General features: G+C 68.7%; 57 protein-coding genes (2 of these 57 cut by a window edge). 24 read left to right on the plus strand and 33 right to left on the minus strand.

All coding sequences use genetic code 11. The features are described from left to right. A protein-coding gene (locus GKO32_RS06260; RefSeq protein WP_312867568.1) for an ATP-dependent helicase crosses the window boundary here: on the plus strand, positions 1-2429 show its 3' portion. 2200 nt of this gene lie to the left of the window's left edge; 2429 of the gene's 4629 nt are visible here — the last part of the coding sequence; its start codon lies beyond the left edge, outside the window; its stop codon occupies positions 2427-2429. Between the two features lie 46 nt (positions 2430-2475). Continuing rightward, positions 2476-2976, plus strand: a complete 501-nt coding sequence (gene def, locus GKO32_RS06265) for a peptide deformylase (RefSeq protein WP_154755816.1) — start codon at positions 2476-2478, stop codon at positions 2974-2976. Between the two features lie 73 nt (positions 2977-3049). On the opposite strand, the gene GKO32_RS06270 is transcribed toward def, so the two are convergent. From GKO32_RS06270 to GKO32_RS38745, 4 genes are all read right to left on the minus strand, one after another. Beyond that, positions 3050-4174: a GNAT family N-acetyltransferase gene (locus tag GKO32_RS06270; RefSeq protein WP_154755817.1), complete on the minus strand. Its 1125-nt coding sequence runs from the start codon at positions 4172-4174 to the stop codon at positions 3050-3052. A 111-nt stretch (positions 4175-4285) separates the two neighbouring features. Beyond that, complete coding sequence (locus GKO32_RS06275; RefSeq protein WP_154755818.1) at positions 4286-4930, minus strand: VOC family protein; 645 nt, start codon at positions 4928-4930, stop codon at positions 4286-4288. Positions 4931-4994: 64 nt separating this feature from the next. Continuing rightward, on the minus strand, positions 4995-5759 hold the full coding sequence (locus GKO32_RS06280; protein ID WP_154755819.1) for a maleylpyruvate isomerase N-terminal domain-containing protein: 765 nt from the start codon (positions 5757-5759) through the stop codon (positions 4995-4997). Then, positions 5759-6154: an SAV_6107 family HEPN domain-containing protein gene (locus GKO32_RS38745; protein ID WP_312867569.1), complete on the minus strand. Its 396-nt coding sequence runs from the start codon at positions 6152-6154 to the stop codon at positions 5759-5761. The genes GKO32_RS06280 and GKO32_RS38745 overlap by 1 nt, the downstream gene beginning before the upstream one ends. 318 nt (positions 6155-6472) lie before the next feature. Between GKO32_RS38745 and GKO32_RS38750 the strand changes: the two genes are divergently transcribed. The 4 genes from GKO32_RS38750 (at position 6473) to GKO32_RS06305 (ending at position 8432) form a co-directional block, all read left to right on the plus strand. After that, positions 6473-6706: a hypothetical protein gene (locus tag GKO32_RS38750; RefSeq protein WP_154755820.1), complete on the plus strand. Its 234-nt coding sequence runs from the start codon at positions 6473-6475 to the stop codon at positions 6704-6706. A 396-nt stretch (positions 6707-7102) separates the two neighbouring features. After that, on the plus strand, positions 7103-7300 hold the full coding sequence (locus GKO32_RS06295) for a hypothetical protein (RefSeq protein WP_154755821.1): 198 nt from the start codon (positions 7103-7105) through the stop codon (positions 7298-7300). 65 nt (positions 7301-7365) lie between these two features. Continuing rightward, entirely contained in the window at positions 7366-7866 is a 501-nt protein-coding gene (locus GKO32_RS06300) for a YbaK/EbsC family protein (RefSeq protein WP_154755822.1), read from the plus strand. Continuing rightward, entirely contained in the window at positions 7863-8432 is a 570-nt protein-coding gene (locus GKO32_RS06305) for a GNAT family N-acetyltransferase (RefSeq protein WP_154755823.1), read from the plus strand. Before GKO32_RS06300 ends, GKO32_RS06305 begins: the two co-directional genes overlap by 4 nt. Positions 8433-8435: 3 nt before the next feature. On the opposite strand, the gene GKO32_RS06310 is transcribed toward GKO32_RS06305, so the two are convergent. The 4 genes from GKO32_RS06310 to GKO32_RS06325 all read right to left on the minus strand — a co-directional run bounded on the left by GKO32_RS06310 (position 8436) and on the right by GKO32_RS06325 (position 13167). Continuing rightward, positions 8436-9329: a DMT family transporter gene (locus GKO32_RS06310; protein ID WP_154755824.1), complete on the minus strand. Its 894-nt coding sequence runs from the start codon at positions 9327-9329 to the stop codon at positions 8436-8438. Positions 9330-9504: 175 nt separating this feature from the next. Next, positions 9505-11166: a DUF885 domain-containing protein gene (locus GKO32_RS06315; RefSeq protein WP_154755825.1), complete on the minus strand. Its 1662-nt coding sequence runs from the start codon at positions 11164-11166 to the stop codon at positions 9505-9507. Between the two features lie 21 nt (positions 11167-11187). Beyond that, entirely contained in the window at positions 11188-12072 is an 885-nt protein-coding gene (locus GKO32_RS06320; protein ID WP_154755826.1) for a methylenetetrahydrofolate reductase, read from the minus strand. Positions 12073-12177: 105 nt separating this feature from the next. Continuing rightward, a complete protein-coding gene (locus tag GKO32_RS06325; protein ID WP_154755827.1) occupies positions 12178-13167 on the minus strand; it encodes a bile acid:sodium symporter family protein in 990 nt (329 codons plus the stop codon). 108 nt (positions 13168-13275) lie between these two features. Here GKO32_RS06325 and GKO32_RS06330 point away from each other — a divergent pair, with 108 nt between their 5' ends. Continuing rightward, positions 13276-14130 carry a LysR family transcriptional regulator gene (locus tag GKO32_RS06330; protein ID WP_312867570.1) on the plus strand — a complete coding sequence of 285 codons (855 nt, stop codon included), beginning with the start codon at positions 13276-13278 and terminating at the stop codon, positions 14128-14130. On the opposite strand, the gene GKO32_RS40070 is transcribed toward GKO32_RS06330, so the two are convergent. Then, a complete protein-coding gene (locus GKO32_RS40070; RefSeq protein ID WP_312867571.1) occupies positions 14086-14805 on the minus strand; it encodes a helix-turn-helix transcriptional regulator in 720 nt (239 codons plus the stop codon). The genes GKO32_RS06330 and GKO32_RS40070 overlap by 45 nt on opposite strands. Positions 14806-14886: 81 nt before the next feature. Between GKO32_RS40070 and GKO32_RS06340 the strand changes: the two genes are divergently transcribed. After that, entirely contained in the window at positions 14887-15690 is an 804-nt protein-coding gene (locus GKO32_RS06340; RefSeq protein ID WP_154755828.1) for a serine peptidase, read from the plus strand. Here GKO32_RS06340 and GKO32_RS06345 read toward each other — a convergent pair. Further along, on the minus strand, positions 15683-16450 hold the full coding sequence (locus GKO32_RS06345; RefSeq protein WP_312867572.1) for a PIG-L family deacetylase: 768 nt from the start codon (positions 16448-16450) through the stop codon (positions 15683-15685). The two genes, GKO32_RS06340 and GKO32_RS06345, sit on opposite strands and share 8 nt — an antisense overlap. A gap of 134 nt (positions 16451-16584) precedes the next feature. Between GKO32_RS06345 and GKO32_RS06350 the strand changes: the two genes are divergently transcribed. Genes GKO32_RS06350 through GKO32_RS06360 form a run of 3 tightly spaced genes read left to right on the plus strand, consistent with a single transcriptional unit; the run spans position 16585 to position 19891 of the window. Beyond that, positions 16585-17649, plus strand: coding sequence for a polyprenyl synthetase family protein (locus tag GKO32_RS06350; RefSeq protein ID WP_154755829.1), 1065 nt, complete (start codon positions 16585-16587; stop codon positions 17647-17649). Further along, entirely contained in the window at positions 17650-19104 is a 1455-nt protein-coding gene (gene crtI, locus GKO32_RS06355) for a phytoene desaturase family protein (protein WP_154755830.1), read from the plus strand. Between the two features lie 10 nt (positions 19105-19114). Then, complete coding sequence (locus GKO32_RS06360) at positions 19115-19891, plus strand: LLM class F420-dependent oxidoreductase (protein ID WP_154755831.1); 777 nt, start codon at positions 19115-19117, stop codon at positions 19889-19891. Positions 19892-19915: 24 nt separating this feature from the next. Here the strand turns inward: GKO32_RS06360 and GKO32_RS06365 are convergent, their stop codons facing one another. Beyond that, positions 19916-20284, minus strand: a complete 369-nt coding sequence (locus tag GKO32_RS06365; RefSeq protein ID WP_312867573.1) for an Rv2175c family DNA-binding protein — start codon at positions 20282-20284, stop codon at positions 19916-19918. A gap of 122 nt (positions 20285-20406) precedes the next feature. Between GKO32_RS06365 and pknB the strand changes: the two genes are divergently transcribed. The 3 genes from pknB to GKO32_RS06380 all read left to right on the plus strand — a co-directional run bounded on the left by pknB (position 20407) and on the right by GKO32_RS06380 (position 24477). Further along, entirely contained in the window at positions 20407-22398 is a 1992-nt protein-coding gene (gene pknB, locus GKO32_RS06370) for a Stk1 family PASTA domain-containing Ser/Thr kinase (protein WP_312867574.1), read from the plus strand. A 181-nt stretch (positions 22399-22579) separates the two neighbouring features. After that, positions 22580-23884 carry a wax ester/triacylglycerol synthase family O-acyltransferase gene (locus tag GKO32_RS06375; protein WP_154755832.1) on the plus strand — a complete coding sequence of 435 codons (1305 nt, stop codon included), beginning with the start codon at positions 22580-22582 and terminating at the stop codon, positions 23882-23884. A 32-nt stretch (positions 23885-23916) separates the two neighbouring features. Continuing rightward, positions 23917-24477: a 2'-5' RNA ligase family protein gene (locus tag GKO32_RS06380; protein WP_154755833.1), complete on the plus strand. Its 561-nt coding sequence runs from the start codon at positions 23917-23919 to the stop codon at positions 24475-24477. A gap of 121 nt (positions 24478-24598) precedes the next feature. Here GKO32_RS06380 and GKO32_RS06385 read toward each other — a convergent pair whose 3' ends face one another. From GKO32_RS06385 to gltB, 3 genes are read right to left on the minus strand one after another with little or no spacing between them, the layout of a single operon-like run. Beyond that, complete coding sequence (locus tag GKO32_RS06385; protein WP_312867575.1) at positions 24599-25990, minus strand: class II 3-deoxy-7-phosphoheptulonate synthase; 1392 nt, start codon at positions 25988-25990, stop codon at positions 24599-24601. Between the two features lie 58 nt (positions 25991-26048). Beyond that, on the minus strand, positions 26049-27557 hold the full coding sequence (locus tag GKO32_RS06390) for a glutamate synthase subunit beta (RefSeq protein WP_154755834.1): 1509 nt from the start codon (positions 27555-27557) through the stop codon (positions 26049-26051). Continuing rightward, positions 27550-32121 (minus strand): glutamate synthase large subunit, encoded by a 4572-nt coding sequence (gene gltB, locus GKO32_RS06395; RefSeq protein ID WP_154755835.1) that lies wholly within the window; start codon positions 32119-32121, stop codon positions 27550-27552. The genes GKO32_RS06390 and gltB overlap by 8 nt, the downstream gene beginning before the upstream one ends. Positions 32122-32628: 507 nt before the next feature. Between gltB and GKO32_RS06400 the strand changes: the two genes are divergently transcribed. The 3 genes from GKO32_RS06400 to GKO32_RS06410 are packed head-to-tail and all read left to right on the plus strand — an operon-like array spanning position 32629 to position 35352. Then, on the plus strand, positions 32629-33552 hold the full coding sequence (locus GKO32_RS06400; protein ID WP_166459404.1) for an ABC transporter substrate-binding protein: 924 nt from the start codon (positions 32629-32631) through the stop codon (positions 33550-33552). Beyond that, positions 33542-34561 (plus strand): FecCD family ABC transporter permease, encoded by a 1020-nt coding sequence (locus GKO32_RS06405; RefSeq protein ID WP_154755836.1) that lies wholly within the window; start codon positions 33542-33544, stop codon positions 34559-34561. The genes GKO32_RS06400 and GKO32_RS06405 overlap by 11 nt, the downstream gene beginning before the upstream one ends. Further along, positions 34558-35352 (plus strand): ABC transporter ATP-binding protein, encoded by a 795-nt coding sequence (locus tag GKO32_RS06410; RefSeq protein ID WP_154755837.1) that lies wholly within the window; start codon positions 34558-34560, stop codon positions 35350-35352. Before GKO32_RS06405 ends, GKO32_RS06410 begins: the two co-directional genes overlap by 4 nt. Positions 35353-35368: 16 nt before the next feature. On the opposite strand, the gene lgt is transcribed toward GKO32_RS06410, so the two are convergent. The 8 genes from lgt to GKO32_RS06445 form a co-directional block, all read right to left on the minus strand. Further along, on the minus strand, positions 35369-36286 hold the full coding sequence (lgt, locus tag GKO32_RS06415; protein WP_312867576.1) for a prolipoprotein diacylglyceryl transferase: 918 nt from the start codon (positions 36284-36286) through the stop codon (positions 35369-35371). 83 nt (positions 36287-36369) lie between these two features. After that, entirely contained in the window at positions 36370-36543 is a 174-nt protein-coding gene (locus GKO32_RS37915; protein WP_166459405.1) for a hypothetical protein, read from the minus strand. Between the two features lie 24 nt (positions 36544-36567). Continuing rightward, positions 36568-37125, minus strand: coding sequence for a Uma2 family endonuclease (locus GKO32_RS06420; protein WP_312867577.1), 558 nt, complete (start codon positions 37123-37125; stop codon positions 36568-36570). A gap of 132 nt (positions 37126-37257) precedes the next feature. Continuing rightward, positions 37258-38043, minus strand: coding sequence for a tryptophan synthase subunit alpha (gene trpA, locus GKO32_RS06425; protein ID WP_154755839.1), 786 nt, complete (start codon positions 38041-38043; stop codon positions 37258-37260). A 15-nt stretch (positions 38044-38058) separates the two neighbouring features. Next, complete coding sequence (gene trpB / locus GKO32_RS06430) at positions 38059-39306, minus strand: tryptophan synthase subunit beta (protein WP_154755840.1); 1248 nt, start codon at positions 39304-39306, stop codon at positions 38059-38061. Then, positions 39303-40112 (minus strand): indole-3-glycerol phosphate synthase TrpC, encoded by an 810-nt coding sequence (gene trpC, locus GKO32_RS06435; protein WP_312867578.1) that lies wholly within the window; start codon positions 40110-40112, stop codon positions 39303-39305. The genes trpB and trpC overlap by 4 nt, the downstream gene beginning before the upstream one ends. A 208-nt stretch (positions 40113-40320) precedes the next feature. Beyond that, complete coding sequence (locus tag GKO32_RS06440; RefSeq protein WP_154755842.1) at positions 40321-40866, minus strand: Trp biosynthesis-associated membrane protein; 546 nt, start codon at positions 40864-40866, stop codon at positions 40321-40323. Next, positions 40844-42412: an anthranilate synthase component I gene (locus GKO32_RS06445; RefSeq protein WP_154755843.1), complete on the minus strand. Its 1569-nt coding sequence runs from the start codon at positions 42410-42412 to the stop codon at positions 40844-40846. Before GKO32_RS06445 ends, GKO32_RS06440 begins: the two co-directional genes overlap by 23 nt. Positions 42413-42527: 115 nt before the next feature. Between GKO32_RS06445 and GKO32_RS06450 the strand changes: the two genes are divergently transcribed. Continuing rightward, the gene (locus tag GKO32_RS06450; protein ID WP_312867579.1) at positions 42528-43157 is read left to right on the plus strand and encodes a TetR/AcrR family transcriptional regulator; all 630 of its coding nucleotides are present in this window, start codon (positions 42528-42530) and stop codon (positions 43155-43157) included. Here the strand turns inward: GKO32_RS06450 and GKO32_RS06455 are convergent. The 4 genes from GKO32_RS06455 to hisF all read right to left on the minus strand — a co-directional run bounded on the left by GKO32_RS06455 (position 43144) and on the right by hisF (position 45083). After that, the gene (locus tag GKO32_RS06455; RefSeq protein WP_154755844.1) at positions 43144-43467 is read right to left on the minus strand and encodes a hypothetical protein; all 324 of its coding nucleotides are present in this window, start codon (positions 43465-43467) and stop codon (positions 43144-43146) included. The two genes, GKO32_RS06450 and GKO32_RS06455, sit on opposite strands and share 14 nt — an antisense overlap. Before the next feature lie 130 nt (positions 43468-43597). Further along, on the minus strand, positions 43598-43954 hold the full coding sequence (gene hisI, locus GKO32_RS06460) for a phosphoribosyl-AMP cyclohydrolase (protein WP_154755845.1): 357 nt from the start codon (positions 43952-43954) through the stop codon (positions 43598-43600). After that, on the minus strand, positions 43951-44328 hold the full coding sequence (locus GKO32_RS06465) for a hypothetical protein (RefSeq protein ID WP_312867580.1): 378 nt from the start codon (positions 44326-44328) through the stop codon (positions 43951-43953). Before GKO32_RS06465 ends, hisI begins: the two co-directional genes overlap by 4 nt. Continuing rightward, complete coding sequence (gene hisF / locus GKO32_RS06470; protein ID WP_154755846.1) at positions 44325-45083, minus strand: imidazole glycerol phosphate synthase subunit HisF; 759 nt, start codon at positions 45081-45083, stop codon at positions 44325-44327. The genes GKO32_RS06465 and hisF overlap by 4 nt, the downstream gene beginning before the upstream one ends. A 44-nt stretch (positions 45084-45127) precedes the next feature. Here hisF and GKO32_RS06475 point away from each other — a divergent pair, with 44 nt between their 5' ends. After that, positions 45128-45949, plus strand: coding sequence for a DMT family transporter (locus tag GKO32_RS06475; RefSeq protein ID WP_154755847.1), 822 nt, complete (start codon positions 45128-45130; stop codon positions 45947-45949). 29 nt (positions 45950-45978) lie between these two features. Then, the gene (locus GKO32_RS06480; protein WP_154755848.1) at positions 45979-46344 is read left to right on the plus strand and encodes a PPOX class F420-dependent oxidoreductase; all 366 of its coding nucleotides are present in this window, start codon (positions 45979-45981) and stop codon (positions 46342-46344) included. Here the strand turns inward: GKO32_RS06480 and priA are convergent. After that, a complete protein-coding gene (gene priA, locus GKO32_RS06485; RefSeq protein ID WP_312867581.1) occupies positions 46341-47072 on the minus strand; it encodes a bifunctional 1-(5-phosphoribosyl)-5-((5-phosphoribosylamino)methylideneamino)imidazole-4-carboxamide isomerase/phosphoribosylanthranilate isomerase PriA in 732 nt (243 codons plus the stop codon). The two genes, GKO32_RS06480 and priA, sit on opposite strands and share 4 nt — an antisense overlap. 7 nt (positions 47073-47079) lie before the next feature. Then, positions 47080-47700, minus strand: a complete 621-nt coding sequence (gene hisH, locus GKO32_RS06490) for an imidazole glycerol phosphate synthase subunit HisH (protein ID WP_312867591.1) — start codon at positions 47698-47700, stop codon at positions 47080-47082. A gap of 100 nt (positions 47701-47800) precedes the next feature. Here hisH and GKO32_RS06495 point away from each other — a divergent pair, with 100 nt between their 5' ends. Further along, positions 47801-48097: a hypothetical protein gene (locus tag GKO32_RS06495; protein ID WP_154755850.1), complete on the plus strand. Its 297-nt coding sequence runs from the start codon at positions 47801-47803 to the stop codon at positions 48095-48097. A 77-nt stretch (positions 48098-48174) separates the two neighbouring features. Continuing rightward, positions 48175-48636: a redox-sensitive transcriptional activator SoxR gene (gene soxR, locus GKO32_RS06500; protein ID WP_312867582.1), complete on the plus strand. Its 462-nt coding sequence runs from the start codon at positions 48175-48177 to the stop codon at positions 48634-48636. Here soxR and GKO32_RS06505 read toward each other — a convergent pair. Then, positions 48633-49223 carry a TetR/AcrR family transcriptional regulator gene (locus tag GKO32_RS06505; protein ID WP_154755852.1) on the minus strand — a complete coding sequence of 197 codons (591 nt, stop codon included), beginning with the start codon at positions 49221-49223 and terminating at the stop codon, positions 48633-48635. The genes soxR and GKO32_RS06505 overlap by 4 nt on opposite strands. A gap of 244 nt (positions 49224-49467) precedes the next feature. Here GKO32_RS06505 and GKO32_RS06510 point away from each other — a divergent pair, with 244 nt between their 5' ends. Continuing rightward, on the plus strand, positions 49468-51702 hold the full coding sequence (locus GKO32_RS06510; RefSeq protein WP_154755853.1) for an MMPL family transporter: 2235 nt from the start codon (positions 49468-49470) through the stop codon (positions 51700-51702). Here the strand turns inward: GKO32_RS06510 and GKO32_RS37920 are convergent. The 4 genes from GKO32_RS37920 to hisD are packed head-to-tail and all read right to left on the minus strand — an operon-like array spanning position 51699 to position 54872. Further along, positions 51699-51857 (minus strand): CG2302 family histidine operon protein, encoded by a 159-nt coding sequence (locus tag GKO32_RS37920; protein WP_166459406.1) that lies wholly within the window; start codon positions 51855-51857, stop codon positions 51699-51701. The genes GKO32_RS06510 and GKO32_RS37920 overlap by 4 nt on opposite strands. Then, complete coding sequence (hisB, locus tag GKO32_RS06515) at positions 51854-52453, minus strand: imidazoleglycerol-phosphate dehydratase HisB (protein ID WP_312867583.1); 600 nt, start codon at positions 52451-52453, stop codon at positions 51854-51856. Before hisB ends, GKO32_RS37920 begins: the two co-directional genes overlap by 4 nt. Beyond that, entirely contained in the window at positions 52450-53553 is a 1104-nt protein-coding gene (locus GKO32_RS06520; protein WP_312867584.1) for a histidinol-phosphate transaminase, read from the minus strand. The genes hisB and GKO32_RS06520 overlap by 4 nt, the downstream gene beginning before the upstream one ends. Continuing rightward, positions 53550-54872, minus strand: a complete 1323-nt coding sequence (gene hisD, locus GKO32_RS06525) for a histidinol dehydrogenase (RefSeq protein ID WP_154755854.1) — start codon at positions 54870-54872, stop codon at positions 53550-53552. Before hisD ends, GKO32_RS06520 begins: the two co-directional genes overlap by 4 nt. A 48-nt stretch (positions 54873-54920) precedes the next feature. Between hisD and GKO32_RS06530 the strand changes: the two genes are divergently transcribed. Next, positions 54921-55601 carry the 5' portion of a carbon-nitrogen hydrolase family protein gene (locus GKO32_RS06530; RefSeq protein ID WP_312867585.1) on the plus strand. Its footprint extends 114 nt past the window's final position, so only the first 681 of its 795 coding nucleotides appear in the window; its start codon is at positions 54921-54923; the stop codon falls past the right edge of the window.

Below are 55601 nucleotides of genomic sequence, written 5' to 3' on the forward strand. Positions count from 1 at the left end.
GTATCGTGCTGCGCCTGCCGGACGCCCTCGACGAGGATGGCGCCGAGGTGACGATCGGCGCGGACGACGTGCTGATCGACCCCGAGGAGGTCGAGCAGCTCATCGTTGCGGAGGTCGGTGGCTCGGCGTTGTTCGCCGCCCGCTTCCGCGAATGTGCCGCCCGTTCGCTATTGCTGCCGCGCCGCGACCCGCGCCGGCGCACGCCCCTGTGGCAGCAGCGGCAACGCGCGTCGCAACTGCTGGCGGTGGCGGCGAAGTACGAACGTTTCCCGGTGGTACTCGAAGCGATGCGCGAGTGCCTACAGGACGTGTACGACGTGGGTGGGCTGCGTGAGCTGATGACCGATGTCCGGGCCCGGCGGGTTCGACTGGTCGAAGTGGAGACACCGGCGGCATCGCCGTTCGCCCGCAGCCTGATGTTCGGCTATGTCGGCATGTTTCTGTACGAGGCGGACGCGCCGCTGGCCGAACGCCGGGCGGCGGCGCTGGCGCTGGACTCGACGCTGCTGGCCGAACTCCTTGGCACGGAAGCGATCCGCGAGCTGCTCGACCCCGAGGTGGTCGCGGAGGTCGAGCGCTCACTGCAACGGCTCGAGCCGGACAGGCACGCACGCGACCTGGAAGACGCGGCGGATCTGTTGCGGTTCCTTGGGGATCTCTCGCTCGACGAAGCCGCCGCCCGGGGTATCGAGTCGTCCTGGCTGACCGATCTCATGCGGCAGCGGCGGGTGATCCTGGTTCGCATCGGCGGCGAGGAGCGGTATCTGCCGATCGAGGACGCGGGCCGGGCCCGCGATGCGCTCGGCGTGGCACTACCGATCGGGGTGCCCGAGGCGTTCACCGAGCCGGTCGCCGATCCGCTGGGTGATCTGCTCGCCCGGTACGCACGGACGCATGGGCCGTTTCCCGCGCGTCAAGCGGCTGAGCGATTCGGGCTCGGCCCGGCGGTGGTCTCCGGCGTCCTGGACCGGCTCACCGCCGAAGGGCGACTGGTGCGGGGTGAGCTCAGTCCCGTCGGGCATCCGGACTCCCACGGGGTCGGCGTCGAGTACTGCGATGCGGCGGTGTTGCGCAGGCTCCGGCGGGCGTCACTGGCGCGGTTGCGCGCGGAGGTCGAACCGGTCGAACCGGCGGCGCTGGGCCGGTTCCTGCCGTCGTGGCACACAGTGTCCAGCGGGACACCCGCACCCGGGCGAGCGCCCGTGCGTGCGGCGCCGACCGCGGACGATGTGCTGGCGGTGGTCGAACAGCTCGCCGGTGCGCCGCTGCCGGCGAGCGCGGTCGAGTCCCTGATCCTGCCGAGCCGGCTCCCCGGCTACTACCCCGCACTGCTGGACGAACTCACCACGGCGGGCGAGGTCACCTGGGCCGGGTGCGGAGCTCTCGCCGGCGGGGACGGCTGGCTGGCGCTCGCACCGTCCGATGTGGCCGATCTACTGCTGCCTGAAATCGAGGAAAACCCGCCTGCCGGCCCGTTACACGAAGCGATATTGTCCTCTTTGGACGGTGGGGCGCTGTTTTTCCGGCAGCTGGTCGACCGGGTTACCCTGCTGGTCGAGAAGGCGCCGAACGATGGGGACGTTGTTGCGGCGCTGTGGGATTTGGTGTGGTCGGGCCAGGTCACGGGGGACACGCTGAGTCCGTTGCGGGCACTGGTGTCGGGCCGGGGCGCCACCCACAAGCCACGGCGGGCGCCACCACGCGGCCGCTACGCCCGGATGCGGGCAGGGCGGCCCGCGATGCCGTCACGCACCGGCCCCCCGACGGTCGCCGGGCGGTGGGGGCTGACCCCGTTGCGGGAGAGTGACCCGACCAGGCGGACCTATGCGCGTACCGAGGCTTTCCTGGAACGGCACGGAGTGCTGACACGCGGCGCGCTGGAGACCGAGCGGGTCACCGGTGGCTTTTCCGGTATCTACAAAGTTCTTCGCGGGATGGAGGATTCCGGGCAGGTCATCCGCGGGTACGTCGTCGAGGGCCTGGGCGCCGCACAGTTCGCCGCGCGCGGTGCGGTGGACCGGCTGCGTGCGCTGTCGGACACCACGAGCGGGCGCCGACCGTCGGATGCCGTGGTGCTCGCGGCCACCGATCCCGCGCAGCCATACGGGGCGGCGTTGTCGTGGCCGGCGGCGGTCGGCGAGACGAAGCACCGTCCCGCGCGCAAGGCGGGGGCGCTCGTGGTTCTCGTCGACGGCGTGCCGGCATTGTATGTCGAGCGTGGCGGCAAATCCTTGCTGTCGTTCACCGAGGACGACACGATGCTGCGCTCCGCGGCGCAGGCACTCTCGCGTGCTGTCCGGGAAGGCTGGCTGGGGCAACTCGCCGTGCAGCGGGCGGATGGGGAGCACGCCTTGACATCCGCACTGGCCGACGTGCTGCGGGACGCAGGTTTCCGTGCGACACCGAAGGGACTGCGGCTGCGCGCATGATCACGGCACGTAGACTTTCCCGTCTGCGGGAAGGACGGCGACCACGATGGCGATGCGCGAGCTGCGGTACTTCGGCGATCCGGTGCTGACGACGGTGTGTGATCCGGTGACGCGGTTCGATAAGGCGCTGCGGTCGCTGGTGACGGATTTGCTGGACTCGGTGAAGCCGAGCGGCCGTGCTGGGTTGGCGGCGCCGCAGATCGGGGTGAGCCTGCGGGTGTTCAGTTACGATGTCGAGGGGTTGACCGGGTATGTGATCAACCCGGAGATCGCCGAGCTTTCCGAGGCACGGCACGACATCGACGAAGGTTGCCTTTCCGTCCCGGAACTGCGCTTCCCGGTCAGCCGCGCGGTGCGGGCGGTGGTGCGCGGCGTCGACGTGGACAACGAACCTGTTGTCGTGGAAGGGAAAGACGTGCTGGCGCAGTGTCTGCAGCACGAGACCGACCACCTCGACGGAACCCTCTACCTGGATCGGCTGTCCAAGGACACCAAGCGTGAGGCGCTACGCCAGGCCCGCGGCAAAGATTGGTTCTGGCAGCGCTGAACCGGAACCGCCAAGTAGTGGCCGGCCCGCGCCGCCACCGCAGGGCCAAACTGCGTGGAAGGCGCCGGCCCGGTCAGCAGGCGCCAGGGGCGCGCGGGACAACAGCCGCCGGGATGGTGATGCGCAGGAGGCCTTCCTCTTCCTGCTGATCGGGTACGAGGCCGGCGCGGAGGGCCGCGCGGAAGATGCCTTCGCGGCCGGGGAGGGAGACCGCGATCAGCTGACGGCACCCGCGCGACGCGGCGAGTACTGCGAGCCGTGCGATCAAGGCTGTGCCGATTCCCTTGTGCTGCCACGCATCGTCGACCAGCAGGGAGACCTCCGCGACCCCACCGACGCCCGGAACCAGCTGCCCGAGTCCTATCACCTCGTGCCCGGCCACCGCGAGCAGACTCATCCCGCGCGGCGGCACCAGCAACCGGTGCAGCCAGCGGCGCGGCACGGTGCGCGTCCCGGTCTGGTACCGCTGAAAAAGCGTTTCCGCGGAACAACGTTGGTGCAAAGCGAATACCGCGTCGGCGTCCGCGGGCCGGCCCGGTCTGAGCACGATCGACGCCCCATCCGCCGAAGTCACCACAGTGGGGCCGGCGACATCCGCGCGCACAGTGTCGAGCAACCCAAGCAGTGCCTCCGCCCGCGCCAGTTCCAACTGCACGAACGGCGCCCACCTGCGCCGGGCGACCAGCGCACGTTCCCCGTCGATGGCGAACGCCGCACGGTGCCCGCCCTCCGTCCGGCCGGGATTCGCCTCGGCCAGCGGCACAACCGTGACCAGATCGGCAGCCACCACTTCGCGCAGGGCGTCGGCGTAACGCGACGGGTCCTCGACCGCGCGGCTCGCCGCGGTAAGCGTCGCGGCGGAGACGTCCACCAGCTCACGGACGTCCGCGTCGGTGATCGCCAAACATTCGCAGCCCTCGCGCCGGATGGCTTGGATCAGCTGATCCTTCGTCAGCCCGCCGGCCGGCCGGATCACGACCTCGTCGAGCACCCCGTCCGGCACCGGAAGCACAGTCAGGCCAAGGATGTTGCACTCCAGGTCGGCCATCCGGATCGCGATCCGGGCCAGCGTGCCCGGGTGGTCGTCCATCCGGATCCGCAGCCGCCAGGTCGTGGACGAGGTTTCCGCTTCGACGGCCGCCGGCCATGCTTCCGGCAGTTCGGCGGCCTGGGGCGGCCGAACAGAGCGAATCTCCATTCGGTAACGATCTCGCGTGCTTGTTGCTGGGTGAGGACACACATGTTTCGACCGTGTCAGCGTTGCGAACCGCCCGGCAACGCTTCCGAAACAAGCGGGGCGGGACGGCGTTCATACCTGGTCGAGAAGGACAAACTCGTTGCCCTCACTGTCCCGCCCCACCCGACCGGGTGCCCCTGGCTCACCCGCGAGCGCGAGCCGGACGCGGTTCGGCCGCTCCTTCGGCTCATCGGTCCGGAGGAACTCCAGCCATGGCCCCCGCCCGGTCGGCGCCCGCAGTCCGACGATCACCTGCTGCTGTGAGCCGATCCGCCAGCCGCTGCGCACCATCCATTCCGAAGCGAGCGCCATCGGGTCGAGCGCGTCGACGACGATCGCCGCCAGCGCTTCGGTGCTCGGGTAGCCCGGACGCGGTTCGAGCACACAGAACTCGTTGCCACCTGGGTCAATCATGACCTCCCACGGCACCTGCCCCTGACCGATGTCGTGCTTGCGGGCACCCAGTACCCGCGCGCGTTCGATCTTCGCGCGCTGATCCTGCCGCGATCCGCTCGCCAGATCCAGATGTATGCGGTTCTTCACCTCCTTCGGGCCCGGCCCGGGTACGAACACCAGGTCCAGCTCGCAACCGTCCGAGGCGGGCGGGCGCACCAGCCTGTCCCCGATGACTTGCCAGTCGAGCAGCGCGGCCCAGAAGCCGGCGAGCTCAGCGGGCCGGGCCGCCGCGATCCACACCGCGGCCAATCGTGTCGACATGTGCTGACTGTAGGACTGAGGCGACCGGAAACGGCTGTCCGGCAACGCTTCCCCACGCGCCGGTTCATTTGGTGGCCAGTCGCATCAGTGCCCATAACTGGGCGATCGCATCGTCGTCGCCCGACCATTCGACATGTCCGTGGTCCAGGCGGCCCCACATCCACAGGTACATGTCCGGGGGTGGCGCCGAAACCAGACCGTCGGCTTGCTCGGCTTCGTCAGCTGAGCAGCGCCAGGCTTCGGTCTTTCCTGGTCCGGCCCGTGCGATCCAATGGTGCCCGCCGCTGCGCACGGCGACGGAATGCCGGGCCGTGCCGGATAAGCCGAGCATCGTGAGCCGCTGGCCGAACCACACCGCGAGCGCCTCGTCGACCCCGTCGATCGCGAAGTCGTCGGCCACGTGTGTGGTTTCCATCCCGACGGCGTACTCGACGTCGTACCGGTGGATCGTGGTCTCGTGCGAGATGCGGCGGCGCCAGAACCCGTACGTGTGGTCCGCCGGCCACCAGCTCGCGGCGTACGAATCGGGGTGGTTGAGCGAAAGCTCACGCATCAGGTCCGCCAGTCCGGCGCGCAGATAGTCCTCTGTGGACTGTCTGGCGACCGGTTCCCGTTGCCAGTCCCGTGGTGCGCGCCCTTCGGTGATCCACAGCCGGGCCACCCGGTAGATCCCGCCGACATGCCGGACGATCTCCTCGACGGTGAACCGCGGGCTGGTGGGCACCGGGGTGCCGGGCGGCGCGGTGCGGGCGGCATCCAGCAACAGCTCGACCTCGATCCCGAGCACGTCCAGGAACCGGCCGTGATCGATGAGGGCTTGCCCGGCCATTACCGGTGCTGGACTTTCGGTTGCGCGGGCCGCACCGTGTCGGCCCGCGGGTGCACCACGCGGCCGGCGAGCTCCACGAACCGTCCGGTCTGCCGGCACAGCTGGGCCGCGGACTGTTCGGTGATGCGCCGGGTGATGCCGGCCTGAGCGGCGGCTCTGGCGGCCGAGTTCGCGGCAAAGAATGCCGACCATTCGGCCAGTTCCGGAGCCGCTGTCTCGAGCAGGACCCACACGCTGGCCGGGCGGGCGCGACCCCGGTGCGGACGGCCGCGCGCGGCGAGCACAGCGGCGCCGGCGCGCAGGGCGGCGAGATACGAGGTGATGAACTTGCTGACCGCATTGGGGGCCTGCTCGGCCTCGGCCAGACCGTGCCGGGCCTCGTTCAATAGAGCCACGGCGGCAGGTGATGTCGGGGGCCGCTCCGGGAACGGCAGTTGTGGCCGTTCAGGACCCGGGTCGGGTGGAGCGGTGGCATTCCGGGCCTGTTCAGCCTCGGTGGCACGATGCCTTGCCTTGTTCAACAGGGCCACAGAGGCAGGTGATGTCGGTGGCCGCTCCGGGAACTGAGGATGCTCTGAACCGGCGCGGGTTGCAGTGGCGGGATTCGCGGACTGGTCGCTCCCGGCGGCACGACGCCGCGCCTTGTTGGACAGAGACACCGCGGCTCGCGCTTTCAGCGACCGCTCCGGGAACTGGGGATGCTCTGAACCGGCGTGGGTTGCAACGGCATTCGCGGGCTGTTCGCCCTCGGCGGCACGACGCCGCGCCTCATTCGACACGGCCACAGAGGCTGGCGGTCGCTGCGGCAACGGCAGCTGTGGCTGCTCAGGATCGATGCGGGCCGCGGCGGTGGCAATGGACATTGCCCCTCCCTGTTCGTGCTGGTGGTGACGGTGCCCGGCGCGGCGACGCTTCCCCCGTCCCGCCACCGGGCACCGCCCCGGTGAGCGCTCCACCGATGTCGAACTTGTGTTCGAGCAAGTTCCAGGTTAGCTTCGAACACGTGTTCGTTCAAGTCCCGATTCGGCCAGGTCACCCCATTGCGGGAGGCCGGACGCCGCGGACGCCGGGCGGACCATGCCCCGCGCCAACACCTCCAGCGGCGCGCTGCGCACGGAAAATCCTTAGTACACAAAGGACGGTCGCGGGGAAGGCCGTGGCTGCGCTCACACGAATGGCTGAGACGCGGGAACTCGGCAACAGCTGCCGACGACTTGGACTGTGTCACGCCGGGCCGGTCCGCCGAACCAGCCCACCGGCCCGGTGTCACTCAGGTCCGCCAACCACGGAACTCAGACCGCCATCCACAAAACTCAAGTCCGCCAAACCACGGAAAGGCTCCCATGCAGCACATCACCACGTTCTGCGGCAACTGCAACTGCGGCTGCCCCGAGCTGTACCTCGACGCCGCCGCCACCGAGGAGAAGCGCGTCGTCATCACCGACGACTTCGGCCAGCGCATCCAGATGAGCGTCGAGCAACTACGGGTGCTCGTCGGCGACGTGAAGTCCGGTGTGCTGGACGAACTGGTCGCAGCCTGATCACACCGCGGAGCCAACCGGGGCACACCGTCGCCCTCGCGGGCCGTCCGTGATCTCATAGCAGCATGAGCAGTCTCGACCACCCCGCGATCGCGAAGGTCGCCGCCGCGCTGGCGGAGGCCGGTCAGCAGCGCGCCGCGGACGGGATCCGCATCCTGCCTGCCGAAGTGCGCACGGCAGCCCAGGCCGCCGAGGCGCTGGGTATCGAGGTGGGCGCGATCGCGAACAGTCTCGTTTTCCGTGCGGTGTTCGCCGACCGGGCCGCGCCGCTGCTGTCGCTCACCTCGGGCTCGCACCGTGCGGACACCGGAAAACTCGCCGAACTGGCTGGGGCGAGCGCCGTCGAGAAGGCCGACCCGAAGTTCGTCAAGGAACACGCCGGGCAGGTCATCGGCGGCGTCGCCCCGGTCGGTCACCCCGCGCCGATCGAGACGATCGTCGACACCGCGCTCGAGCAGTACGACGTCATCTGGGCCGCCGCCGGGCACGCCAAATCGGTGTTCCCGACAACCTTCGCGGAGCTGGTGAAGCTGACCGGCGGACGCGCCGCGGAGGTGGGGTCATGACCACGGTGTCAACACAGTTCGTCGAGCTGACCGCCGACGAGTTCCGGACCCGGCTCCGCGAAGCGCTGGCCATCTACGTCGAGGCCATGCGCTACCCGCCGGGAACCGCCGAGCAACGCGCGCCCATGTGGCTCACGCATGCGCTGCGCGACGGCTGGCGCTGCTACGCGGCGCTCGACGGCGACGGCACGATGCTCGGCGTCGCCTACGGATACCGCGGCAGCCCCGGGCAGTGGTGGCACGAGCAGGTACGCCGCGGGCTGGTGAAAAACAGCGGCGAACAAGCCGCGACCCACTGGCTCGACGACTACTTCGAGCTCACCGAGATCCACGTGCGACCGCGGAGCCAGGCCGGTGGCATCGGCGAGAACCTGCTGCGGCGCCTGCTCGACGGGGTGCCGAACCAGCACGTCCTGCTGTCCACGCCCGAAGGAACGAGCCGCGCGTGGAAGCTGTACCGGCGCGTCGGTTTCGTGGATGTCCTGCGCGACTACCACTTCGCCGGTGATCCACGGCCCTTCGCCATTCTCGGCCGCACGCTGCCGCTGGAGCGCGCGGCCGAGTAGCGCTCATTCCCGCAGGTAACTGATCGCGAGCGCGATGATGAGCAGGACCGCGCCCGCCCAGCCGGCCGGCCCCAGGTCATCGTGCAGCACAAGCGCGGACAGCACCGCGGCGGTCATTGGTTCCAGCAGCGCCGAAAGCGCCGCCACAACGGGCGCCGCGGTGCGCAGCGCCAGGAAGTACGCGCCGTACGCGATTCCCGTCGGTACCAACCCGAAATACAGCGCGACAGCGAGCACGTACGGACGCAGCGGGATCGTCATCTGGGACCCGAGTGCGAGCGGCACCAACAGCAGACCACCCAGCAGCAGGCCGAATGCCGTGGTGCAGAAGGAATCCAGGCCCGGCACCGGGCGGCGCGTCAGCAGGGTGAGCGTCGCGAACCCGGCGCCGGAGGCCAGCGCGAGCGCCAAGCCCGCGAGCAGCCGGCCGCCGCCGGGAATGCCTTCCGGAGACCAGGTCAGCAACACCAGACCGGCGACCGCTGCCGCCATCGACGCCAGCGTGAGGGCGCTGGGACGGCGGCGACGACGGATCGCCGTGACAAGTGCGACGAATACCGGCGCGCTGCCGATCGTGATCATCGTCGCGATGCTGACCGAGGTCAGTGCGACCGCCCCGAAATAGCACGCTTGGAACTGCGCGAGCAGCGCACCGGCGGCCGACAGCCGGATCAGCACCGGCTTCGTCCATTGTGGACTGCGACCGGTCACCAGCACCAGCGGCACGGTGCAGCAGCCGCCCAGCAGGAGCCGGTAAGCCGCCACCGGCAGCGGGGCCAGACCTGCCTTCGCGGCCAGGATGCTGCCGGACAGACCGCCAGTGCCCCACAGGAGGCCGGCGAGGGTCAGCGCGAACACCGACCGACCGCGCCGGGGCGCGGCAAGGGATGTGGACATGAAGGATCGCTCCAGCGTCGAAGTGCCAAGGACAACCGACGCGGGGCGAAAGCTCTACGGTGGTTTCCGCCCCGCTAGGCGCGGGGCGGTGGGGTGATGCGATGGATTCGGTGCATGCTCACACTGTACGAGAAGACGTATCCGCGGTCAGCCGAATTCGGCGACGAGACCATCGTCAGTCCAGTTCGGACAGTTGTTGGCGCAGGGTGTCCAGACCCATCCCGCCGAGGCGGAGGGCCTTGGTGTGGAAGTCCTTGATATCGAAGGAAGATCCTTGCCGGCGACGGGCGTCCTCACGGGCTTCGAGCCACAGCCGCTCGCCGAGTTTGTACGCGGGGGCCTGGCCCGGCCAGCCGAGGTAACGGTCGATCTCGTCATGGACGAGCGGCGGGTCGGTGATCGTGCGGGTCAGCATGAACTCCAGACCCAGCTCGGGTGTCCACCGTGAACCTTCGTGAAACCCTGTTCCTGCCGGGATTTCCAGCTCGAGATGCATGCCGAAGTCCACAAGGACCCGCCCAGCGCGGAACAGCTGCTCGGAAAGCATGCCGAACAGGTTGCCGTCGTCGGAAAGGTAACCGAGGTCCTGCATGAGCCGCTCGGCGTACAGCGCCCAGCCTTCGCCGTGCCCGGAGGTGAACGCCAGCAGCCGCTGGAACCGGTTGAGCGAACGCTCGTACACCGCCGTCGCGATCTGCAGGTGATGGCCCGGCACACCCTCGTGGTAGACCGTGCTGACCTCGCGCCACGTGGAGAACTCGTCACGCCCCGGCGGCAGCGACCACCACATCCGGCCTGGGCGGGAGAAGTCCTCACTCGGCCCGGTGTAGTAGGCACCGGCGCCACCACCCGGCGGGGCGATCTTGCACTCGAGCGCCATCAGCTCATCGGGGATCTCGAAATGCTTGCCGCGCAAGGCGTTCAGCGCGTTATCGGACAGATCCTGCATCCACCGCTCGAACTGTTTCCTGCCCTGCACGCGATAACGCGGATCGGCGTCGAGCGCGTCCGCGGTCTCGGCGAGCGTCGCGCCTGGCTTCAACCGCGCGGCGACAGCGTGCATTTCCGTTTCCAGGCGGGAAAACTCCTCCCAACCCCAGGCGTAGGCCTCGCGCGGGTCGAGCGCGGCGCCGATGAAATACCGTGACCACAACCGGTACGCGTCCTCGCCCACCGCGTCCTTCGTGCGTGCCCTCGGCGCGAGCTCCGCGCGGAGAAACCCGGCAAGTTCCGCGTACGCCTCACTCGCCGAGCGGGCACCATGCTCCAGCTCCGCGTGCAGGGCCTCCGGTGCACCGGCGATGAGGTTCTCGAAGAAACCCTTCTCCCCCTTCAAACCCGCCCACGTTTCGGCCTGCTCGGCGACCTTCGTGACCTGGCGCAGCGCGGGCGCGTTCCCCTTGTCCGCGGCGGCAAGCAGCGAAGCCCGGACACCGTCGAGCGCGGTCGCGACCTTGCCGAGCCGCGCGGAGATGTTCGCCCACTGCTCCTCGGTTTCGGTGGGCATCAGGTCGAACGCCATCCGCACTTCCTGGACCGGGCTCGCGATGACGTTCAGCGACGCGGAATCGAGGCCGGCGTCATGGATCTCCAGGTCCAGCCCGATACGTTCGGTGAAGACCGCCTTCGCTGCCCGCTCAGCAGGATCGGCGGCGTCCGTCTGCGCTACCGCCGCGAGAGCTCGCCGCTCCACCGCGGCGCGCGCCGCGTGGCCCTCGGGCGAGTAGTCGGACATCTGGTCGTCGTACCCGGGGATGCCGAGTTCGGTCGCCAGAAGCGGGTGGGCCGCCGCGAAGTCGTCCACGAACTGGTTGCAGATCTCGTGCACCGAAGCCATGGGGGAAACCTACCCTCGGCTTCACGTCCGCGCGGGTACCAGGCCCAGCCGGTTGACCACCTCACGCGTGGCCTTCGACCGGTTGAACGTGTAGAAGTGCAGGTCCGGCACGCCCTCGGCGATGAGCCGCTCGCACAGTTCGGTGACCACGTCGAGCCCTTCCGCACGGAAGGCCTTGGGGTCGCCCTCCAGCGGTTCGAGCCGGTCCAGCAGCCATTGCGGGCACCGCGCGCCGGATAGCTTGATCGTCGTCTTGAGCGTGCGCGGCGTGGTCAACGGCATCACGCCCGGGATGAGCAGGGCGTCCGAACCGGCGGCCGCCACCCTGTCCCGCAGCCGCAGGAAGTCCTCGGCCTCGAAGAACAGTTGCGCGATACCGAAATCCGCGCCGGCGTTGAACTTGCGCACGAGGTACCGGGTGTCGGTCTCCAGATCGGGCGAGCGCGGATGACCGTATGGGAACGCCGAAACGCCGACGCAGAAGTCGCCCAGTGAGCGGACGAGTTCCACGAGCTCCTCCGCGTAGTTGAGCCCTTGCGGGTGCGCCACCCAGTCGCCGTACGGGTCGCCCGGCGGGTCCCCGCGCAGCGCCAGGATGTTGCGCACCCCCACGGCCGCGTACCAGCCGATGACGTTGCGCAGCTCCGCGACGGAGTGGTTCACCGCGGTCAGGTGCGCCATCGGGACCAGCGTTGTTTCCGTGGCGACCCGGGCGATGTTGCGGATCGTGCCGTCCCGGCTCGACCCGCCGGCGCCGTAGGTGATCGACATGTACGCCGGGTCGAACATCTCCAGTTCGCGGATCGAGCGCCACAGCACCGCCTCGTCGGCGGCGTCACGGGGCGGGAAGAACTCGACCGAGAACACCGGGGTATCCCCGCGTAACCGTTCGACAACCGACTTCATGCCCTCATCGTAATGGCGCCCGAATCACGCGACACATGTCCTCGCCAGCCCCGCACCCGACCGCCACCCCTCACGGAGGCGCTTCGCGCCGCGGTTCCCCCTGATTCACGCAGTGGCGAGTTCTGCCTGCTGCGCGCCCCAGCGGCGGGCGAGCACCGCGCAGATCATCAGCTGGGCCTGGTGGAACAGCATCAGCGGCAGCACGATGAGCCCCACGGTGTGCGCCGGGAACAGCACGGTGGCCATCGGCAGGCCGCTGGCCAGGCTTTTCTTCGAGCCGCAGAAGATGATCGTGATGCGGTCCTCGCGCGAGAAGCCCAGCCGTGGGGTGACGAACTTGAGCACGCCCAGCACCACGAAGAACAGCGCCAGGTTCAGCACCACCAGCCCGGCCAGCGACAGCCAGCTGAGCTGGTGCCAGATCCCGGCGACGATCCCCTCGCTGAACGCCGTGTAGACGATGATCAGGATGACGCCGCGATCGGCCCTTCCGAGCACTGTTTTGTGCGCGGTGATCCAGCCACCGATCCACCGGCGCAGCAACTGCCCGGCGACGAACGGCACGAGCAGCTGGAACACGATCGAGGTGACGGCGTGCAACGAGAAACCGGCGCCGGTCGTGTGCAGCAGCAGGCCCACGAGCAGCGGTGTGAGAACGATGCCGATGATGCTGGAGAACGACGCGGCGCAGATAGCGGCCGCGACATTGCCGCGCGCGATGGAGGTGAACGCGATCGACGAGTTCACCGTGGACGGCAGCGCACACAGGAAGATCAGGCCTGCCGCCAGCGCCGGCGTGAGCACTGCGGGCACCAGCAGCTTCGTGGCCAGGCCGAGCAGCGGAAACAGCACGAACGTCGCGACCAGGATGGTCAGGTGCAGCCGCCAGTGTTTCAGCCCGGCCAGCGCCTCCGCGGTGGACAGCCGCGCCCCGTAGAGGAAGAACAGCGCGCCGACGCCGATCGTGCTCACGGCCGACGCGATGTCCGCGCCCTGACCGCGGGCCGGCAGGAGCCACGCCACGCCCACCGCGACCAGGATGCCGATGATGAACGGGTCGATCCGGGTCTTCGCAAGCAGCTCGGCCCCACGCATGAGGTGGTCCCTTCGTCGGATTACCTCCATCCTCGGGCTCACCGGGCCGATTGTGAAGCATGATTGCCGCCATAACCGTTATCGCGAATCGTGATATACGGTGGTTTGGTGCTCGATCCGGTGTGGCTCAAGACGTTCCTGGTGGTCGCCGAGACCCGCAGCTTCACGCGCGCCGCACAGCGGCTCGGGCTGCGGCAATCGACCGTCAGCCAGCACATCCGCAAGCTGGAGCAGGCGAGCACGCAACAACTTTTCGTGCGGGACACGCATTCGGTCGAGCTCACCCCGGACGGCGAGGCGATGCTCGGTTTCGCGGGCAGTGTCATCGACACGATCGACCGCGCCATGAGCTATTTCACAGGCGCTGAGCTCCGCGGGCGGCTCCGGTTCGGGGCCTCGGAAGACTTCGTGGCGGGGCCGTTGCCGGAGATCCTCGCCGAGTTCCGCCGCTCGCACCCGCGGGTGGACCTGGAACTGACCGTCGCGCTGTCCGGGGTGCTGCACGAGCAACTGCGGGCGGGCGAGCTCGATCTGGTGCTGGGCAAACGGTCCGCGGGCGAAGACGCCGCCGGTGCACTGTGGACGGAGCCGCTGGTGTGGGCCGGGCGGCCCGGTATCGAGCTGGATCCGGCCGAGCCCGTGCCGCTGATCGTCTACCCGCCGCCGAGCATCACCCGCGCCAGGGCCATGGAAGCGTTGCGGCTGCACGGAAAACACTGGCGGATCGTGTGCACGAGCGGCAGCCTCAACGGGTTGCGCGCGGCCGCGCTCGCTGGGCTCGGGGTGGTCGTGTTCGCCCGCAGCCTGGTCCCGGCGGGCCTCGTCGAGCTGCCCGAGGGGCACGGGTTACCCGATCCGGGCGAGGTCGAGTTCATCCTGACCGCGCGACGGTCGGCGTTGCGCGGCCCGGCGGCGGCGTTATCGGAGGCCATCCAGTCCGGAGCCGGGCGGCTGCATGCCTGACCGTTCTCGCCGGAGCGCACCCGGCGTGAGCCCGGCAAGCGAGCGGACTTCGCGCGTCAGGTGAGCCTGGTCGGCGAACCCCGTCGCGGCGGCCAGCTCCGCGAGCCCCGCACGGGAGGTGTCGGCGGCATGCAGGAACCGCTGGAACCGCCCGACCCGCTGCACCGCCTTCGGGCTCATCCCGGTGTGATCGAGGAACAACCGCCGCAGGTGCCGCTCGGTGACGCCGAGCTCGTCGGCGACGTCGCCGACGGCGGCCCCGGTTACGAAAAGTTCGCGCACCCCGTGCCGCACCCGGGCATCGATCGGCGACGGGCGCAGGACGTCGGGGAAACGCCCGGCCCACACCTGCTCGGCCACGGTTCGCATCACCCGATCGGGTAGTACCGCCGAAAGCGTCAGCGTCTTGTCGCGCAGCTCTTCCGCCGGCAGCCGCAGCACCGGTCCGAGCGCCTCGGTGCGGAACCGCAGGCCCCGCACGTGCGTGCCCGCCGTCAGGGGCACGAGGTCGGCGCACAGCGCCGGGCCAGCGAAAACGGCTTCGCCATCAGCGAACACCAGCACGTCGGAGCAGCCGTCCGGCACGACACGCTGCACCATGCTCGTCGCGCCCACTCGCTGCTCCCACCAGCAGCGGACCGCGCCCGACCCCGGACGTTCGCGATAGAACGACACTCACCGAGTATGACCGCTTGGTAACGGCCGGGCGTTCCCGGACGACAAGCCGCCTGACCGGAACCGGACGAGAGGAGACAGATGCTCCGGGTACTCGGCGTGCACGGCATCGGGACCCACCGATACCACCGCCGCACGGGATCACCTGAACAAGCGGCGACGGCACTCGCCACGGACTGGTTCCGGCACCTCGGCACGGCCATGCCCGCGAACTCGAACGTCGACCTGCGCGTCGCCTACTACGCGCACCTGCTGCACCCCGACTGCGGCTCGCCCATCAAGGACGACCCGGCGATGCTGGAACCCGCGGAGCAGCAACTGTTCGCCGGGTGGCTCACTCTCCTCAACCCCACGCTGGAGCGGAACGCGCAGGACGCCGGGGCGTGGCTCGCCCGCACGCACGGCTCGGCCGCACGCCTGTTCGCGATGACCTTCAGCCGCGAGCTGAACACGTACCTGTCCGACCGCCATGCGCGTGAGGCGGCACGGTTGGCCGTCGCGGACGCGATCGGCGCGCTGCGGCCCGACGTCGTCGTCGCGCACTCGCTCGGCAGCATCGTGGCCTACGAAACCCTTTGGGCACACCAGAATCACGACGTTCGCCTGTTCGTCACGCTCGGCAGCCCGCTCGCCATGCCCGGTGTCGTGGCCGACCGGCTGGAGCCCTGCGACGAGAATCGCAAACCGCCGCGGGTCGCGCACTGGATCAACATCGCCGATCCCGGCGACATCGCCGCCGTCCCGGCGGGCGGCCTGGCCCAGCGGTTCGGCGTCGACGAGGACCTGCCGATCTCCGCCGGTATGTGGGAGTTCCAGACCCCGGGGGCCTACCTGCGCTCGACCGATGTGAGCGGTGTGATCTTCGGCCGCGGCGCGCTCACTTGAACAGGTCGTCGACGATGAGGCCGGGCTCCTGGCCCGGACGGATGAACCACTCCGTGCCGAACGCGTAGCGGAAATTCTCGTCCGACAGCGCGAGGAAGAACGACTCCTCGCTGATCTGGCTCGGGTGCGCCCGCATCGCCCGGCGCTTGTACTCGAGCCACGGCGTCACGTCGACCACGGTGTTGATCTCCGTCTCCGGCTTGCCGAACACGCTCAGGTCCTCCTCCGAGGGCGGGGGCACGTTCAGCATGGCCGCACCACGTGCCATGTGCTCACGGCTGGAGGTGGCCTGGTACACCCGCGGCGTACCGGCCAGTTCGGCCGCGCGCATCCCGACCCGGTACACCTGGATGTGATCGGGATGTCCGTAGTTTCCGTTGTCGTCGTAGCAAGTCAGGACTTCCGCGTTCTCCTCACGCAGAATCGCCGCGAGCTTCTCCGCGGCCTGTTCGACATCGGCGGTCCAGAACGAGCCGGGCGCGTCGTTGGCAGGTTCGCCCATCATCCCGGAGTCGGTGTAGCCGAGGAACTCCACGCGGGCGACGCCCAGGATCTTCGCCGCCGCTTCGGTTTCGGCGACCCGCCGCTGCCACAACGGTTCACCGTCGGCCAGAAACCCCTCGGGTACCTCGCCGTTCTCGCCACGCGTGGCGACGACGAGCACGACGCGGTGCCCGTCCTCATAGGCCTTGCGCATCACACCGCCACACAGGATGCATTCGTCGTCAGGATGAGCATGAAAGGTCACGATTGTCGCCACTAGTGCAGACTAGCGACGCGAAGCGTCTCCGTTGAGCGTGGTGGTGGGCGAGGGGCTGGCGGAGATTACCGGGATTCGGCTCGACACGACCACCCCGCGCGGCGAAAGCTGACGCGAGCACGCACGATAGGCCTATGGACCACGACACCGATCTGCCCGGCCACGTCGAACGCGTGCTGGCCCGGTTCCTGCACGAGTCCGGTGCGCGGATTCTCGCGACCGAGCCCGGATTCGCGTCCGGTGTCGACTCACTGACAGAATTCGTGCTGCGCGGGGGAAAACGCTTGCGGCCCACCTTCGCGTGGTGGGCTTGGCGTGGTGCAGGCGGCGAAGACACCGACGCCGAAGGCGTACTGCAGGCGGTCGCGAGCCTCGAACTGGTTCAGGCCTGCGCGCTCATCCACGACGATCTCATCGACTCGTCCGGCTCGCGCCGCGGCCGCCCGACGGTGCACGTCGCGTTCGCCGATCTGCACACCTCGCAGCAGTGGTCCGGGCTGCCGTCGTCGTACGGGCTCGCGATGGCCGTCCTCATCGGGGATCTGGCACTGGCCTGGGCCGACGACATGTTCGCGGCCGCACCGCTTCCGGCTGCGACGCTCGCCGCGGCCCGTCCGGTGTGGCGGGCGATGCGCACGGAAGTCCTTGCCGGGCAATGTCTCGACATCCACACGCAGGCCACCGGGGACGCTTCACCCGAGGCCGCGCTGCGGGTCAGCCGCCTGAAAACCGCCGCGTACACCGTCGAACGCCCGCTGCACCTGGGTGCGGTACTGGCCGGAGCGCCGTCCGCGCAGGTCGCCGCGCTGCGCGAATTCGGCCGTGAACTCGGGACCGCCTTCCAGCTGCGGGACGATCTGCTCGGCGTGTTCGGTGATCCCTCCGTCACCGGGAAACCCGCCGGAGACGATCTGCGCGAAGGCAAGCGGACCCTGTTGATCGCGCTCGGGTTGCGGCAGGCCGGTCCGGCGCAGGCCGAGGTGATCACCGCCGCGCTGGGCAACCCCGCACTGTCCGAAAAGGAGGTTGACCAGGTGCGTGCGACCTTGCGCGAAGCGGGCGCGGTGTCCGCCGTGGAAACCCGGATCGACGAGCTGACCGGGACCGCGCTTTCCGCGCTGCGGCAAGCGAAACTGACCGAACCCGCGACCACTGCGCTGGCCGATCTCGCGGCCAGGGCGACACAGAGGACGCACTGAATGCGCGCCGATCATGTCGTGGTGATCGGAGCCGGGCTCGCCGGCCTCTCGGCGACGTTGCACCTGCTCGGTGCCGGCCGCCAGGTCACGTTGCTCGAACTGCACGACCGCCCCGGGGGGCGGGTCAGCGGGCACGAGTACGACGGCTACACGGCCGACACAGGGGCGACCGTGCTGACCATGCCGGAGCTGCTCGACGAGGCGCTGGCCGCGGTCGGGGAGCCGAACCCGTTGCGCCTGATACGCCTGGATCCGGCCTATACCGCGAGATTCGCCGATGGCAGCTCGCTCGCGGTCCGTACCGACGGTGACGCGATGGAAGCGGAGATCCGTGCATTCGCGGGTTCCCGTGAAGCCGACGGCTACCGGAAGCTGCGCCGGTGGCTGACCGAGCTCTACGCCGTCGAAAAAGACCGGTTCCTGGGCGCCAACTTCGACTCGCCGCTCGACCTCGCAGGCCCGGAGCTGCTGAAACTCCTTGCGTTGGGTGGATTGGGGCGGCTCGGCCCGCGGATCGGCCGGTTCCTGCACGACGAGCGGCTGCGCCGGGTGTTCTCGTTCCAGGCGCTGTATGCCGGTCTGGATCCGCGCACCGCCCTCGGCGCGTACGGCGTGATCCCTTACATGGACACGGTCGCGGGCGTGTACTACCCGCTCGGCGGGATGGGCAGGGTCGGGCGGGTGCTCGCGGACGCGGCGGAACGCGCGGGTGCGCAGGTGCGGTTCAAGACCGAAGCCGCTTGGCTGGAAAGGGTTTCCGGGCAGGTGCGGGCGGTGCGCACGCGCACCGGCGAGCGGATCGAGTGTGACGCGGTGGTGCTCGCGACCGAGCTGATCACGGCCTACCAGCTGCTCGGCGCGCGGCCGAGGCGACCGATTCCGTTGCGGTTCTCGCCATCTGCCGTGGTGCTGCACGGAACGACCGGCCGGAGCTGGCCGGAACTGGGCCACCACACCATTTTCTTCGGTGACGCCTGGCAGCGGACGTTCAGCGAGATCATTCGCGAGGGCCGACTCATGTCGGATCCTTCGCTGTTGGTGACCAGGCCGACCGCGACCGATCCGGCGCTCACGTCGGAGGGACAGGTCGTCACGGTGCTCGCGCCAGCGCCGAACCTGCGCGCCGGCCGCATCGACTGGCCGCGGGTGGGGCCCGCGTACCGCGATGATCTGGTGCGGGTATTGGATTCCCGCGGGCTGACCGGGTTCGGCGAGGCCTATCGCGTGGACGAGTTGATCACACCGCGGGACTGGGCGGAGCGCGGGATGGCCGCGGGTACGCCCTTCTCGCTGGCGCACACATTCGCCCAGACCGGGCCGTTTCGCCCGCGAAACCTATTACGGGGCATCGAAAACGTGGTATTGGCCGGCTGCGGTACGACACCCGGGGTGGGGATACCGCCGGTGTTGATCTCGGGTCGCCTGGCTGCTGCGCGAATCACCGGATTTGCCTAGGCTCGATCCCATGACCCGACCGGTTCGCATCGGGCTGCAGCTGCAGCCCCAACACGCCGACTACAAGATCATCCGCGAGACGGCAGCCCGTGCCGAGGAACTCGGGGCCGACATCCTCTTCAACTGGGACCACTTCTATCCGCTCTTCGGTGACCCCGACGGCAAGCATTTCGAATGCTGGACGATGCTCGGCGCCTGGGCGGAGGCGACGTCGCGGGTGGAGATCGGCGCGCTCGTCACGTGCAACAGCTACCGCAATCCCGAACTGCTCGCCGACATGGCCCGCACGGTCGACCACATCAGCAGCGGCCGGTTGATCCTTGGCATCGGCTCCGGCTGGTTCGAAAAGGACTACACGGAGTACGGCTACGAGTTCGGCACCGCGGGTGGACGGCTCGACGACCTCGCGGAAGCGTTGCCCCGCATCGAATCGCGCCTGGCGAAGCTCAACCCGGCGCCGACCCGGGACATCCCGGTGCTGATCGGTGGCGGCGGCGAGAAGAAGACGCTGAAGCTGGTCGCCAAGCACGCTGACATCTGGCACTCCTTCGGTGACGCGGCCACGGTCGAGCGCAAGGTCGGCATCCTCAAGCAGCACTGCGCCGACGTCGGCCGCGACGCGAGCGAGATCGAGGTTTCCGTGGCCGCACAAGGGGAACCGGAGGAAACCGGCCCCCGGCTGCGTGAAGTGGGCGCGTCGCTGTTCACCGTCGGGGCAAGCGGGCCCGACTACGACCTGAGCCTGCTCGAGCGGTGGATCAGCTGGCGGGACGCACAGAACTCCTGAGGACGGGCTCCGGCGCCATCCCGATCAGAACGCCATGGCCTGCGCGCGCCGCTTCACTTCGGTGCCGTGGTTGGTGCGCAGGGCGTTGATCGGGGTGGTGCCGGGCAGCGACTCGTCCTCCGAGTAGAGCCACCGCAGCATTTCCGTCCGGCTGAACCCGGCATCGTTCAGCACCGTCAGCAGCCCGGCCAGTCCCTTCACCGGCGCGGAGCCCGCCAGGAATTCAGCGGGCACGAACAAGTCACCGTCCCTGCGGACGGCCAGCAGCTGCCCATCGCGCAGCAGCTGCCGCACCTTGTTCGCGGACTGGCCGAGCGCCTCGCTGACTTTTGCCAGCGACAGCACGGCAACGTCCGGACCAAGCACGTCATCAGCGACAGGAATCGCACTCACAGCTGACACTGTGCCACATCGGGCAGGGCCGGTGGCAGTTTCGGCCCCTGGGGGTAATCAAACTTCAATCCGGCATACAGGCCGCACCCACCCGGGTGGCGGAAGTCCGTACGATCGCCTCCGTGACAACCACCGACACCGGGCTGGCCGGAACGCTACTGGAGCGGCGTTACCGGGTCGATTCCCCGATCGCCCGGGGCGGCATGTCCTCGGTGTACCGGGGCGCCGACACCCGGCTGGACCGCCCCGTCGCCATCAAGATCATGGATCCGCGGTTCGCCGACGACCGGTCGTTCGTCGAGCGCTTCGAACGTGAAGCCCGCTCCGCCGCCAAGCTGCACCACCCGAACGTGGTCACGGTGCATGATCAGGGCGTCGACGAAAACCACGTCTTTCTGGTGATGGAGCTGGTTGACGGCGGCACGCTGCGTGACCTGCTGGAGGAGCGTGGCCGGCTGGACGTGCCACTCACGCTGACCATCGCCGAGCAGATCCTCGCCGCGCTGGCCGCCGCGCACAACGCCGGGCTGGTGCACCGCGACGTCAAGCCGGAGAACGTGCTGATCGGGCGCACCGGAACGCCGCCGACAGGCGTGGTGAAGGTGGCCGACTTCGGTCTGGTGCGCGCGGTCGCGAGCGCGGGCACCACCAGCTCCAGCATCATCCTGGGCACCGTCGCGTATCTCGCGCCCGAGCAGGTCACCACCGGGCTGGCCGCCGAGCGCGGCGACGTGTACTCGGCCGGGATCGTGCTGTACGAGATGCTCACCGGACAGGCGCCCTACACCGGTGACACCGCGATTTCGGTGGCATACCGCCATGTCAACGACGATGTCCCCGCGCCGAGCACGGTCACCCCCGGCGTGCCGCCCGTGCTCGACGACCTGGTGCGGCGGGCCACCCGCCGCGACCCGGAAGCCCGGCCCGCCGACGCCGAGACCTTCCTGCGGGAGTTGCGGCAGATCCGGGCGGCACTCGGAATCGCGCCGGTGCCCATCCCGGTGCCCGGAAAGCCGGATCCCGTGCCGGACGCGGAGCGGACCGTGCCGGCGTTCGCCCCGGTCGCGGTCACGTCGCCGGTCGCCGGCCCGAGCGGCACGCGCGCCATGCCGCGCGGGATGACCACTCCTCCGCCCACGTTCACACCGCCACCCCCGCCGCCGCCGGAGGAACCACAGCCCGAAGGCGGCGCCAAGCGTCCCGCGCTGATCTGGTCACTCGCCGCGATCGCGCTGGTGCTGTTCGGGGTGGGGATCTGGTGGGTCACCGCGGGTCCGACCTCGGTCAGCAGTACGTCCATTCCCCAAGTCGCGGGCATGGACAAGGCGAGTGCCGCGAAAACGCTCAGTGACGCCGGGTTCACCGCGAAATTCACCCAGCAGCGGAACAACACCGTCGCCGCCGGGCTGGCCGTGCGGACCGATCCGACCGCCGGGACGGGTGCCGTGCGCGGCAGCGCGGTGACCGTCGTGCTGTCGTCGGGCCGGCCCACCGTGCCCGATATCAGCACCAGCACGTCACTCACACAGGCGGAAACCGCGATCATCGCGGCCGAACTCATCCCGCAACACGACGCGACCACGGACGAGTTCAGCAGCACGGTGGCCAACGGGAACGTCATCAGGGTGGACCCGGGTCCGGGGACTCAGCTGGACGTGAACGCACCGGTGACGATCGTCGTATCGAAGGGCCAGCCGCCGAGGCCGGTACCGAACGTCGTGGGGCTGTCGCACGACCAGGCGTTCGCGCAGCTGCAGCAGGCCGGGTTCCAGCCGTTCGACGCGGGCAGCGAGTTCTCGGGCGACGTGCCGGCCGGCGCGGTCACGAAGACGAGCCCCGCGGCGAACAGCACGGTTTCCGACGGCAGCATGCGGGTCGGTGTGTTCACCAACAACGCCGTGCAGGTGCCTTCGGTGATCGGCCACACGATCCAGGACGCGGCGCAACTGCTCCAGCAGGCGGGCTTGCAGGCGGATTTCAAAGGCGGGCAGGACGGTGGCGGTGGCGGCCACGGCCGGGACCGAGGCGGTTTCGGATTCGTGGTCGGCCAGGATCCGAACCCCGGTGACATGGTCAAGAAAGGCAGCAAGGTAACGCTGAAGACGTTTCCTTGATCGGAAACTGAATTCTTTTGCGGTAGCTCAACAATCCTTTGTGGACGGTACTTGTCCTCCTTTCGAGTGAAGGAGGGCGCTGTTAGCGCGGCGGAAACACAACGACTACGCTCTCGTCATGTCGGTGGGTTCCAGTAGTCGCTCTACCCCTTGCTGAAAAAACGACCAAGAAAGGTCGCTTATGGCCGGCCGCCAGCTCAGTGGACTCGATGTCGCCTTTCTCTGCCTCGAAGGGGAAACCACCCCGATGCACATGGGCGCGGTAGTGATTTTCTCGCCCGAACGCGCGATCCCGCCGGCGCGGATCGCGACCCTGCTGTCCGAACGTGCGGCCCGGATTCCCCGGTTGCGGCGGCGGATCAGCCCGACGCTGCTCCCGCTCGGCGGTGCGCGGTGGACCGATGACCCGGACTTCGACGCGGAACGGCATATCCAGGTTCGTGAACTCGACGGTCAGTGCCGTGACGAAGCGTTGACGGTCCATGCGGCACAGTGGATCGAAGAACCGCTGGACCTGCGCCGCCCACCGTGGCAGGTTCGGGTGGTGACCGGATTGTCCGGTGGACGATTCGCTTTTCTGCTCAAACTGCACCATTCGTTCACGGATGGCGCCGGTGCTTTTGCCGTCGCCGCCGCGTTGCTGGACCACCTGCCGGTGACGGCGTCATTGGTTGCGGCGGGTGAGGAAATGCCGCGCCGGCGCTCGCCGCTGGCCGCGGTGAAGGACACGATCAGTGAGACCGGGGAAAACGTCGGTATCGCCTCGGCGATGCTGCGGGCCGCCCGGCCGTATCCGGTTTCGCCTTTGGCGGCACCGGATTCCGCCACCCGGCGGCTCGGGTTCGTCCGGTTGGACGTCTCGGACCTGCGCACAATCCGTGGCGCGCATGGCGGGACGACCAACGACGTGTTACTCGCGGTGCTTTCCGGGGCGCTGCGGCGCTGGATGTCCGATCGGGGGCAGACGGCGGAGCGTCCGTTACGCGCGCTGATCCCGGTCAGCACGCGAGCACGGGACGGTGGTGGCTCGGCGAACCAGCTTTCGGGTTACCTGTGTGACCTGCCCGTGCAACTGGAGGACCCGGTCGAGCGGCTGCAAGAGATCCGGCGCTCGATGAATGCCCGCAAGGCGGCGGGCCCACTCGCCGGTGCTGGTGCGGTTCCCGTGCTGGCCGGGCGGATCCCGGCGCAGGTGCACCGGCTGGCGACGCGTTTGGCCGGGCAGGCGGCGGGTTTGCTGTTCGACACGGTGATCACGAATGTGCCGTTGCCGAACCTGGACCTGACCTTTGACGGTGCCTCGTTGCAGGAGATCTACCCGCTGGTACCGCTGGCTTCGCGGCACGCCGTCGGCATCGCCGCGGCTGTCTATCATGGTTTTGTCCACATTGGACTCCAAGCGAATGGCGCCGCGGTGCCGGACACCGGTTCGCTACGGGACGCGGTCGTAAAGTCGGCTGCGGAACTTTATGAGCGATCTGTCTGACTTTTGTGACCTTGGTACGTCAGAATCTGGTTATGCCGGTTTCCCATACATGGCTTTCGCGCGCGACGCGGAGCGCACTCATCGTTCCGGTTCCGGAGACCGAGTCGCTGGTGACGGCACACCGGCGTTCGCTCGGCGAGGTGCCGGTTTCGGCTGTTCCGACGCATGTCACGGTGCTGTACCCTTTTGTGCCTCCGGGCAGTATCGGGCCGGATACATTGTGTGAGCTGGCGGGCGCACTGGCCGGGATGACGGCGTTCGATTGTGCTTTCACGCAGGTAAAATGGTTCGACGATGAAATATTATGGTTGGAACCTAAGCCGGATGAGCATTTTCGCGCACTGACCGCCGCGGTTTGTAAGCGCTTTCCGGCGCACCGTCCCTACGATGGCGACCACCCGGACACCGTGCCCCACCTCACGGTGGCCGACCGTCGAAGCGGTGACGTCACAGGAAAACGGCGCATCGCCACGGACATCGCCGCCCACCTCCCGGTACACGCAAGAATTGACCGGGTCCGCTTGGTAGCGGGCGAAGACGAGCACGGCCCCTGGCGCACGATCAGTGAATTCACCCTCCCAGACGCGGTTTAGAATTTTCGATTTCCATTCGACGACTGGTGGTTGACCACACCACGAGGAAAACCGGCCGTCGACGAAAGCCGAAGGGGCCCAACGGGACGTCACCTTGAGTGCGTGGTCGAGTTGGGGCTTTTTACCCCCGTAGCATTTCTGCCACCAGAAATGCCAGCTCCAACGACTGCTGTGTGTTCAGCCTTGGGTCACATGCGGTTTCGTAGCGGCCTGCCAGGTCCAGGTCCGAGATCTCCTGCGCACCGCCCAGGCACTCGGTCACGTCCTCGCCCGTGAGTTCCACATGGATGCCGCCCGGGTAGGTGCCCAGTTTGTGGTGCACCTCGAAGAAGCCTTGCACCTCGTCGATGATCCGGTCGAAGTGCCGGGTTTTGTACCCGGTGGACGCCTCGTGCGTATTCCCGTGCATAGGATCGCATTGCCAGATTACCTTGTGCCCGGTGGCCTCGACCTTGTCCACGATCGCGGGCAGCACCTCGCGCACCTTTCCGTTGCCCATTCGCGAAATCAGCGTCAGGCGCCCCGGCTCGTTGTGCGGGTCGAGCCGTTCCACGTATTCCACCGCCTGGTCCGGGGTGGTCGTGGGGCCGATTTTGACGCCGATCGGGTTCGCCACCAATTCCGCGAACGCGATGTGTGCGCCATCCAATTGCCGGGTGCGTTCACCGATCCACAGGAAGTGCGACGAAAGGTTGTACAGCTTCGGGTTGGCGGCGTCCGCGTTGTCCAACCGCAGCAAGGCACGCTCGTAGTCGAGCAGCAGCGCCTCGTGGCTGGCGAAGATTTCCGTGGCATGCAGCGAAGTGTCCGTAACCCCACACGCTGCCATAAACCGTAAACCGCGGTCGATTTCGCCTGCGAGCGCTTCGTACCGCTCCCCCGCCGGTGACGTCCGCACGAAGTCCTTGTTCCAATCGTGCACCTTCGTCAGATCCGCGAGACCCGACGACGTGAGCGCGCGGACCAGGTTCATCGCCGCACCGGCGTTCGCGTAGGCGCGGATCATCCGGCCCGGGTCCGGGATCCGCAGCTCCGGCTTCGCGACCAGCGAGTTCACGATGTCGCCCCGGTACACCGGCAGGCCCAGCGCATCCTTCGCGTTCGAGCGCGGCTTGGCGTACTGCCCGGCGATCCGGCCGACCTTCACCACCGGCAGGCTCGCACCGTAGGTCAGCACCACCGCCATCTGCAGCAGCGTCCGCAGGTTCGCCCGGATATGCGGCTCGGTGTTCGACTCGAAGGTCTCCGCACAATCCCCGCCCTGCAGCATGAACGCCTCGCCGCGGGCGACCATCGCAAGCCGCTCCCGCAACCGGTCGATCTCGACGGGCACGGTGATCGGCGGCACTGCCTCCAGCACGCCACGCACCCGCCGCGCCGCATCCACATCCGGCCACTCCGGCTGCTGGGCGGCCGGGCGCGCCAGCGCATCGTCGAGCCGCGCACGCAGCTCAGGCGGCAGCGGGGGCAGTTCGGGAAGGGTGTCCTCGGGGACGTCCACAGTCCAGTTCACCCAACCAGAATATTCGACGCCTGAACCGACCTTCGGACGGTTACCGTGCCCGTGGTAACTAGACCACCGCGAGGGGCAACGCCGTGGGGTGCACGGGAGCGGGGAGGTCACTGGTGCCGGTGAGGTAGGCGTCGACCGCGTTCGCCACCGAACGGCCCTCGGCAATCGCCCACACCACCAGGGAAGCGCCTCGATGCGCGTCACCACAGACGAACACCCCAGGCGCACCGGTCTGCCAGTCCGCACCGCAGGAAAGCCGGCCGTCCTTCGTCAGCTCGATGCCCAGGTCGTCCAGCAGCCGCATCTCCTCGACACCCTCGAAGCCGATCGCCAGCAGCACCAGATCCGCCGAGATCACCTCGATCTCGCCGCTGACCGGCTCGACCCGCCGCACACCCGTCTCCGGATCCCGCGACACCTGCACCTTTTGCAGCTCGATCGCCCGCACATGCCCGTCGTCGTCCCCGACGAACCGCTTCACCGCGACCCCGAACATCCGCTCGCCGCCTTCGTCGTGCGCGGGATAGGTGCGCAGGATGTACGGCCACGTCGGCCACGGCGAGACGTCGTCATCGCGGGTTTGCGGCGGCATCGGATACTGGTCCAGCTGGGTGACCGAAAGCGCACCCTGCCGCGTCGCGGTGCCGTAACAGTCCGCGCCCGTGTCACCACCGCCGATGACGACCACGTGCTTCCCGGCGCCGTCGATGTCCGGCGGGCCGTCGCCCTCGCACTGCCTGTTGGCCTGCACAAGATGCTCCATCGCGAGATGGATCCCGCCCAGCTCCCGGCCCGGGGTCACCCGATCGTCGCGGTCGCGCAGCGCGCCCACGGCCAGCACCACCGCGTCGTAACGGGCCCGCAGCTCCTCGACCGTCAGGTCCACCCCGACCTCGCACCCGGTCACGAACTGGGTGCCCTCCTTGCGCAGCTGTGCGAGGCGACGGTCGAGGTGCTTCTTCTCCATCTTGAACTCGGGAATGCCGTACCGCAGCAGGCCACCAAGCCGGTCGTCCCGCTCGAACACGGTCACCTCGTGCCCGGCACGCGTCAGCTGCTGTGCCGCCGCGAGACCGGCCGGGCCGGAACCGACGACGGCCACCCGCTGCCCGGAGGCGACACCGGCGACCTGCGGCTCGACGATGCCCCGTTCCCACGAGACATCCGCGATCGTCGCCTCGACCCGCTTGATCGCCACCGAGCCGCCGGACAGCGGCGAAATCGACAGCACGCACCCCGCCTCGCACGGCGCCGGGCACAACTTCCCGGTGAACTCGGGGAAATTGTTGGTCGCGTGGAGACGGTCGCTCGCGGCCGCCCAGTGTCCCTGCCGGACCAGGTCGTTCCACTCGGGAATGAGATTGCCCAGCGGGCACCCCGCGCTGCCCGAGTGACAGAACGGGATACCGCAGTCCATGCACCGGCCCGCCTGTGTGCGCACCTCGGCGTTGCGTTCGTCCGGCGGGGTAAGCGCGTAGACCTCGCGCCAGTCGTGCACGCGCTCGTCGAGAGAGCGCTTCTTCGGTTCCTCGCGCTCGAACTTCAGAAAACCGCGGGGGTCAGCCATTCGCAGCCTCCATCACTGCTTCATCGACGTCGCGCCCCGTTGCCTTCGCCGCCTTCATCGCCTCCAGGACTCGCGCGTAATCGCGCGGCATGACCTTCGTGAACGCGGCCGATCGCCGTGGCCAGTCACCGAGCAGTGACGCGGCCACCGTCGAACCCGTGAGCTCACGGTGCCGGATCACGATTCGCTTGAGCCACACCAGATCCTCGGGCTCGGGCTGGAGCAGATCGACCATCTCGTCGTTGACCCGGCTGTGATCGAGATCCAGGACATAGCCGATCCCGCCGGACATCCCGGCCGCCAGGTTCCGCCCGGTCGAGCCGAGCACCACGGCCCGGCCGCCGGTCATGTACTCGAACGCGTGGTCACCGACGCCCTCGGCGACCACGACCGCACCGGAATTCCGGACACAGAACCGTTCCCCGACCTGGCCGCGCAGGAACATCTCGCCACCGGTCGCACCGTAGGCGAGCGTGTTGCCCGCAATCACCTGCCGTTCCGCGACGAACGTGGCGTTCTCGTGCGGGCGTACGACGATCCGCCCGCCGGACAGGCCCTTGCCCACGTAGTCGTTGGCGTCGCCGACCATTTCCAGCGTCACGCCGCGCGGCAGGAAAGCACCGAGCGACTGGCCGGCCGAACCGGTGAGCCGCACGTGAATCGTGCCGTCGGGCAGTCCCTCGCCGCCGTAGCGCCGGGTGATCTCCGAACCGAGCAGCGTGCCCACGGTCCGGTTCACGTTGCGGACGGGCAGCTCCAGGCGCACCGGGTGCGCGTCCTCCAGCGCCGCCTCGGCGAGCTGGATGAGCGTGCGGTCCAACGCGTGTTCGAGACCGTGATCCTGCTCGCGAACTTTGCGCCGTGCGCCGCCATATGGCGTCTCCGTCGGCATTTCGAAGACCGGCGAGAGGTCCAGACCTTTCGCCTTCCAGTGCCCGACCGCTTCGTCGACGTCGAGCACGTCGGCCCGGCCGATGGCCTCGTCGAGGGTGCGGAACCCCAGCGCGGCAAGGGTTTCCCGCACTTCCTGCGCCACGAACCGGAAGTAGTTCACGATGTGGTCGGCCTGACCGGTGTAGCGCTTGCGCAGTTCCGGGCTCTGCGTCGCGACGCCGACCGGGCACGTGTCGAGGTGGCAGACCCGCATCATGATGCAGCCGGCCACAACCAGCGGCGCCGTCGCGAAGCCGTACTCCTCGGCACCGAGCAGCGCGGCGACCACGACGTCCCGCCCGGTCTTCATGGCACCGTCCACCTGGACCGTGATCCGGTCCCGCAAACCGTTGAGCAGCAACGTCTGCTGCGTTTCCGCCAGCCCGATCTCCCATGGCGTACCGGCATGCTTGAGCGAGTTCATCGGCGAGGCACCGGTGCCGCCGTCGTGCCCGGAGATGAGCACCACGTCGGCGTGCGCCTTGGAGACTCCGGCCGCGACCGTGCCCACGCCGAGGGAACTGACCAGCTTCACGTGGATGCGGGCCTTTTCGTTGGCGTTCTTGAGATCATGGATCAGCTGCGCCAGGTCCTCGATGGAGTAGATGTCGTGGTGCGGCGGCGGCGAGATGAGCCCGACACCCGGCGTCGAATGCCGGGTGCGCGCGATCCACGGGTAGACCTTGTTCGGCGGCAGCTGGCCGCCTTCACCGGGTTTCGCGCCCTGCGCCATCTTGATCTGGATGTCGTCGGCGTTGACGAGGTACTCGCTCGTCACGCCGAACCGTCCACTTGCGACTTGCTTGATCGCGCTGCGCCGCTCCGGGTCGTACAGGCGCTCGGGGTCCTCACCGCCCTCACCGGTGTTGGACCGCCCGCCGATCCGGTTCATCGCGATGGCCAGCGTCTGGTGCGCCTCGGCCGAGATCGAGCCGTAGGACATCGCACCGGTGTTGAACCGCTTGCAGATCGCCTCGACCGACTCCACCTCGTCGATCGGTACCGGCGGGCGCGCTCCGGTGCGGAACTTGAACATCCCGCGCAGCAGGCCGCCTTCCCTGGCCAGCCGGTGGACTTCCTCGGTGTACGCGCGGTACGCCTCTTCCCGGCGGCTCTTGGATGCGTGCTGCAGCAGGAAAACCGTCTCCGGGGTGAACAGGTGCAGCTCGCCCTCACGGCGATAGGCGTACTCGCCACCGCTGTCCAGCCGCCGGTGCGAACGGTCGGCCGGGTTGTCGGGGTACGCCCGCCGGTGCCGGATCGCGACCTCTTCGGCGAGCACGTCGAGCCCGACCCCGCCGAGCTTCGACACCGTGCCGGTGAAGTACTCGTCGAGCAGATCCTGTGACAGGCCAAGGGATTCGAAGACCTGCGCGGCGGTGTACGCGCTGACCGTCGAGATGCCCATCTTGGACATGATCTTCTGCACGCCCTTGACGAGCGCCTTGACGTAGCTACGTACCGCATGCCGCGGTTCCATGCCCGTCAGCATGCCCTGGTTGATGAGGTCCTCGATGGTCTCGAAGGCCAGGTACGGGTTCACCGCGGCGGCGCCGTAACCCAGCAGCAGCGCGATGTGGTGCACCTCGCGGGCATCGCCGGTCTCGACGACCAGCGCCACCCGCAGCCTTTCCTTGGTGCGCACCAGATGGTGGTGCACCGCGGAGACCAGCAGCAACGACGGGATCGGCGCCATCCGGTGGTCGGAGTCGCGGTCGGAGAGCACGAGCGTGCGTGCACCAGCCGCGATCGCTTCCGACGCCTCGCGGCGAACGCGTTCCACCGCGTCCCGCAGCGCCGCCCCGCCACCGTCCACTTCGAACAGTCCGGAAAGGACGGTACAGGCGAAGCCGGGCAGGTCGCCGTCGTCGTTGATGTGGATGAGCTTGGCCAGCTCGTCGTTGTCGATGACCGGGTACGGCAGCTGGATGTGCCGGCACGAAGCCGGACCCGACTCGAGCAGGTTCTGCTCCGGGCCCATGATCCGGCTCATCGACGTGACCAGCTCCTCGCGGAGCGCGTCCAGCGGCGGGTTGGTGACCTGGGCGAAGCCCTGCTTGAAGTAGTCGTACAGCTGGCGGGATCGCTGTGACAGCACGGCGGGCGGGGTGTCGGTGCCCATCGAGCCGATCGGCTCGGCCCCCTTCTGCGTCATCGGCGTCAGCAGTATCTTGACTTCTTCTTCGGTATAGCCGAAGGAAAGCTGACGGCGCAGCACCGAATCATGGCTCTGCGTGACGTGATCGCGATCGCGCAGATCGGCCAGCTGCAGCAGGCCCGCGTGGACCCACTCCGCATAGGGTTGCTCACGCGCCAGCCCGGACTTGACCTCGTTGTCATCAACCAGTCGCTGCGCTTCGGTGTCGACGAGGAACATCCGGCCAGGCTTGAGCCTGCCCTTGGCCACCACGTTTTCCGGTGCCACGTCGAGTACCCCGGCCTCACTCGCGAGGACCACCCTGTCGTCGGCGGTGCGCCACCAGCGCGCCGGGCGCAGGCCGTTGCGGTCGAGCACCGCGCCGACGAGGGTGCCGTCGGTGAAGGTCACGCACGCGGGGCCGTCCCACGGCTCGATGAGGTTGGCGTGGAACTGGTAGAACGCCCGGCGTTCCGGGTCCATCGAGGTGTGGTTCTCCCACGCCTCCGGGATCATCATCAGCACCGCGTGCGGCAGGCTCCGGCCGCCGAGATGCAGCAGTTCCAGCACCTCGTCGAAGGACGCGGAATCCGAGGCGTCCGGCGAGCACACCGGGTACAGCCGCGAAAGGTCGCCAGGGATCAGGTCCGATCGCAGCAGCGCCTCGCGTGCTCGCATGCGGTTGCGGTTGCCGCGGACGGTGTTGATCTCGCCGTTGTGCGCCACGTAGCGGAACGGATGCGCAAGCGGCCACGACGGGAAGGTGTTCGTGGAAAACCGCGAGTGCACCAGTGCGATCGCGCTGGCCAGCCGCTCGTCACGCAGGTCGGAGAAGAACACGGGCAGCTGCTCGGGGGTGAGCATTCCCTTGTACACCAAGGTCCGCGAGGACAGCGACGGGAAGTACGTGCCGCATTCGGCGACCAGACTGTCATGCTCGGCGCGCTTGCGGAGGCAGAATGTGAGCCGGTCCAGGTCCACACCGGACGGGCGGGCACCGTCCGCGCCGGGCTTGCCGGCGACGAACAGCATCGCGAAATGCGGCATGACCGACCGGGCTGTGGGCCCGATACCGGCAGCGTCCGCGTTCGCGGGCACGTCGCGCCAGCCGAGGACCTCGAGGTCCTCTTCGTCGGCGAGGCGCTCGACGAGCGAGATCGCCTTGGTGCGGGTCTCGGCTTCACCAGGCAGGAACGCGATTCCGGCGGCGTACCGCTGCCGGCCCGCCGGGTCCGCCGCGGGCAACGGGAAAGCGGTCTCCGCGCGCAGCAACTCGTCGGGCAACTGCAGGAGGATGCCCGCGCCGTCACCCGAGGTCGGCTCGGCTCCCGCGGCACCGCGGTGGTCGAGGTTCATCAACGCGGTCAGGCCGTCGGTGACGATGCCGTGCGAACGGCGGCCACGCAGGTCGGCCACCATGGCGACACCGCAGGAATCCTGTTCTGTAGCCGGGTCGTACAGACCCTGCTTGCCTGGGTTGGCGGAGAAGATCATGCGGGGACCTCCTTCGTCGTCTTCGTGCTGCGGAAAGCTCCCCCGGTTCTGCTTGCTCGGGACGACGATGGCCCGCTGATTAGCGCGACCTTAACACCCAGGAAACACCACAGCACCCTCTCAGACCGTGGAAAATCTCATCGGGGAGGTAACGATCTGGCTGCGACGAACGACATCGTTCTTGATGGGCGTGTTCACCTCTGAACGGTGCCCCGGGTAGTTCGCGACTATCCCACCAAGGCTACGTGAATGTTCGGCGAAACGGCCAGAATTGCTGGTGGTAGCGTTTCTCACGCTGGTCGGCAGCCCGCTGGCCGGCGATGCGCGCGGTCGCGAAGTCCGGTGAGAACCCGGTGCTGTGCCGCAACTGTGATGGTCTGAGCACACTGTGTCAGACCGAGCCAGGTCGCCTTCCGCGCGCTGACGCCAATTCACCTCCGGCGCAGAGGTGCGGCGTGACCGCCCCGCGGCACGGCGAAGCGCCGGGGCCGGTCGACAGAGGTCCAGATGCCGCGCAGGTTTTCACTGCTGATCGTGTTGTTGCTCGTACTGACCGGGTGCGCTTCGCACCCGCGCGACGAGGACTCCGCCGCCGGGCCCGACACCGAGGCGAGTTTCCCGGTCACCATCGGTTCGGTGACGATCGACCGTCAGCCGGCCCGGATCGTGTCGCTGTCCCCCTCGGCGACCGAAACCCTGTTCGCCCTCGCCGCGGGACCGCAGGTGGTCGCTGTGGACTCGCAGTCGGACTATCCGGAACAGGCTCCGCACACACCGCTTTCGGCGCTGAGGCCCGATCCGGAAGCCATCGCGGCGTACCACCCGGACCTGGTCGTCGCCTCGGCCGACACGACCGGTTTGTCGGCGGCGCTGGCCAGAACCGGGGTGAAGACGTTGATCATGCCGGACGCGAAGACCCTCGACGAGGCCTACGGCGAGTTCGTGCAGCTGGGCAAGGCGACCGGGCACCAGGCGGAGGGCGAGAGTCTGGCCCGCCAGACCCGGGCGGACCTCGACAAGATCGTCGCCGACACCCCGAAACCGGCCAAGCCGCTGAGCTTCTACTGGGAGCTCGACCAGACCTACTACAGCGCGACGTCAAGAACTTTCATCGGCCAGGTGCTTGCCCGTTTCAACCTCACGAATATCGCGGACGGGAACAATCCGTCGATTTCCGGAGGTTATCCGCAGCTATCTGCAGAACGCATTTTGCAAGCCGATCCCGCGTTGATTTTTCTCGCCGATTCGAAGTGCTGTGGGCAGAATGCGCAGTCCGTCGCGGCCCGGCCCGGCTGGAACACCTTGACCGCGGTGAAGCAGGGCCAGGTGCTCGCGCTCGACGACGACATCGCGTCACGGTGGAGCCCGCGGGTGGTCGAGCTGGCACGGGCCGTCTCCGCCGCGGTGACGAAGGCGGCTCATGCCGGGTAACGTCACCCGGCTCCGGCCGCTGACCATGCTCGTCGCGGTCATCGCGTTGCTCGTGGCACTGGTGCTGGCGACACTGATCGGCGCGGCGGATCTGGGCTGGCACCGGGTGCTGGGGGAAGTCGTCGCCGAGGTGACGGGCGGGCAATCCCCGTTGTCAGCGCGGGAAGCCGCGATCGTGTGGCAGCTGCGGGTGCCGCGCGTGCTGCTGGCCGGCCTCGTCGGCGCCGCGCTCGCGATGTCCGGCGCGACGTTCCAGGGCGTGTTCCGCAACCCGCTGGCCGATCCGTACCTGCTCGGTGCCGCCGCGGGTGCGGGGATGGCCGCGACGATCGTGGTCGTGGTGGCCCCGGCTTCGGGTGCGCTGGTGCCGCCGGCCGCGTTCGCCGGCGCGCTCGGCGGGGTCGCGCTGAGCTGGCTGCTCGGCCGCTCCGCCGGCGGGACGGGTACCGCGACGCTGCTGCTCGCCGGTGTCGCGGTCGGGTCGTTCCTTTCCGCCGCACAGGTTTTCGCGCAACAGCTCAACACCGAGACGATCCGGCAGGTCTACACGTGGATGCTGGGCGGGCTGAACGTCAGCGGCTGGCGTGAGGTGCTGATCGCGGTCCCGTACATCGGGGTCGCGGCGGTGCTCCTCTGTGTCTGCGCGCGGCTGCTCGACGTGTTGTCCCTGGGCGACGCCGAAGCCGCGTCGCTCGGCGTGCATCCGGCGCGGGTGCGGCTCCTGCTGCTCGCGGCGGCCTCACTGGCGACCGCGGCGGCCGTGTCGGTGAGCGGCCTGATCGGGTTCGTCGGCATCGTGGTGCCGCATGTGGTGCGGCTGCTGGCCGGGGCGAGCTACCGGGTCGTCATCCCGCTTTCCCTGCTGGGCGGGGCGGTTTTCCTGATCGCGGCCGACCAGGTGGCGCGCACCGTCATGCCGGGCGAGCTGCCGCTCGGGGTGGTGACTGCGTTCGCCGGTGCGCCGTTTTTCGTTGCGGTACTGCGATCTTCGCTGGGGAAGGTGTCATGACGCTGACTTTGCACGACGTCCACGCCGGTTACGACGGGCGTACGGTCGTGCGCGCAGTGTCGGTGGAGATCCCGCGTGGCAGCTGGCTGGCGATCGTCGGACCGAACGGTGCCGGGAAGTCCACTTTGCTCAAGACGATGGCCGGGCTTCTTCCCGGTTCCGGGACCGTCCTGATCGACGGCAAACCGGTGACCGCCTTGTCACGCAAGGAAAAGGCCCGGAAGCTCGGCTACGCGCCACAGGACCCGGTGCTGCCCGGCGGGCTTACCGTCACCGACTACGCGGTGCTCGGGCGCACCCCGCACCTGGGCCCGCTCGCCCGCGAAGGCGCTGCGGATCTGTCCATTGTGGAGGGTGTACTGGCCCGGCTGGACCTGGCGGAGCTGGCTTCCCGGAAGCTCCGCACACTCTCGGGCGGCGAACGGCAGCGAGCCGTGCTCGCCCGGGTCCTCGTGCAACAGACCGGGTTCCTCCTGCTCGACGAACCGACGACGGGCCTGGACATCGGTCACGCGCAGGCGATCCTCGAACTGATCGACCGGCTGCGTCACGAAGATGGCACCACGGTGGTGTCCACTTTGCACGATCTCACGTTCGCCGCCCAGTACGCCGACCACGTGTTGTTGCTGTCGGCCGGCGAGGTGGCTTCCGCGGGCGCGCCGGAGGAAGTACTGACCGCGCAAGCACTCGAGCGGTACTACGGCGCCGCCGCGGACGTGCTCACCGCCGAACGTGGCGAGCTGGTGATCGCCCCCGTCAGGCCTGCGCCGCCAGCTGGACGACTTCGTTGACCTCGCGGACGCGGCGCTAGTCGACCTTCTGTTGTTCTTCCACCACAGGCTTTTCCGTGCTGAGCAGTTCGGGCGCTTCACGGGGGCCGCGCCGACGGGCGAGGAAGAAGTACGCCATCGCGCCGACGAAAACCAGTGCGGAGGTCCAGTTGTTCACACGCAGGCCGAGGATATGGTTGGCGTTGTCGGTGCGCAGCAGCTCGATCCAGAACCGGCCGAGTGTGTAGCCCGCGACGTACAGCGCGAACGCGCGGCCGTGCCCGAGCTTGAGCCGCCGGTCCATCCAGACCACGAACCCGGCGACCGCGAGGTTCCACAGCAGCTCGTACAGGAACGTCGGCTGCACCGGGCTGTCCGGCAACGGGATGCTGCCGAAGGCGACGCCGTTCGGGCCCTGATCCGGGATCGACGGATTGCTCGGGTCGAAACGCTGGTAGATCTCCAGGCCCCAGGGCAAAGTGGTGTGTGCGCCGTAGAGCTCCTGGTTGAAGTAGTTGCCGAGGCGGCCGATCGCCTGCGCGGCCACGATCCCCGGCGCGATCGCGTCCGCCATGGCCGGCAACGGGATTCCCTTGCGGCGGCAGCCGATCCACGCACCCAGACCACCCAGCGCGATGGCGCCCCAGATGCCCAGCCCGCCGTCCCAGATGTAGAGGGCCTTGATCGGGTCCTTGCCCGCGCCGAAGTACAGCTGCGAGTCGGTGATGACGTGATACAACCGCCCGCCGACGATGCCGAAGGGCACCGCGAACACGGCGATGTCGACGACCGCGCCCTTGGTCCCGCCCCGCTCCTGCCAGCGGCGCTCTCCCCACCAGATGGCGAGGATGATGCCCGCGATGATGCACAGAGCGTAAGCCCGGATCGGGATCGGCCCCAGGTGCCAGACACCCCGGTCGGGGCTCGGAATCGTCGCGAGGAAGACGGTGTGCACGGGGCCACCGTAGCCTGTGCCGGTAACGTCCCCGTGTGACACCTCGGCTGCGGCCGGGTCCGGGGCCCGGCGTTGTCAGCTGATTACTGCGACTCACGCCGGTTGAGCAGGGCCGAACCGATCGCGAGCACGCACGCCACAGCGAAGATCGCCGTCAGCCACACCTGTCCACCGCGCACCACGTTGAAGATCCCGCCGCCGGCCATGAGCACGGCCATCAGGATGTTGCGGGTCTGCAGGGGCGTCGGCTTGGCCATGCCGGCCAGCCTTTCACACGGCGGTCAGCCGCCGAGATCCACGGTGGCGGCGACCGGGCGGGTGAGGCTGAGCTTGCCGTCCGTGCTGCGGGTGATCTCGCGGTACCCGCCCTCGGTGAGCTCGTACAGCGTGGCCTCCACCGGCCGCGGCGCGGCGTTGACGAGCAGGTAGTAGGGGATCTTCGCCTCGGTGTACAGCTCGCGCTTGAGGATCCGGTCCTGCACCTTGGTGGACGGCGACTCGATCTCCACAGCGAGCAGCACATCAGTCGCCGAGAAGTAGACGACATTCTCGTCCGGGCAGGTCACGATCACCAGATCCGGGATGAGCACTCGCCGGTCACCCATGCGGACATTCACCCCGGGCAACAGCTCGGCGTCCGAACCGATCGCGCCATGCAGCCCCAGTTGAAGCCGCCGCAGGATGCGTTGATGCCGTGCTGCTGGAGCGGGGCTCACCAGGAGCGTCCCGTCGACCAGCTCGACGCGGCTACCCGAGTCCTCGGGCAGCTCGAAGAAATCCTCGACGGTCCACTCGCCAGGGTGCCAAGGAACGAGATACTCAGGCTCGATATCAGGCACTGCGGCCACGTTAGCTGACCTCCGCATCTGACGAGAACAGCCCGGCATGACAAGTCTGACATATCGACCCCCGCTTTCGGCGAAACATGGGGTCACCTTGCCACTACCCACCGACATTTCCGCCGGTGCACGTCAGGCGGGGATCGGCTGGCGCACGCCTTCCGCGAGCTCCGCGCTCAGCGCGCGCACGGCCTCGGCGCTCTCGGCGGCCTTCGTCACCAGAGCGGACCCGACGATGACCGCGTCCGCGAAACCGGCGACCTCCGCCGCCTGCTCGCGGGACCGCACACCCAGCCCGACTCCGATCGGCAGGTTCGTGTGCGCACGCGCGCGGCGGACCAGCTCCGCCGCGCCGGCACCGACCTGGTCCCGTGCCCCCGTCACACCCATGACCGCCGTCGCGTACAGGAAGCCGGAAGCCGACCGGGCGGTGAGATCGATCCGCTCCTCCGACGATGACGGCGCCACCAGGAAGATCCGGTCCAGCCCGTGCTCTTTCGACGCGGACAGCCACTCGGCCGCCTCGTCGGGGATCAGATCCGGCGTGATCATGCCCAGCCCACCGGCGGCGGCGAGGTCACGCGCGAACCGGTCCACGCCGTAGCGGCGAACCGGGTTCCAGTACGTCATCACGACGGCCCGGCCACCGCGCGCGGACACCGACTCGACGACCTCGAACAGCTGCTTGAGCCGGAATCCCTGCTTGAGCGCGGTGTCCGCGGCGAGCTGGATGGTCGGCCCGTCCATCACCGGGTCCGAATACGGCATACCGACCTCGACGAGATCCGCGCCGCCGTCGATCATCGCCGCGAGCATGTCCTTCGAGCCTTCGACGCTCGGGTACCCGGCGGGCAGGTACCCGACCAGCGCGGCCCGGCTTTCACCGCGGGTCTGCTCGAACAAGGCCTGCAAACTCATCCTTCCCCCCACCCGTCACCCACCGCCGCCCTCAACGGAGGCGCTCTGCGCCGCAGTATCGACCAGGCCGAACCACTTCGCCGCCGTGTCCATGTCCTTGTCACCGCGGCCGGACAGGTTCACCAGGATCAGCGCCGAGCGCCCGAGCTCGCGGCCCAGCTGGAGCGCACCGGCCAGCGCGTGCGCGGACTCGATCGCCGGGATGATGCCCTCGGTCCGCGCGAGCAGCTTGAACGCGTCCATTGCTTCAGCGTCGGTGATCGGCCGGTACTCGGCGCGGCCCGAATCCTTGAGCCACGAGTGTTCCGGCCCGACGCCGGGGTAGTCGAGGCCGGCGGAGATCGAGTGCGATTCCAGCGTCTGGCCGTCCTCGTCCTGCAGCAGGTACGACATCGCGCCGTGCAGGTTGCCGGGGGTGCCCTCGGTGAGCGTCGCGCCGTGGCGGCCGCTCTCCAGGCCCTCGCCACCCGGCTCGAAGCCGACGAGCCGGACATCCGGGTCGTCGATGAAGCCGTGGAAAATGCCGATCGCGTTGGACCCGCCGCCGACGCACGCGGCGACGGCGTCGGGCAGCCGCCCGGTCTGCTCCAGGACCTGTGCCCTGGCTTCCTCGCCGATCACCTTGTGGAAGTTGCGCACCATCGTCGGGAACGGGTACGGGCCGGCCGCCGTGCCGAACAGGTAGTGCGTCGTGTCGGCGTTGGTGACCCAGTCCCGCAGCGCCTCGTTGATCGCGTCCTTGAGCGTGCGCGAACCCGTCTTGACCGGCACGACCTCGGCGCCCAGCAGCCGCATCCGTGCCACGTTCAGCGCCTGACGCTCGGTGTCGACCTCGCCCATGTAGATCACGCACTCGAGGTCCAGCAGCGCGCACGCGGTGGCGGTGGCGACGCCGTGCTGGCCGGCCCCGGTCTCGGCGATGACCCGCTTCTTGCCCATCCGCTTGGTGAGCAATGCCTGGCCCAGCACATTGTTGATCTTGTGGGAGCCGGTGTGGTTGAGGTCCTCGCGCTTGAGGAAGACCCGCGCGCCACCGGCGTGTTCGCCGAAGCGCGGCGCTTCGGTCAGCAGGCTCGGCCGGCCGGCGTAGTCGCGCAGCAGCCGCTTGAACTCGCCGGTGAACGCCGGGTCGGCACGAGCCTTGTCGTACTCGGTGGCCACCTCGTCGACGACCCCGATGAGCGCCTCGGGCATGAACCGGCCGCCGTACCGGCCGCCGTAGTAGCCACGCTCGTCGGGGTCGTGCTCGGTGCGCTCGGTCATCGGGCCGGCCTCGGACAGGCGGGATGGGAACCCGCGGTGACCAGCTTGATCAGCGCACCCTTCGGGTCACCCGAGGTGACCAGACCCTCGCCGACCAGCACCGCGTCGGCACCGTGCCCGGCGTAGGCCATCAGATCACCGGGGCCGCGGACACCCGACTCGGCGATCTTGGTCACGTCGAAGGGCAGCCCGGGGGCGAGCCTGCCGAACGCGTCGCGGTCCACTTCGAGGGTGTGCAGGTTGCGCGCGTTGATGCCGATGATCTGGGCGCCCGCTTCCAGCGCGCGGTCCGCCTCCTCGGCGTTGTGTACCTCGACCAGCGCGGCCATGCCCAGCGACTCGACCCGGTCGAGCAACGAGACCAGCGCGTTCTGCTCCAGTGCCGCGACGATCAGCAGCACCATGTCCGCGCCGTGCGCGCGGGCCTCGTGCACCTGGTACGGGCTGACGACGAAATCCTTGCGCAGCAAGGGAACGTCCACCACGGCACGGACGGCGTCGAAGTCGGCGAGCGAACCGCCGAACCGGCGCTGCTCGGTGAGCACGCTGATCACGCGCGCCCCGGCCTCTTCGTAGTCCCTGGCCAGTGCGGCCGGATCGGCGATCGTCGCGAGCGCACCCTTCGACGGGCTGCGGCGCTTGACCTCCGCGATGACCCCTATCGACGACTCGCGCAGCGCACCCGCGGCATCCCGCGGCGGGGCCGCCTTGGTGGCGCGAACCTTCAACTCGTCGAACGGCAGTGCTTTCTCGCGCTCGGCGAGGTCGACGCGGACACCGGCGATGATTTCCTCGAGAACGCTCACCAGGTGCCCCCGTTCCCGGACGCATCCAGATCTTCACTCGAAAGCTGGCTCACAAACACCTTCCCCTTCCCGCAGAAAAGATGCTAGCCCGCGCATCATCACGGGCCGGTTCCGGGTCGAACATGCCTTGGCAGCAGCCAAAACCGTTCGGCTACTGCGCCAGCCCCTCACCCACCACCACCCTCAACGGACACAGTGCGCTCGGCTGCTATCGATCACTGGGGTCCTCGCCTTCGGAAAGTGCCTCCCACAGCTCAGTATCGGGGTCACGCGCCGACTTCTTCACGGTCGGTGCCGAATACCGAGCACCGAGTCGCGGCATCGTCCTGGCGTGCTTGGTGCTCATCAACCCGCCGGCGAGCACGAGAATTCCCGCCACCAAGGCGAGCCCACGGCCGAGGAACAGCTGCCACACCGGCGTACCGGGCGGAAACCCGCCGAACGACACGCCATCGACCGCGATCCAGCAGGCCCACAATCCGGCCACGGCGAGTACCACACCAAGTACCCGGCGTGGCCAGCCACCGGTCGCGACCGCACCGGCGACACCCGCGACCGCGAGGATGGCCAGCGGGACGAGTGCACCCGAATGATCCACACCCGTCTGGGTGGCCAGGATCATCCCGCGGACCCCGGCGTCACGTTCCTGTGCCGACCAGACGAGCCGAGACGAACCCCACAGCGCCGCCGCGCCGAGGACCAGCGCCGCGACGACCGTCCACAGTGGACGCTTACTGGGCGTTGGCGACGTCATCAGCGGGGTCCAGTGCCTTGGCCGGAGCCATGGTCTGGGCGGCGGCGACGGCGGAGAGCACCGTGCGCGCCTTGTTCAGCGACTCGGTGTCCTCGTAGTCGGCGACGGAATCGGCGACCACGCCGCCACCGGCCTGCACGTAGGCCCGGTTGTCCCGCAGCAGCGCGGTACGGATGGCGATGGCGGTGTCGGCGTCCCCGGCGAAGTCGAGGTACCCCACGACGCCGCCGTACAGGCCGCGGCGGACCGGCTCCAGCTCCTCGATCAACTCCATCGCGCGCACCTTGGGTGCACCGGAAAGCGTGCCGGCCGGAAAGCACGCGGCCACCGCGTCGAACGCGGTGCGGTCGTCTCGCAGCTCCCCGGTCACGGTCGACACGATGTGCATCACATGGCTGTAGCGCTCGATGGTGAAGAAGTCGACGACGTGCACCGTGCCGGGCTTGCACACCTTGCCGAGGTCGTTGCGACCGAGGTCGACCAGCATCAGGTGTTCGGCGCGCTCCTTCTCGTCCGCGAGCAGATCCTTCGACAGCTGCGCGTCCTCCTCGGGATCCGCGCCGCGCCAACGGGTTCCGGCGATCGGGTGCGTGGTCGCGCGCCCGTCGTGCACGGTGACGAGCGATTCGGGGCTCGAGCCGACGATGTCGAAACCGTTCAGCCGCAGCAAGTACATGTACGGGCTGGGGTTGGAGGTGCGCAGCACGCGGTAGATGTCCAGCGCGCTGGCCTCGTTCTCGATCTCGAACCGCTGCGACGGCACGACCTGGAACGCCTCGCCCGCCTTGATCGCCTCGACGGCCTTGTCGACCGCCTCGTGGTAGTCCTCCTTCGTGCGGTGCCGCCGGAACTCCGGCGCCGGCCGGGAGAACACCGCGGTGGTGGACGGCGCGGCCTCGCGCAGGTGCTCGGTCATCCGCTCGAGCCGGCGGACCGCGTCGTCGTAGGCGGCATCGACACGGTCCGGCGAGTTGTCCCAGTTGACCGCGTTGGCGATGAGCGTGACGGTGCCCTCATGGTGGTCGAACGCCGCGAGGTCGGTGGCCAGCAACATCGTCAGCTCGGGGATGTCGAGATCCTTCCGGGCCAGCTCGGGCAGCTTTTCCAGCCAGCGCACGGCGTCGTAGCCGATGTAGCCGACCATGCCGCCGGTCAGCGGCGGCAGGCCGGGCAGCGGCTCCGTATGCAGCGCGGCGACGGTCTCACGCAGCATCTGCAGCGGATTGCCCTCGGTGGGCAGGCCGACTGGCTGCGTCCCCGTCCACACCGCCTGGCCGTCGCGCACCGTCAGCGCGGCGGGACTGTGCACGCCGATGAACGACCACCGTGACCAGGACTGCCCGTTCTCCGCGGACTCGAACAGGAACGTGCCGGGGCGGTCCGCGGCCAGCTTGCGGTACACGCCGATGGGGGTCTCCCCGTCGGCGAGCAGCCGCCGGACGACCGGGATCACCCGGCGCCCCTCGGAGAGCGCGCGGAACTCGTCCCGGGACGGGCTCACGGAACCGAGCCCATCGGCGGAATTCGCGGAGTAGCCAGTGACCATGCGAAAAGCCTAGCCACGTGAAGCTGACCGTCCGGGGCCGGTTGCCGGGGCATTCCCCGCCGCCGATAATTCATGTTTCGTTGAATTTCACCTCCGTGCGGGTCATGATGGAGCGGTGAGCACACCGGAACAACCGAAGACGGGCAAGCGGCGCGGGCGGCGTCCTGCCGGGCAGGACACCCGCACCGCGCTGCTCGATGCCGCCCGCGTGGAGTTCTCCGAGAACGGCTACGAAGGGGCCACGGTACGCGCCATCGCCGCCAGGGCGGGTACTGACGCGGCCATGGTCAACCACTGGTTCGGCAGCAAGGAGTCACTCTTCGCACAGGCCGTGCTCCAGTTGCCGTTCAACCCCCAGGACGTCATCACCGAGTTGCTCGACGGGGATGTCGACACGCTCGGCGAGCGGATCATCCGCCGCTTCGTGACCGCGTGGGACTCCACAGCGGGCGGTACCTTCCCCGCACTCGTCCGAAGCCTGGCCAGTCATGACCAAGCCGCGATCGGCCTACGGGACTTCATGATCGCTAACATCCTCGACCGGATCATGAGCCGGATCGAAGCTGATCACCCCCAGTTGCGCGCCACATTGTGCGCCTCGCAGTTGATAGGCATCGGCATGGCGCGCTATGTCGCACCATTCGAACCACTCGGTTCGGCCGATGTCGAAACCGTGGCGGCCGCGGTCGCGCCGACGTTGCAGCGCTACCTCACCGGCGACCTCGGTTCCGTCAGTTCGAATTGACCGGAACCGCTGACACGGTCGTTTTCTCCCCCGCCAGACCCAGCCTGCGCATGGCAGCCTCGACGTCGCTCACGTGCGCGACCGCGATACGTTCCGCCGAGCGCAGCGAAAACCTTGCGGTATCAAGCAACTGGCGCAGATCCTCACTGTCTGTTGTGGACAGTTCTCCAGGATTGTCCATGTCGGCGCGCAACACGTCGTCCACGGCCCTGTCGATGGCCAGCACCCCGTCCATCGCGTCGTCGAGCCGGTTGACCAACTGCCGCGCCCTACCGCGCAATTGTTCGTAATAGAGCCGCGTATCGCTCATGATCACTACCTTTCGGAACTAGTGGGAAACCTTGTGACCCATAGAGTTCCGAAAGAAGTCGGCCTTGGCAACGAATCAGACAACGCGATTGGAAGTTCACCCGTAAGATCGATTTGGCGGGTTTCCGCGGTCAGCCGCGGTCGTCCGCGAGCACCAGTCTTTCCGCGGTGTCGAAACAACTCCGGGTGCCGGTGTGGCACGCGGGCCCGACCTGATCGACCCGCACGAGCACCGTGTCGGCGTCACAGTCGAGGCGCACCTCGCGCACGTGCTGGGTGTGCCCCGAGGTCTCCCCCTTGACCCACAACTCGTTGCGGCTACGGGAAAAGTACGTGCCACGGCGAGTGGTGAGGGTGGCTTCCAGCGCTTCGTCGTTCATCCACGCGACCATCAGCACGTCCGAGGTCTCGTGATCGACGACGACGGCGCAGATGAGCCCGTCGGCGTTGCGCTTGAGCCGCGCCGCGAGTTCCGGCTCGAGGCTCATGCCGCGTCTCCCAGCAGATAGCGCCGCATGGGGCCGGAGTTCAGCAGCACCCAGGTGTAGATATACCCGATCGCCAGCAGCGCCGAGAACAGCTTGAACCCCAGCACGGCACCGGCCAGCAACAGGAACGCATGCAGCAACCCGAGTAACGCCGCCACGACGAAGCCGAGGAAGCGGGCCGAGGGCATCCGCAACGCAAGCCCTCCGGCGACGAGCCCACCGAGGACGACGCTCGCGACCGGCAGCAACAGCGTGCGCGGCGAGGCGTCCGACGTGGTCACGATGACGATGCCGAGCACGAGGTACGCGAGGCCGAGCCCGACCAGCAATGCCATCGCCAGCTTCACCTCGATGGCGACCGACCTGAGTTTCACCGGATCTCGACTCCCCCGGCGCGCAAGGCGGCCTTCACGTCACCGATCTTCAACTGTCCAAAGTGGAACACGCTGGCCGCCAGCACGGCGTCCGCCCCGGCCTTGACCGCGGGCAGGAAATGTTCGACCGCACCCGCGCCGCCGCTGGCGATCACCGGCACCCGCACGACCTTGCGCGTCAGCTCGATGAGTTCCAGATCGAATCCGTTCTTCGTGCCGTCCGCGTCCATCGAATTGAGCAGGATTTCGCCGACGCCCAGCTCCTCACCGCGCGCCGCCCACTCGACCGCGTCGATGCCGGTGCCCTTGCGCCCGCCGTGGGTGGTCACCTCGAAACCTGACGGGGTCTCGGCCCGGCGCGCGTCGACCGACAGCACGATGCACTGCGCACCGAACCGCCGCGACGCCTCGTGCAGAAACTCCGGTCGGGCGATCGCGGCCGTGTTGATGCTCACCTTGTCCGCCCCCGCGCGCAGCAGCCGGTCGACGTCGTCGCAGGTGCGCACGCCGCCGCCGACGGTCAGCGGGATGAATACCTGCTCGGCCGTGCGGCGCACCACGTCATAGGTGGTCTCCCGGTTACCGGAAGACGCCGTGACGTCGAGGAAGGTCAGCTCGTCGGCACCCTCCGCGTCGTACACGCGGGCCAGCTCGACCGGGTCACCGGCGTCACGCAGATCGGCGAAGTTGACACCCTTCACGACCCGCCCTGCGTCAACATCGAGACACGGGATGACCCTTACGGCTACGGACATAATCCCCAGGATATCCGCGCACAGTTGCCGCCTAGGGTGGCGGGATGTGGTGGGGATGGCTGTGCGCGTTGGTCGCGGCCGTGGCGTACGGCGTGGCGACGGTGCTGCAGGCGGTCGCCGCCCGCGCGGTCAGCGGGAATGACAGCGGGGTCGACCCCCGGCTGCTGGTGCGGGTGTTCCGGCAGTGGCGCTATGTCCTGGGCACCAGCCTGGACGCGCTGGGTTTCCTGGCACAGCTCGTCGCGCTGCGGACACTGCCGCTGTTCGCCGTCCAGGCGGCGCTCGCGGCGAGCCTCGCGGTGACGGCGGTCGCGGCGATCGGCATCGGCACCCGGCTGCGTCCCCGCGAGTGGTCCGCAATCCTGCTCGTCTGCGCGGGGCTGGCATTGCTGGGCATCTCGGCGCAAGGCGAGGGCTCCGCTCCGGTCGGCTTGGCGTTCCACCTCGCACTACTGCTCGCGACAGCCGCGCTCGGCGTGGCCGGGACGGTGGCCGGACGCGCGAGCAAGCGGGTGCGCGGCCCGGCGCTGGGGCTGGCCGCGGGGCTGGAGTTCGCGCTGGTCGCACTGGCCGGGCGGATCGTCGCGACGAACAGCGTCGGCGCGTTCCTGACCGACCCCGCGGCCTATGCGATCGCCGGCGCCGGGTTGCTCGGGATGCTGTTCCTGGCCTCGGCGCTGCAACGTGGGAGCGTGACGACGGCCACGGCGCTCATGGTGGTCGGCGAAACCGTGCTGCCGTCGGTGATCGGTGTGCTGGCGCTCGGCGACACGACCCGGCCGGGGTTCGGGATGGTCGCAGTGGCGGGGTTCGTGCTCGCCGTCGTGTCGGCGCTGGCACTGGCCCGCTTCGGCGAGGTCAGCTGAGTCCGATGTGGACAGACTAGGCTGGCCCCATGACGTCTTCTCTTGGCAACGCGAAATACGTGGTGCTGACCACGTTCCGCAAGGACGGCACCCCGGTGCCGACGCCCGTCTGGGCCGCGACAGACGGGGACGAGCTGCTGGTGTTGTCGGAACGCAAGGCGGGCAAGGTCAAACGCATCCGCCGGGACGGCAAAGTGCTGGTGCAGGCCTGCGACGTCCGCGGCCGCAACGCCTACGGCCCCGAACTGACCGGCACCGCGCAGCTCGTGGAGGACGTCGCGCGCGTGCGGCAGGCACTTGTCCGCCAGTACGGGATTTTCGTCCGGGTCAGCATGTTCTTCAGCCGCCTTCGCCCCCCGCGTGACCGGACGATCGGGATCGCGGTGCGCTTCTAGCGGACCGCGGCCAGCGCCTCGGGCAACGTGAACGCCCCGGCATAGAGCGCCTTGCCGACGATGGCGCCTTCGACGCCGTCATCGGACAGCGTCGCCAGCGCACGCAGATCGTCCAAACTGGACACTCCGCCGGAGGCGATGACCGGCGCGTCGGTGCGCGCGGCGACCTCGCGCAGCAGCTCGAGGTTGGGCCCCTTGAGGGTGCCGTCCTTGCTGACGTCGGTCACCACGTAGCGGCCGGCGCCGTCGCGGTCGAGGCGTTCCAGCACCTCCCACAGGTCGCCTCCGTCACGGGTCCAGCCCCGTGCGGCGAGCCGGTACCCGGCGTCGGTGATCCGCACGTCGAGCCCGATCGCGACGCGATCCCCGTGGGAGGCAACGACCTTCGCGGTCCACTCTGGATCCTCGAGCGCGGCCGTACCCAGGTTCACCCGGCGGGCACCGATGGCCAGCGCCGCCTCGAGCGACTCATCGTCCCTGATCCCGCCGGACAGTTCGACCTGCACCTCCAGCCGCCGCACCACGTCGGCCAGCAGCTCACGGTTGGAGCCCTTACCGAACGCGGCATCGAGATCGACGAGGTGGATCCATTCCGCCCCGTCGCGTTGCCAGGCCAGCGCCGCGTCGAGCGGGTCGCCATAAGCGGTTTCGGTGCCTGCTTCGCCCTGAACGAGCCGGACCGCCTGGCCATCGGCCACATCAACGGCGGGAAGGAGGGTGAAAGTCACCCGGCAACTATAGGGTTCGCAACCAGTTCTCCAGCAAGTGGGCGCCCGCGTCACCGGACTTCTCCGGGTGGAACTGGGTGGCCCACAACGGACCGTTCTCCGCCGCGGCGACGAAGTCCTCGCCGTGGTGGGCCCAGGTGACCTTCGGCTGCTGGCCGGGAAGGCCGGAGTCGAGTTCCCAGGTGCGCGCCGCGTACGAGTGCACGAAATAGAACCGGGTGTCCGCGCCGAGTCCGGCGAACAACTGCGAATCCGCGGGCGCCCGCACGGTATTCCAGCCCATGTGCGGCACGATTTCGGCGTGCAACCGATCGACGGTGCCGGGCCACTCTCCGGTGCCTTGCGACTCCACGCCGTGCTCGACGCCGCGTTCGAAGAGAATCTGCATCCCGACGCAGATCCCGAGCACCGGGCGGCCCCCGGCGAGCCGGGTGCCGATGATTTTCTCCCCGCCTACCGAGAGAAGACCTTCGATACACGCGGCGAACGCGCCGACGCCGGGCACCACGAGGCCATCGGCCGCCAGCGCCGCCTTGGGGTCCGCGGTGACCTCGACCTCGGCGCCCACCCGCCGTACCGCGCGTTCCGCGGATCGAAGGTTGCCGGAACCGTAATCCAGAATCACCACGCGAGTCACCAGGTCAGCTTAGGCGACGACGCCGCACCGGTTTCGGTTTCCCCATGGCGGGAAATGGTTATCCGCGTCGCAGCAGGCAAAGGGAGTGACAATGTCGTCGCACCGAAGAATCATCATGTTGGCCGGCGAGCTGGCCGACGAACTGTCCAACTTCGACGCTGACGGGCTGGGCACCGTGGAACTGCGCGGTTTGATGCGCGGAATGACCGGCACCGCCTCGGCGCTCACCCGGATCCTCGACCAGCTTCGCGACTGCCCGGCACTCGTGCAGCCCGAACTGGACCGGCCCGCCAATCGCGCTGTGCGCAGCGAGCTGGAGCAGGCGGCCGCCGCGGCCGAGGATCTGCGGGTGACCGCCGAGTCGCTGTACCGGTTGCTCCCGATGTAGCCCCTCCGTAGGTCCACAGTGGACTCGACAGCGCGGCAACCTCGACTTAGGTCGAAGTCGCGGTTACGCTGGCGCTTGTGACCAAGCTTGCCGACCATCTCAGCATCGGGCAGGTCGCCGAACGCAGTGGGGTACCTCACACCGCGCTGCGGTTCTACGAGGACCGCGGCCTGATCCACTCCGAGCGTTCCACCGGCAACCAGCGCCGCTACCCGCGCACGGTACTGCGCCGGATCGCGTTCATTCGCGCCGCCCAGCGGGTGGGCCTGAGCCTGGAGGAGATCAGCGCCGCGCTGACCGCGCTCCCCAAGGACCACGCGCCGACGAAGACGGACTGGGCCCGGCTGTCGCGGCACTGGCAGGACGAGCTGGACGCAAGGATCGACGCCCTGCAACGCCTGCGTGACCGGCTCACCGGCTGCGTCGGCTGCGGTTGCCTGTCCCTGCGGATGTGCGGGCTGTACAACCAGGACGACCAGATGGCCCGCTTCGGCCCCGGCGCACGACTACTCAAGCCCGCACTGGAGGGCGGCGCCTAGCGGCCATGCGCGCGGGGGCGGCCGAGCAGCCGGCGGCCGACTTCGCGCAGATGGGTGCGCAGTGTCTCGTCGTCGACATCGGCGAACTGCGGGGCGCCGCCGGTGAGCGCGATACCCGTGATAGCGGCGTGCGCGGCGATGACCCGGTACGCGTCACCTTCGGCACCCGCGAACATCTCCATCAGCGCGCTGCTGAAATTCTCCCGCGTCGACCATGATGTCGTCAGCGCCCGTGTCACCCCGGGGTCGCGGCTGAACAGTGCGATCAAGGCCCGGTGCCGCACCACGATGTCCACGAAACCCGTCAGCAGGTGGTCGATCCGCGCGCTACGGCCACGCAGGCGGGACGCCTCCTCGATCACCACGTCCAGCTCACGCAGCCCGGGTTCGGCGACCGCGCCGGTGATCTCGTCCTTGGTCTTGAAGTGGTAGTAGACCGCCGCTTTCGTCACGCCCAGTGCGTCGGCGATCATCTGCAGCGACGTGCCCTCCACACCGTGCTCGGCGAACAACCGCAGCGCCGTCTTGAGCAGCCGGGTACGGGTGTCCTCCTGGCTGCTCGCGTCCGCAGCCGACCTCGCCGCCATGCCGTCCTCCCACTACCAATCCGACCGAAGTAGGCGGACACGGTCCGCAGCCGATCTGCTTGTCGACACCCGTTTCCGCTGTGGCTGCCGTCGGATTGGTAACAAACGGCACAGTAAAGCACGGTGAGACTACGCGCCGGTCACCGCGCGAAGCAACCACTGATCTACTAGCCGATCGGCTTGTAAATCTCCTAGCCGTTCGGCTAGCGTGTTGGTCACCCGTTCGGACGAAGGAGGCGCGCTCATGGCCACCGTGCTGTACCGGCTCGCCCGCTTCTCATTTCGCAGGCGCCGGCTCGTCACGGCGATCTGGGCCGCTCTGCTGATCGCGCTCGGGCTGGGCGCGTTGACGCTGTCCGGCCAGCTCACGAACGACGTGACTATCCCGGGCACCGAGGCACAGCAGGCCATCGACCACCTCAAGGAACGCTTCCCGCAGGCGTCGGTCGGCGGCGCGACCGCTCGCGTCGCCATCGAGGCGCCGGCCGGCCAGAAGCTCACCGATCCCGCCGGCAAAGCCGCGGTCGAACAGCTCGTGAGCACTCTCAAAACCGCGCCGAAAGCGCGCATGGTCACCGACCCGTTCCAGGCGGGCACCGTCTCGCCCGACGGCCGGGTCGCGCTCGCGCAGGTCGGTTACGGGGTCCCGGCATCGGAGCTGACCGCGGCGGACCGGGCGGCCGTCACCGCGCCCGCGGACAGCGCCCGCCAGGCCGGACTGACCGTCGAGTTCGGCGGCGACGCGATCCAGGGCGTGCCTGAAGTCGGCAGTACCGAGGGAATCGGCGTGGTCATCGCGGCGATCGTGCTGACCGTGACGTTCGGCTCGCTCCTCGCCGCTGGGCTCCCGTTGCTGACCGCGCTGATCGGCGTCGGTGTCGGCATGGCCGGGATCATGACGGTCTCCGGGCTCACCGACCTGAACTCGAACACCCCGATCCTCGCGCTGATGCTGGGACTCGCGGTCGGTATCGACTACGCGTTGTTCATCGTCTCGCGATACCGGCACGAGCTGAGCGAGGGTCACGAGCCCGAAGAAGCCGCGGCGCGCGGCGTCGGCACCGCCGGTTCCGCGGTGGTGTTCGCCGGGCTGACGGTGATGATCGCGCTCGTCGGGCTCACCGTCGTCGGCATCCCGTTCCTCGGCCAGATGGGCATCGCCGCCGCGGCGACCGTCGCCGTCGCCGTGCTCATCGCGCTCACCCTGCTGCCCGCCATCTTCGGCTTCGCCGGGCGCAAGGTTCTGCGCCGGCGAGCGAAGAAACAACCGGCCGTGCCATTCGTTACCAATCCGACGGCAGCCACGGCGGAAACGGGTGTCGACAAGCAGAGCGGCCTCGGACCGTTTCCGCCTACTTTCGGTCGGATCGGTAAGCAGGCGAACGGCGAGCGATGGGCCGGTTTCGTGGCACGGCACCGGATTCCGGTGCTGGTGGTCGCGGTCGCCGGTCTGCTCGTCGTCGCGATCCCCGCGCTGGGCATGCGGCTCGGGCTGCCCAACGACGCCACGGCCGCGCCCGACTCGACCCAGCGCAAGGCCTACGACCTGGTCACCGAAGGGTTCGGTCCCGGCGTGAACGGGCCGTTGATCGTGGTCATCTCCGACGCGACCGCCGATAACACCGCCGCGGCCGCCGACCGGATCTCCCGGCTCGACGACGTCGCCGCGGTGACGAAACCTCAGTTCAACGCGCAGCGCGACACCGCGATGTTCACGGTCATCCCGAACAGCGGCCCCAGCAGCGAGCAGACCGAAAAGCTGGTCGGCGACATCCGGGCACACTCCGACGGCACAACGCTCGCCGTGACCGGGCAGACCGCGCTGCAGATCGACGTTTCGGAAAAGCTTTCCGGCGCGATGCTGCCGTATCTCGCGCTCATCGTCGGGCTCGCGTTCCTGTTGCTGATGCTGGTTTTCCGTTCGCTCATCGTGCCGTTGAAAGCGACGCTCGGGTTCCTCGGGTCGGTCGCGGCGACGTTCGGCGCCGTCGTCGCGGTCTTCCAATGGGGCTGGCTCGACGACGTCCTCGGGGTGAAGTCCACCGCGCCGATCATGAGTATGCTGCCGATCCTGCTGATCGGCGTGCTGTTCGGGCTCGCGATGGACTACCAGGTGTTCCTGGTGACGCGGATGCGCGAGGAGCACGTGCACGGTCGCGAGGCACGGCAGGCGGTGGTCACCGGATTCCGGCACGGCGCACGGGTCGTGGTCGCCGCCGCGCTGATCATGGTCAGCGTGTTCGCCGGGTTCGTGCTCGCCGACACCACGCTCATCCAGTCGATCGGGTTCGCGCTGGCGTTCGGTGTCGCGGTCGACGCCTTCGTGGTGCGGATGACGATCGTGCCCGCGGTGATGTCGCTGCTCGGTGCGCGGGCCTGGTGGCTGCCGAGGTGGCTCGGCCGCGTACTGCCCAATGTGGACGTCGAGGGCGAAAAACTCAGCAAGCGGCTCGACGAGAAGGAACTGGAAAGCGTTTAGCTGACGAACCAGAGGATGCCGCCGCCGAGGGCGAGCAGCGCGGCGACGAGCAGGATACCGGCCAGCCCCTTCGCGGTTTTGTAGGTGCTGTACACACCACCAGCGAGGAAACCGGCGAGTGCCAGCAGCAGGATCCCGACGATCTCCTTACTCAAAGCACACCCTTGGTGGACGGGACCCCGGCCGAGCGGGGATCCGGCTCGGTCGCCGCGCGCAATGCACGAGCGACGGCTTTGTACTGCGCCTCGGCGATGTGGTGTGGGTCCCGGCCGTGCAGCACCCGCACATGCAGCGCGATCTGCGCGTGGAAAGCCAGCGACTCGAACACGTGCTGGGTCAGCACGAAGGGATAGTTCCCGCCGATGGTGAAGGTGCGGAACTCTTCCGGCTCTCCCAAGTGGACACAGTAAGGCCGCCCGGACACGTCAATCGCCGCGTGGGCAAGGGTTTCGTCCATCGGGATCCATGCGTCACCAAAACGGCGGATACCGCTCTTGCCGCCGAGCGCCTGCCGGATCGCCTGGCCCAGCACGATCGCGGTGTCCTCGACCGTGTGGTGCGCGTCGATGTGGACGTCACCGGTCGCGTCGACCTTGAGGTCCAGCGAACCGTGCACGCCGAACGCGGTGAGCATGTGATCGTAGAACGGCACGCCGGTGGAGACCTCCACCTCGCCGACGCCGTCGAGATCGACCGTCACCGAGATCGAGGATTCCTTGGTGGTTCTGGAAATCTTGCCCACGCGTGTCACCGGGGCACCTCCTTGCTCGCCGCGAGGAACGCGTCGTTCTCCTCCGGGGTGCCGATGGTGACCCGCAGGTGCCCCTCGACGCCGACGTCACGGATCAGCACTCCATTGTCCACATAAGACTGCCAGCTTGCCTTCGCGTCGCTGAACGGTCCGAAAAGGACAAAGTTGGCGTCGCTGGGCACGGGGGTGAAACCCAGGCCCTGCAAGGCTTCCACCACTCGGTCACGCTCAGCCGCGAGCTTGGCCACCGAAGCCAGCGTCGCATCGGCGTGCCGGAGCGCGGCCCGCGAGGCAGCCTGGGTCAGCACCGACAGGTGGTAGGGCAACCGCACGAGCTGCAGCGCGTCGACGACCGCGGGCGCCGCCGCGAGATAGCCGAGCCTGCCACCGGCGAACGCGAACGCCTTGCTCATCGTGCGCGACACGATCAGCTTGGCGGGGAACGAATCCAGCAACCGCACGGCACTGGGCTGTGCCGAGAACTCCGCGTACGCCTCGTCCACCACCACGATTCCCGGCGCGGCGCGCAGCAGCGGTTCCAGCTCCGCCAACGGGATCGAGCCGCCGGTCGGGTTGTTCGGGCTCGTCACGAACACGACATCCGGCTTGCGCTCGGCCACGATCTCCGTGGCGCGCGCACTGTCCAAAGTGAAGTCCGCGCGGCGCGGCGTCGGCGCCCATTCGGTGCGGGTACCCGCCGCGATGATGGGGTGCATCGAATACGACGGCTCGAAACCCAGCGCCGTGCGGCCGGGACCGCCGAACGCCTGCAGGATCTGCTGCAGCACCTCGTTGGATCCGTTGGCGGCCCACAGGTTCCGCTCGGACAACCGCACACCGGTCGATACCGACAGGTAGTCCGCGAGATCGCGGCGCAGCGCGATCGCTTCGCGATCCGGGTACCGGTGCAACCCTGCGGCGGCCTCCCGCACCGCGGCCGCCACGTCGTCCACGAGCTCAGGCGGCGGCGGGTACGGGTTTTCGTTGGTGTTGAGCCGGACCGGCACGTCCAGCTGCGGGGCGCCGTAGGGCGTACGACCCCGCAGATCCTCGCGCAACGGCAACTGCGCCAGCGTCACGTCTTCGGCTGGTGAGGTCACTCCGCTCCCCCGAACCGAGCCGTCACAGCCTCACCGTGGGCCGGCAGGTCTTCGGCATTGGCGAGCGCGACCACCTTGCCGGCGACCGCACGCAACGCGTCCTCGCTGTAGTCGATCACGTGGATGCCACGCAGAAAACTCTGCACCGACAGGCCCGACGAGTGGCGCGCGAACCCACCGGTGGGCAGCACGTGGTTCGAGCCGGCGCAGTAGTCACCGAGCGAGACCGGCGAATACGGGCCGACGAACACCGCGCCCGCGTTGCGCACCCGGGCGGCGACGGCACGCGCGTCCGCTGTCTGGATCTCCAGGTGCTCAGCGGCGTACGCGTCCACCACCCGCAGTCCATCGTCCACAGTAGACACCAACACGGTGCCGGACTGCCTGCCGGTCAACGCTCCCACGACGCGCTCGGTGTGCTTGGTCGCCTTCACGCGCGCGGCGAGCTCGGCGTCCACCGCGTCGGCCAGCTCGACCGAGGATGTGACGAGCACGCTCGCGGCCAGTGTGTCGTGCTCGGCCTGGCTGATCAGGTCCGCGGCGACGTGCCCGGGGTCGGCGGTGGAGTCGGCGAGGATCGCGATCTCCGTCGGGCCGGCTTCGGAATCGATGCCGATGATTCCGCGCAGCATGCGCTTGGCCGCGGTCAGGTAGATGTTGCCGGGACCGGTCACCATGTCCACCGGGACGAGCTCGGCGCCTTCGGTGTCCGTGCCACCGAAGGCCAGCAGCGCCACGGCCTGCGCGCCGCCGACCGCCCACACCTCGTCCACGCCCAGCAGCTCGGCCGCCGCCAAGGTGGTCGGATGCGGGCTGCCGCCGAACTCCGCCTGCGGCGGCGTGCACAACACGAGCGAGCCGACGCCCGCGGCCTGCGCCGGAACGACATTCATCACGACGCTCGAGGGGTAGACGGCCAGCCCACCGGGCGCGTACAGGCCGACACGTTCGACCGGCACCCAGCGCTCGGTCACGGTGCCACCCTCGGTGACCGTGGTGGTGACATCGGTGCGGCGCTGGTCGGCGTGCACCTTGCGGGCGCGCGCGATCGCTTCCTCCAGCGCGGCGCGCACGGCGGGGTCGAGCTCGGCCAACGCTCGCGAGCGAGCCTCAGCGGGCACGCGTACCGAGGAGGGGCGGACGCGGTCGAACTTCTCCGTGTACTCCAGCGCGGCCTCGACCCCGCGCTCACGCACCGCATCCACCACCGGCCGCACCTGATGAAGGGCCGCCTCCACGTCGATTTCGGCGCGCGGCAACGTGGCGCGCAGTTCAGCGGCGGATGGGACCTTTCCACGCAGGTCGGTGCGGTTCAGCATGGGACTAGGGTACGGCCGGGGAACCTGTCGGCGACCAGGGAGGTAGCGGTGCTGCGGATCGGCTTGAGTCAGATCACATCCAGCGAGGACCCCGCGGAGAACCTGGAGATGATCCGGCGCGAGGTCGCCGCCGCGGCCGCGCAGGACGTCCGGGTCGTCGTTTTCCCCGAAGCGACGATGGTCCGTTTCGGGGTTTCCCTCAAGCCACATGCCGAGCCGCTCGACGGGCCGTGGGCGAAGTCGGTCGCCGGCATCGCCGCCGAGCACGACGTGCTGGTCGTCGCGGGCATGTTCACCCCGTCCGACGGACGGGTGCGCAACACGCTGCTTGTCACCGGCCTCGGCCGCCATCTCGGCTACGACAAGATCCACCTCTATGACGCGTTCGGTTTCCGCGAGTCCGATACGGTCGCCCCCGGCACCGAACTCCTCACCACCAGCGTCGACGGCGTCACCCTCGGTTTTGCCACGTGTTACGACATCCGCTTCCCCGAACTGTTCCGCCGCCTCGCCGACGAGGGCGCGTCCGCGATCGTCGTGCCGACGTCCTGGGGTGCCGGCGAAGGTAAAGCGGACCAATGGGACGTGCTCGTGCGCGCCCGGGCACTCGACACCGGCTGCTGGGTGCTCGGCTGCGGACAGGCCGACCCGGCCGCGACCGGCACCAGCGTCAACCCGAAGGCGCCCACCGGCATCGGTTACTCGACCGTGGCCGACGGCTTCGGACAA

Origin of the sequence: Amycolatopsis pithecellobii (assembly GCF_009707865.1) — a bacterium.
Classification (GTDB): Bacteria; Actinomycetota; Actinomycetes; order Mycobacteriales; family Pseudonocardiaceae; genus Amycolatopsis_E; species Amycolatopsis_E pithecellobii.

What these genes read in the sequence shown, in the direction of transcription:
- def (WP_154755816.1), top strand. Translation starts at nt 2,476, where the DNA reads ATGGCGATGCGCGAGCTGCGGTACTTCGGCGATCCGGTGCTGACGACG.
- GKO32_RS06270 (WP_154755817.1), bottom strand. Translation starts at nt 4,174, where the DNA reads ATGGAGATTCGCTCTGTTCGGCCGCCCCAGGCCGCCGAACTGCCGGAA.
- GKO32_RS06275 (WP_154755818.1), bottom strand. Translation starts at nt 4,930, where the DNA reads ATGTCGACACGATTGGCCGCGGTGTGGATCGCGGCGGCCCGGCCCGCT.
- GKO32_RS06280 (WP_154755819.1), bottom strand. Translation starts at nt 5,759, where the DNA reads ATGGCCGGGCAAGCCCTCATCGATCACGGCCGGTTCCTGGACGTGCTC.
- GKO32_RS06295 (WP_154755821.1), top strand. Translation starts at nt 7,103, where the DNA reads ATGCAGCACATCACCACGTTCTGCGGCAACTGCAACTGCGGCTGCCCC.
- GKO32_RS06300 (WP_154755822.1), top strand. Translation starts at nt 7,366, where the DNA reads ATGAGCAGTCTCGACCACCCCGCGATCGCGAAGGTCGCCGCCGCGCTG.
- GKO32_RS06305 (WP_154755823.1), top strand. Translation starts at nt 7,863, where the DNA reads ATGACCACGGTGTCAACACAGTTCGTCGAGCTGACCGCCGACGAGTTC.
- GKO32_RS06310 (WP_154755824.1), bottom strand. Translation starts at nt 9,329, where the DNA reads ATGTCCACATCCCTTGCCGCGCCCCGGCGCGGTCGGTCGGTGTTCGCG.
- GKO32_RS06315 (WP_154755825.1), bottom strand. Translation starts at nt 11,166, where the DNA reads ATGGCTTCGGTGCACGAGATCTGCAACCAGTTCGTGGACGACTTCGCG.
- GKO32_RS06320 (WP_154755826.1), bottom strand. Translation starts at nt 12,072, where the DNA reads ATGAAGTCGGTTGTCGAACGGTTACGCGGGGATACCCCGGTGTTCTCG.
- GKO32_RS06325 (WP_154755827.1), bottom strand. Translation starts at nt 13,167, where the DNA reads ATGCGTGGGGCCGAGCTGCTTGCGAAGACCCGGATCGACCCGTTCATC.
- GKO32_RS06340 (WP_154755828.1), top strand. Translation starts at nt 14,887, where the DNA reads ATGCTCCGGGTACTCGGCGTGCACGGCATCGGGACCCACCGATACCAC.
- GKO32_RS06350 (WP_154755829.1), top strand. Translation starts at nt 16,585, where the DNA reads ATGGACCACGACACCGATCTGCCCGGCCACGTCGAACGCGTGCTGGCC.
- crtI (WP_154755830.1), top strand. Translation starts at nt 17,650, where the DNA reads ATGCGCGCCGATCATGTCGTGGTGATCGGAGCCGGGCTCGCCGGCCTC.
- GKO32_RS06360 (WP_154755831.1), top strand. Translation starts at nt 19,115, where the DNA reads ATGACCCGACCGGTTCGCATCGGGCTGCAGCTGCAGCCCCAACACGCC.
- GKO32_RS06375 (WP_154755832.1), top strand. Translation starts at nt 22,580, where the DNA reads ATGGCCGGCCGCCAGCTCAGTGGACTCGATGTCGCCTTTCTCTGCCTC.
- GKO32_RS06380 (WP_154755833.1), top strand. Translation starts at nt 23,917, where the DNA reads ATGCCGGTTTCCCATACATGGCTTTCGCGCGCGACGCGGAGCGCACTC.
- GKO32_RS06390 (WP_154755834.1), bottom strand. Translation starts at nt 27,557, where the DNA reads ATGGCTGACCCCCGCGGTTTTCTGAAGTTCGAGCGCGAGGAACCGAAG.
- gltB (WP_154755835.1), bottom strand. Translation starts at nt 32,121, where the DNA reads ATGATCTTCTCCGCCAACCCAGGCAAGCAGGGTCTGTACGACCCGGCT.
- GKO32_RS06400 (WP_166459404.1), top strand. Translation starts at nt 32,629, where the DNA reads ATGCCGCGCAGGTTTTCACTGCTGATCGTGTTGTTGCTCGTACTGACC.
- GKO32_RS06405 (WP_154755836.1), top strand. Translation starts at nt 33,542, where the DNA reads ATGCCGGGTAACGTCACCCGGCTCCGGCCGCTGACCATGCTCGTCGCG.
- GKO32_RS06410 (WP_154755837.1), top strand. Translation starts at nt 34,558, where the DNA reads ATGACGCTGACTTTGCACGACGTCCACGCCGGTTACGACGGGCGTACG.
- GKO32_RS37915 (WP_166459405.1), bottom strand. Translation starts at nt 36,543, where the DNA reads ATGGCCAAGCCGACGCCCCTGCAGACCCGCAACATCCTGATGGCCGTG.
- trpA (WP_154755839.1), bottom strand. Translation starts at nt 38,043, where the DNA reads ATGAGTTTGCAGGCCTTGTTCGAGCAGACCCGCGGTGAAAGCCGGGCC.
- trpB (WP_154755840.1), bottom strand. Translation starts at nt 39,306, where the DNA reads ATGACCGAGCGCACCGAGCACGACCCCGACGAGCGTGGCTACTACGGC.
- GKO32_RS06440 (WP_154755842.1), bottom strand. Translation starts at nt 40,866, where the DNA reads ATGACGTCGCCAACGCCCAGTAAGCGTCCACTGTGGACGGTCGTCGCG.
- GKO32_RS06445 (WP_154755843.1), bottom strand. Translation starts at nt 42,412, where the DNA reads ATGGTCACTGGCTACTCCGCGAATTCCGCCGATGGGCTCGGTTCCGTG.
- GKO32_RS06455 (WP_154755844.1), bottom strand. Translation starts at nt 43,467, where the DNA reads ATGAGCGATACGCGGCTCTATTACGAACAATTGCGCGGTAGGGCGCGG.
- hisI (WP_154755845.1), bottom strand. Translation starts at nt 43,954, where the DNA reads ATGAGCCTCGAGCCGGAACTCGCGGCGCGGCTCAAGCGCAACGCCGAC.
- hisF (WP_154755846.1), bottom strand. Translation starts at nt 45,083, where the DNA reads ATGTCCGTAGCCGTAAGGGTCATCCCGTGTCTCGATGTTGACGCAGGG.
- GKO32_RS06475 (WP_154755847.1), top strand. Translation starts at nt 45,128, where the DNA reads ATGTGGTGGGGATGGCTGTGCGCGTTGGTCGCGGCCGTGGCGTACGGC.
- GKO32_RS06480 (WP_154755848.1), top strand. Translation starts at nt 45,979, where the DNA reads ATGACGTCTTCTCTTGGCAACGCGAAATACGTGGTGCTGACCACGTTC.
- GKO32_RS06495 (WP_154755850.1), top strand. Translation starts at nt 47,801, where the DNA reads ATGTCGTCGCACCGAAGAATCATCATGTTGGCCGGCGAGCTGGCCGAC.
- GKO32_RS06505 (WP_154755852.1), bottom strand. Translation starts at nt 49,223, where the DNA reads ATGGCGGCGAGGTCGGCTGCGGACGCGAGCAGCCAGGAGGACACCCGT.
- GKO32_RS06510 (WP_154755853.1), top strand. Translation starts at nt 49,468, where the DNA reads ATGGCCACCGTGCTGTACCGGCTCGCCCGCTTCTCATTTCGCAGGCGC.
- hisD (WP_154755854.1), bottom strand. Translation starts at nt 54,872, where the DNA reads ATGCTGAACCGCACCGACCTGCGTGGAAAGGTCCCATCCGCCGCTGAA.